The sequence below is a fragment of the Roseibium sp. genome, from assembly GCF_048261595.1.
In the GTDB taxonomy this organism is placed as follows: domain Bacteria; phylum Pseudomonadota; class Alphaproteobacteria; order Rhizobiales; family Stappiaceae; genus Roseibium.
On sequence record NZ_JBLXFW010000001.1, the window covers coordinates 416183 to 473456 of the forward strand.

General features: G+C 60.3%; 52 protein-coding genes (2 of these 52 cut by a window edge). 26 read left to right on the forward strand and 26 right to left on the reverse strand.

Going from position 1 to position 57274, the window contains the following annotated elements; all coding sequences use genetic code 11:
• Positions 1-169, reverse strand: the 5' end (the start) of a protein-coding gene (locus tag ACN0SY_RS01805; RefSeq protein WP_417684049.1) for a winged helix-turn-helix transcriptional regulator. It extends 173 nt beyond the left edge of the window; the window shows 169 of its 342 coding nt (coding positions 1-169); its start codon is at positions 167-169; the stop codon falls past the left edge of the window.
• A gap of 119 nt (positions 170-288) precedes the next feature.
• Here ACN0SY_RS01805 and ACN0SY_RS01810 point away from each other — a divergent pair, with 119 nt between their 5' ends.
• On the forward strand, positions 289-1410 hold the full coding sequence (locus tag ACN0SY_RS01810; RefSeq protein WP_417684050.1) for an NADH:flavin oxidoreductase: 1122 nt from the start codon (positions 289-291) through the stop codon (positions 1408-1410).
• A 54-nt stretch (positions 1411-1464) separates the two neighbouring features.
• Here ACN0SY_RS01810 and ACN0SY_RS01815 read toward each other — a convergent pair whose 3' ends face one another.
• A complete protein-coding gene (locus tag ACN0SY_RS01815; RefSeq protein WP_417684051.1) occupies positions 1465-2094 on the reverse strand; it encodes an AAA family ATPase in 630 nt (209 codons plus the stop codon).
• Positions 2095-2278: 184 nt separating this feature from the next.
• Between ACN0SY_RS01815 and rnd the strand changes: the two genes are divergently transcribed.
• Positions 2279-3454, forward strand: coding sequence for a ribonuclease D (gene rnd, locus ACN0SY_RS01820; RefSeq protein WP_417684052.1), 1176 nt, complete (start codon positions 2279-2281; stop codon positions 3452-3454).
• Between the two features lie 74 nt (positions 3455-3528).
• On the opposite strand, the gene ACN0SY_RS01825 is transcribed toward rnd, so the two are convergent.
• The 5 genes from ACN0SY_RS01825 to ACN0SY_RS01845 all read right to left on the reverse strand — a co-directional run bounded on the left by ACN0SY_RS01825 (position 3529) and on the right by ACN0SY_RS01845 (position 10139).
• Positions 3529-5055 (reverse strand): Ppx/GppA family phosphatase, encoded by a 1527-nt coding sequence (locus ACN0SY_RS01825; protein WP_417684053.1) that lies wholly within the window; start codon positions 5053-5055, stop codon positions 3529-3531.
• A gap of 16 nt (positions 5056-5071) precedes the next feature.
• The gene (locus ACN0SY_RS01830; protein WP_417685845.1) at positions 5072-7291 is read right to left on the reverse strand and encodes an RNA degradosome polyphosphate kinase; all 2220 of its coding nucleotides are present in this window, start codon (positions 7289-7291) and stop codon (positions 5072-5074) included.
• Between the two features lie 73 nt (positions 7292-7364).
• The gene (locus tag ACN0SY_RS01835; RefSeq protein ID WP_417684054.1) at positions 7365-8048 is read right to left on the reverse strand and encodes a hypothetical protein; all 684 of its coding nucleotides are present in this window, start codon (positions 8046-8048) and stop codon (positions 7365-7367) included.
• A 24-nt stretch (positions 8049-8072) separates the two neighbouring features.
• Complete coding sequence (locus ACN0SY_RS01840; protein ID WP_417684055.1) at positions 8073-9158, reverse strand: AI-2E family transporter; 1086 nt, start codon at positions 9156-9158, stop codon at positions 8073-8075.
• Between the two features lie 126 nt (positions 9159-9284).
• Positions 9285-10139, reverse strand: coding sequence for a LysR family transcriptional regulator (locus ACN0SY_RS01845; protein ID WP_417684056.1), 855 nt, complete (start codon positions 10137-10139; stop codon positions 9285-9287).
• A 110-nt stretch (positions 10140-10249) separates the two neighbouring features.
• Between ACN0SY_RS01845 and ACN0SY_RS01850 the strand changes: the two genes are divergently transcribed.
• The 4 genes from ACN0SY_RS01850 (at position 10250) to ACN0SY_RS01865 (ending at position 13784) form a co-directional block, all read left to right on the forward strand.
• Positions 10250-10654, forward strand: a complete 405-nt coding sequence (locus ACN0SY_RS01850; protein ID WP_417684057.1) for an MAPEG family protein — start codon at positions 10250-10252, stop codon at positions 10652-10654.
• A gap of 122 nt (positions 10655-10776) precedes the next feature.
• Positions 10777-11859: a phosphoribosylformylglycinamidine cyclo-ligase gene (gene purM / locus ACN0SY_RS01855; protein ID WP_417684058.1), complete on the forward strand. Its 1083-nt coding sequence runs from the start codon at positions 10777-10779 to the stop codon at positions 11857-11859.
• Positions 11856-12512: a phosphoribosylglycinamide formyltransferase gene (gene purN, locus ACN0SY_RS01860; protein ID WP_417684059.1), complete on the forward strand. Its 657-nt coding sequence runs from the start codon at positions 11856-11858 to the stop codon at positions 12510-12512. The genes purM and purN overlap by 4 nt, the downstream gene beginning before the upstream one ends.
• Positions 12513-12611: 99 nt before the next feature.
• On the forward strand, positions 12612-13784 hold the full coding sequence (locus ACN0SY_RS01865) for a WD40/YVTN/BNR-like repeat-containing protein (protein WP_417684060.1): 1173 nt from the start codon (positions 12612-12614) through the stop codon (positions 13782-13784).
• Between the two features lie 11 nt (positions 13785-13795).
• Here ACN0SY_RS01865 and ACN0SY_RS01870 read toward each other — a convergent pair whose 3' ends face one another.
• The 4 genes from ACN0SY_RS01870 to ndk form a co-directional block, all read right to left on the reverse strand.
• Entirely contained in the window at positions 13796-15892 is a 2097-nt protein-coding gene (locus ACN0SY_RS01870; protein WP_417684061.1) for a molybdopterin-containing oxidoreductase family protein, read from the reverse strand.
• 107 nt (positions 15893-15999) lie between these two features.
• Complete coding sequence (locus ACN0SY_RS01875) at positions 16000-16425, reverse strand: EF-hand domain-containing protein (RefSeq protein ID WP_417684062.1); 426 nt, start codon at positions 16423-16425, stop codon at positions 16000-16002.
• 107 nt (positions 16426-16532) lie between these two features.
• Positions 16533-17651, reverse strand: a complete 1119-nt coding sequence (locus ACN0SY_RS01880) for a YHYH protein (protein WP_417684063.1) — start codon at positions 17649-17651, stop codon at positions 16533-16535.
• Positions 17652-17828: 177 nt separating this feature from the next.
• Positions 17829-18251 carry a nucleoside-diphosphate kinase gene (gene ndk / locus ACN0SY_RS01885; protein ID WP_417671866.1) on the reverse strand — a complete coding sequence of 141 codons (423 nt, stop codon included), beginning with the start codon at positions 18249-18251 and terminating at the stop codon, positions 17829-17831.
• A 405-nt stretch (positions 18252-18656) separates the two neighbouring features.
• Between ndk and ACN0SY_RS01890 the strand changes: the two genes are divergently transcribed.
• From ACN0SY_RS01890 to ACN0SY_RS01905, 4 genes are all read left to right on the forward strand, one after another.
• Positions 18657-19175 (forward strand): DinB family protein, encoded by a 519-nt coding sequence (locus tag ACN0SY_RS01890; RefSeq protein WP_417684064.1) that lies wholly within the window; start codon positions 18657-18659, stop codon positions 19173-19175.
• A gap of 95 nt (positions 19176-19270) precedes the next feature.
• The gene (locus tag ACN0SY_RS01895; protein WP_417684065.1) at positions 19271-20137 is read left to right on the forward strand and encodes a DUF4344 domain-containing metallopeptidase; all 867 of its coding nucleotides are present in this window, start codon (positions 19271-19273) and stop codon (positions 20135-20137) included.
• On the forward strand, positions 20124-21491 hold the full coding sequence (locus ACN0SY_RS01900) for a DUF2254 domain-containing protein (protein ID WP_417684066.1): 1368 nt from the start codon (positions 20124-20126) through the stop codon (positions 21489-21491). Before ACN0SY_RS01895 ends, ACN0SY_RS01900 begins: the two co-directional genes overlap by 14 nt.
• Positions 21492-21597: 106 nt before the next feature.
• Complete coding sequence (locus ACN0SY_RS01905; RefSeq protein ID WP_417684067.1) at positions 21598-23481, forward strand: ABC-F family ATP-binding cassette domain-containing protein; 1884 nt, start codon at positions 21598-21600, stop codon at positions 23479-23481.
• A 727-nt stretch (positions 23482-24208) separates the two neighbouring features.
• Here ACN0SY_RS01905 and ACN0SY_RS01910 read toward each other — a convergent pair.
• The 3 genes from ACN0SY_RS01910 to ACN0SY_RS01920 form a co-directional block, all read right to left on the reverse strand.
• On the reverse strand, positions 24209-25210 hold the full coding sequence (locus ACN0SY_RS01910) for a 2-hydroxyacid dehydrogenase (protein WP_417684068.1): 1002 nt from the start codon (positions 25208-25210) through the stop codon (positions 24209-24211).
• Between the two features lie 719 nt (positions 25211-25929).
• The gene (locus tag ACN0SY_RS01915) at positions 25930-27168 is read right to left on the reverse strand and encodes a saccharopine dehydrogenase family protein (RefSeq protein ID WP_417684069.1); all 1239 of its coding nucleotides are present in this window, start codon (positions 27166-27168) and stop codon (positions 25930-25932) included.
• A 78-nt stretch (positions 27169-27246) separates the two neighbouring features.
• On the reverse strand, positions 27247-28344 hold the full coding sequence (locus tag ACN0SY_RS01920; RefSeq protein ID WP_417684070.1) for a carboxynorspermidine decarboxylase: 1098 nt from the start codon (positions 28342-28344) through the stop codon (positions 27247-27249).
• 205 nt (positions 28345-28549) lie between these two features.
• On the opposite strand from ACN0SY_RS01920, the gene ACN0SY_RS01925 reads away from it, so the two are divergent.
• A complete protein-coding gene (locus ACN0SY_RS01925) occupies positions 28550-29248 on the forward strand; it encodes an HAD family hydrolase (protein WP_417684071.1) in 699 nt (232 codons plus the stop codon).
• Between the two features lie 8 nt (positions 29249-29256).
• Here ACN0SY_RS01925 and ACN0SY_RS01930 read toward each other — a convergent pair whose 3' ends face one another.
• From ACN0SY_RS01930 to ACN0SY_RS01950, 5 genes are all read right to left on the reverse strand, one after another.
• The gene (locus tag ACN0SY_RS01930) at positions 29257-29658 is read right to left on the reverse strand and encodes a VOC family protein (protein ID WP_417684072.1); all 402 of its coding nucleotides are present in this window, start codon (positions 29656-29658) and stop codon (positions 29257-29259) included.
• A 42-nt stretch (positions 29659-29700) separates the two neighbouring features.
• Positions 29701-30093: a rhodanese-like domain-containing protein gene (locus tag ACN0SY_RS01935; protein WP_417684073.1), complete on the reverse strand. Its 393-nt coding sequence runs from the start codon at positions 30091-30093 to the stop codon at positions 29701-29703.
• 47 nt (positions 30094-30140) lie between these two features.
• Positions 30141-30860 carry a class I SAM-dependent methyltransferase gene (locus ACN0SY_RS01940; RefSeq protein ID WP_417684074.1) on the reverse strand — a complete coding sequence of 240 codons (720 nt, stop codon included), beginning with the start codon at positions 30858-30860 and terminating at the stop codon, positions 30141-30143.
• Positions 30857-31309 (reverse strand): DNA polymerase III subunit chi, encoded by a 453-nt coding sequence (locus ACN0SY_RS01945; RefSeq protein ID WP_417684075.1) that lies wholly within the window; start codon positions 31307-31309, stop codon positions 30857-30859. Before ACN0SY_RS01945 ends, ACN0SY_RS01940 begins: the two co-directional genes overlap by 4 nt.
• A 466-nt stretch (positions 31310-31775) precedes the next feature.
• Positions 31776-33275, reverse strand: coding sequence for a leucyl aminopeptidase (locus tag ACN0SY_RS01950; RefSeq protein WP_417684076.1), 1500 nt, complete (start codon positions 33273-33275; stop codon positions 31776-31778).
• Positions 33276-33499: 224 nt separating this feature from the next.
• Between ACN0SY_RS01950 and lptF the strand changes: the two genes are divergently transcribed.
• The 6 genes from lptF (at position 33500) to rsmA (ending at position 41179) form a co-directional block, all read left to right on the forward strand.
• Positions 33500-34687 carry an LPS export ABC transporter permease LptF gene (lptF, locus tag ACN0SY_RS01955; RefSeq protein WP_417684077.1) on the forward strand — a complete coding sequence of 396 codons (1188 nt, stop codon included), beginning with the start codon at positions 33500-33502 and terminating at the stop codon, positions 34685-34687.
• Positions 34688-34691: 4 nt separating this feature from the next.
• The gene (lptG, locus tag ACN0SY_RS01960) at positions 34692-35786 is read left to right on the forward strand and encodes an LPS export ABC transporter permease LptG (protein WP_417684078.1); all 1095 of its coding nucleotides are present in this window, start codon (positions 34692-34694) and stop codon (positions 35784-35786) included.
• A 7-nt stretch (positions 35787-35793) separates the two neighbouring features.
• Positions 35794-38205 (forward strand): LPS-assembly protein LptD, encoded by a 2412-nt coding sequence (locus ACN0SY_RS01965; RefSeq protein ID WP_417684079.1) that lies wholly within the window; start codon positions 35794-35796, stop codon positions 38203-38205.
• 175 nt (positions 38206-38380) lie between these two features.
• Entirely contained in the window at positions 38381-39307 is a 927-nt protein-coding gene (locus ACN0SY_RS01970) for a SurA N-terminal domain-containing protein (RefSeq protein WP_417684080.1), read from the forward strand.
• A gap of 4 nt (positions 39308-39311) precedes the next feature.
• A complete protein-coding gene (pdxA, locus tag ACN0SY_RS01975) occupies positions 39312-40331 on the forward strand; it encodes a 4-hydroxythreonine-4-phosphate dehydrogenase PdxA (RefSeq protein WP_417684081.1) in 1020 nt (339 codons plus the stop codon).
• Positions 40331-41179 carry a 16S rRNA (adenine(1518)-N(6)/adenine(1519)-N(6))-dimethyltransferase RsmA gene (gene rsmA / locus ACN0SY_RS01980; protein WP_417684082.1) on the forward strand — a complete coding sequence of 283 codons (849 nt, stop codon included), beginning with the start codon at positions 40331-40333 and terminating at the stop codon, positions 41177-41179. Before pdxA ends, rsmA begins: the two co-directional genes overlap by 1 nt.
• Positions 41180-41195: 16 nt before the next feature.
• Here the strand turns inward: rsmA and gmk are convergent, their stop codons facing one another.
• From gmk to fabD, 7 genes are all read right to left on the reverse strand, one after another.
• On the reverse strand, positions 41196-41900 hold the full coding sequence (gmk, locus tag ACN0SY_RS01985) for a guanylate kinase (RefSeq protein WP_417684083.1): 705 nt from the start codon (positions 41898-41900) through the stop codon (positions 41196-41198).
• A gap of 4 nt (positions 41901-41904) precedes the next feature.
• The gene (locus tag ACN0SY_RS01990; RefSeq protein WP_417684084.1) at positions 41905-42798 is read right to left on the reverse strand and encodes a YicC/YloC family endoribonuclease; all 894 of its coding nucleotides are present in this window, start codon (positions 42796-42798) and stop codon (positions 41905-41907) included.
• A 12-nt stretch (positions 42799-42810) separates the two neighbouring features.
• Positions 42811-43941, reverse strand: a complete 1131-nt coding sequence (gene mltG, locus ACN0SY_RS01995) for an endolytic transglycosylase MltG (RefSeq protein ID WP_417684085.1) — start codon at positions 43939-43941, stop codon at positions 42811-42813.
• Positions 43942-44091: 150 nt separating this feature from the next.
• Positions 44092-45357 (reverse strand): beta-ketoacyl-ACP synthase II, encoded by a 1266-nt coding sequence (gene fabF / locus ACN0SY_RS02000; RefSeq protein WP_417684086.1) that lies wholly within the window; start codon positions 45355-45357, stop codon positions 44092-44094.
• Between the two features lie 73 nt (positions 45358-45430).
• On the reverse strand, positions 45431-45667 hold the full coding sequence (locus tag ACN0SY_RS02005; protein ID WP_417667997.1) for an acyl carrier protein: 237 nt from the start codon (positions 45665-45667) through the stop codon (positions 45431-45433).
• A 297-nt stretch (positions 45668-45964) separates the two neighbouring features.
• Positions 45965-46702, reverse strand: coding sequence for a 3-oxoacyl-[acyl-carrier-protein] reductase (gene fabG, locus ACN0SY_RS02010; RefSeq protein ID WP_417684087.1), 738 nt, complete (start codon positions 46700-46702; stop codon positions 45965-45967).
• Between the two features lie 81 nt (positions 46703-46783).
• Complete coding sequence (gene fabD / locus ACN0SY_RS02015) at positions 46784-47728, reverse strand: ACP S-malonyltransferase (RefSeq protein WP_417684088.1); 945 nt, start codon at positions 47726-47728, stop codon at positions 46784-46786.
• Positions 47729-48390: 662 nt separating this feature from the next.
• Between fabD and rpsF the strand changes: the two genes are divergently transcribed.
• The 9 genes from rpsF to ACN0SY_RS02060 form a co-directional block, all read left to right on the forward strand.
• On the forward strand, positions 48391-48834 hold the full coding sequence (rpsF, locus tag ACN0SY_RS02020; protein WP_417684089.1) for a 30S ribosomal protein S6: 444 nt from the start codon (positions 48391-48393) through the stop codon (positions 48832-48834).
• 6 nt (positions 48835-48840) lie between these two features.
• Positions 48841-49089 carry a 30S ribosomal protein S18 gene (gene rpsR / locus ACN0SY_RS02025; protein WP_145340733.1) on the forward strand — a complete coding sequence of 83 codons (249 nt, stop codon included), beginning with the start codon at positions 48841-48843 and terminating at the stop codon, positions 49087-49089.
• A 134-nt stretch (positions 49090-49223) separates the two neighbouring features.
• The gene (gene rplI / locus ACN0SY_RS02030) at positions 49224-49811 is read left to right on the forward strand and encodes a 50S ribosomal protein L9 (protein WP_417684090.1); all 588 of its coding nucleotides are present in this window, start codon (positions 49224-49226) and stop codon (positions 49809-49811) included.
• Between the two features lie 351 nt (positions 49812-50162).
• Positions 50163-51647, forward strand: a complete 1485-nt coding sequence (locus ACN0SY_RS02035; protein WP_417684091.1) for a replicative DNA helicase — start codon at positions 50163-50165, stop codon at positions 51645-51647.
• A gap of 163 nt (positions 51648-51810) precedes the next feature.
• Positions 51811-52962, forward strand: a complete 1152-nt coding sequence (alr, locus tag ACN0SY_RS02040; RefSeq protein ID WP_417684092.1) for an alanine racemase — start codon at positions 51811-51813, stop codon at positions 52960-52962.
• 14 nt (positions 52963-52976) lie between these two features.
• The gene (radA, locus tag ACN0SY_RS02045) at positions 52977-54374 is read left to right on the forward strand and encodes a DNA repair protein RadA (RefSeq protein ID WP_417684093.1); all 1398 of its coding nucleotides are present in this window, start codon (positions 52977-52979) and stop codon (positions 54372-54374) included.
• Between the two features lie 78 nt (positions 54375-54452).
• The gene (locus ACN0SY_RS02050; protein WP_417684094.1) at positions 54453-55067 is read left to right on the forward strand and encodes a CvpA family protein; all 615 of its coding nucleotides are present in this window, start codon (positions 54453-54455) and stop codon (positions 55065-55067) included.
• 67 nt (positions 55068-55134) lie between these two features.
• Complete coding sequence (purF, locus tag ACN0SY_RS02055) at positions 55135-56607, forward strand: amidophosphoribosyltransferase (protein ID WP_417684095.1); 1473 nt, start codon at positions 55135-55137, stop codon at positions 56605-56607.
• A gap of 9 nt (positions 56608-56616) precedes the next feature.
• Positions 56617-57274 carry the 5' portion of an SDR family NAD(P)-dependent oxidoreductase gene (locus tag ACN0SY_RS02060; RefSeq protein WP_417684096.1) on the forward strand. Its footprint extends 74 nt past the window's final position, so the window shows 658 of its 732 coding nt (coding positions 1-658); its start codon is at positions 56617-56619; its stop codon lies off the right edge, out of view.

Consider the following 57274-nt stretch of genomic DNA (forward strand, 5'->3'; position numbering starts at 1 on the left):
TTGTCAGCATTCTCTGGGAGATGGCCGGGACCATTCGGTGCAGCTCGTTGAAGCGCATCGTCTTCCTGCAGATACACCACAGGATCATGCCCTTCCATTTCCCCCCGATCATGCCGAGAGCCGTCTCGGTTGGGCAGAATAGCGGATCGATAGGGTTGCTGCTTGCCATCAGGACAGCTCCATTAGTTACTTTTTTGTCGGTATAGGCCAAAATATTGCGTACTAGTCAATATATCATGCGCTTCGTAGATCTCTCCAAGTCCACCCCTGTCGAGAGAGACAAACACCATGACACTTCCACTGCTCACCTCAACCACGATCCGCTCAACCAAGCTGGCCAACCGCTTGGCGCTCGCGCCAATGTCGCGAACCAGTGCCGATAAAGACGGCACCCCGACGCAAGCCATGGCCGACTACTATGCCAGCTTTGCGCGCGGCGGCTTCGGCATGCTGATCGTCGAGGCAACCTTCATCGATCAGAGCTATTCCCAAAGCTATGCCGGACAACCGGGCTTGGTGAGTGACGCCCATGAAGCCGCGTGGCGGAGGGTCGTCGATGCAGTCAAACGAGAGAACGGCGTCATCGTGCTCCAGCTGATGCACGCCGGTGCCACCTCGCAGTGTACCTTTGAAACCCACGCACCCTCCCCTGTCCGGCCAAGAGGAACGATGATCCAGGGATATGGTCCAAGGCAAGGTTCATACGATGTTCCCAAGGAACTCAGCCGGGACCAGATCCAGGGGATACGGGAGGCGTTCCTGCAGGCCGTGCAGCGAGCCGAGCGGGCCGGTTTTGACGGTGTCGAAATCCACTGCGCCAACGGTTACCTTCTCGATCAATTTCTGACTGAAGAAACCAATCAGCGCACGGACGATTACGGCGGCACACTTGAAAACCGCCTTCGGCTGACGAGCGAAATCATTTCAGCTGCCAAGGCGGCCACGTCTCCGGAGTTCCTGACAGGGGTCCGGCTGTCACAAGCCAAGGCAACAGAGCAGGACTACTTCTGGCCCAATGGGCTTCAGGACGCAGAAGCAATCTTTTCGGGGGTTTCGGCTGCCGGCAGCGATTACATTCACCTTGCCAGCGAGAAGAGCGGCTACGCCTATCACTGCTCCACGCGAAAAGGCGAAAACCTGACGGAATTCGCCCGCAAGCTGACCGGGCTGCCGGTTATTGCAAATGGCGGACTGGAGGATATCGATCTCTCAAACGGTCTGATTTCCTCGGGCAAGGCAGACATCCTGTCGATCGGCAAGGCCGCCATGCTCAATCCGGACCTGCCGCAGAAAATTTCCTCAGGTCAACCACCGCGACCGTTCACGTTCGACATGTTCCGATACGGAGTGACCATTGACGCTCAACGCAAGTGGGAAGCGGAGATAGGCGATTTGATGGCGAGCACGTAACCTTAATATTGCGTACCGGGGCATACTGCCCCGGTGTCACGTGCGGGGCCAAGCTCAAGCATCCAAAGCCTGCAACAAGGGCATCCATTGCACTCGAATCTCTGCGGAGACCTTGTCGGTGTGATCGAAGATGCCCTCGCCTGCAGCAGCGTCCCTGCCATAGGTCACCCGATCATTGATGCGGCACAGCACCGGAAAACCGGCCTCCTGCATCACGCGCTCCAGTTCGTTCACCTGGCTGGAGCGCTTTGCGATGCGGTTGGCGATGACATGGATGTCCGCCTTGCCTTTGCGGATCCGCTTGATATCGGCGATTGCCTTCAGGAATTTGATCGTCGCGCCCCAGTCGAACGCCGACGGCAGGACCGGAACGACGATGTCCGTTGCCTCTGCGACAAGGCTCTTGGACAATTCGCCCCGCAATCCGCCGGGACCGTCAATTATCAGGGTATCGAGATCCTTGTCCTTGAGCTCCCCAATACTGCCGGCCTTGCTCCAGTTCAGTCCCGCGATTCTCGGCAGGTCCTTGGATCTCCGCTTTAGCCAATCGCGCGAAGACTTCTGAGTATCTGCATCTGCAAGAGCGACTTCCTCTCCGCGGCTGGCGAAGTAGGTCGCCAGATTGGTCGCGAGCGTGGTCTTGCCACATCCGCCTTTCGAATTGAGGACAAGAATCTTGCGCATACCGGCTCCCGCTTCCAGCTCGTTGTGGGTCAGCGCTACCAGCAAAACGTTGATTACCGGCAGACATTATCTGACACTGCACCACTCTAGGGGCAGCATGAGCAGATCCTCAACCGTCACCATGGCGGTTTTCGCGATTTCGTGGCGACAAAGTGGCAAGACTGAGATATAGCTCCTTTTCACCATGCATGTGATTACGAATACAAACGAACTCGCTGACGCCTGCGAGCGTCTTGCCGCCCACGACTACGTCACGGTCGACACGGAATTTCTGCGTGAAACGACTTTCTGGCCGAAGCTTTGCGTCATCCAGATGGCCGGCCCGGACCTGGCGTTCATCGTAGATGCCCTCGCGGAGGGACTGGATCTTGCGCCCTTCTTCGAGCTGATGCGCAACGACCGGGTTACCAAGGTCTTCCATGCGGCCAGGCAAGATATCGAGATTGTCTTTCATATGGGCGGCCTTATTCCGGCACCCTTGTTCGACACCCAGGTCGCGGCCATGGTCTGCGGCTTCGGCGATTCCATTTCCTACGACCAGCTGGTCTACAAGGTTACCGGGGCGAGGATCGACAAGTCCTCACGCTTCACCGACTGGGCCCGCCGTCCGCTGACCCAGAAGCAGCTGGAATACGCTCTCGCCGATGTCACCCACCTTCGCGACGCCTATCAGTTCCTGAAGGCAAACCTTGCCGAACAGAACCGCAGCCACTGGGTTCAGGACGAAATGAAGGTGCTGACCTCGGAAGGCACCTACCTGACGGAGCCCGCCAATGCGTGGAAGCGGCTCAAGATGCGCGTTCGCAAGCCGATCGAACTGGCTGTCATGATGGAAGTGGCCGCCTGGCGCGAGGCCGAAGCACAGGGCAGAGATGTGCCGCGTAGCCGGGTTATCAAGGATGACGCCATCTACGAAATCGCGGCCCAGCAACCTCAAAATGCCGAGGGGCTCGGCCGCTTGCGTACGATTCCGCGCGGTTTCGAACGGTCAAAGTCGGCAGACGAGATTCTCAAGGCTGTTCGCCGTGCCTGCGCCATCCCGCGGGACAAGCTGCCGAAATTGCCCAAGGGCCGCCAGGCGCCGGACGGCTCGGCTGCGGCCGTGGATCTGCTCAAGGTGTTGTTGAAACTGGTCAGCGAGGCTCATGGCGTTGCTTCCAAGGTCATTGCCACCGTGGACGACCTGGAGAAGATCGCCGCCGACGACAATGCGGACGTAGCTGCCCTGCAGGGCTGGCGCCGGGAGCTTTTCGGTGAAACCGCTCTCAAGCTGAAGCGCGGCGAAGTTTCCCTTGCCTTCCGGGACCGGCAGATCGTCGCCCTCGATCAGGAATCTTCAAAGGCCGAGGCTGCGGAATAGTCTTTCGACCGCAGGTCACCAGAAACATAAAGCCGTCGCATCAAGTGCGACGGCTTTATCATTTCGGCTCACTATCAGGCAGGCAGCACTGCGATGCTCGCCTTGGATCCGACCAGCTTGGCGAATTGCTGCATACGCTTTTTCAAACGCTCGCCGTCGAACGCCGCAAGGTGTGCAGGCAGCCTCAGAACCATCATCTTCCTGTCGATCAAGAATGAGGTTTGCGGCAAGACCCCGGGCATGGAAGCGCTGAGAAGAGAGGCAACCCGCAGCGCAGCGCCCAGCACCTTGGCGCGTTCACGCAACCTTTCGCTCGAAAGCTTCCTGATTACCGGAGACAGACTTCCCTCGCTCAGGCCCTGGTGCCGATAGAAAACCGAAGCGGCCAGATAGGCGCGGCCGGCATGATCGAGACCCACGAAGGCCGCGTTCGAAATGATGTTCAGGCTCTGCTCGCCGCGGTAATCGGGATGCGCCCGCCAACCGATGTCCGACAGCAGGCAGGCAGCGTGCCGCAGATGCTGTTCCTGCTCGGTTTCCTCCATACCGAGAGCCGAGAAGATCTGGTCGGTCCAGCCGATCAGTTCCTCTGCATGGTCGGGAGAGCGGGCGCGCAGGATCGCAAGTTCGCGCGCGGCCTCGACCACAGGATCCTGCGCCTGGATTTCCGGCGGCAAGGCCTCATGAAGAAGTCCCTCGCGCACACCTGTTGCTGAAAGTACCACCTTGTCCGCCTTCATGGCGGTCAGGATCTGCTCCATGACGACAGCGCCATAGGGCACCAGGCTGCGACGCTGTTTGGAGACGGCTTCGGCACGCGGAACGTCCTCAAGGTTTTCCTTTTGCACCGAGCGGCAGAAAGCAATCGCCTCGTCTGCCGGGATCTCGTAGTTGTGCATGACGTGCAGTGGATATTTCTTCTGGAAGAGATGCAGCCGTGCCAGCGAGCGCCAAGTACCGCCGACGGCGTAGAAGACCCGCTCGCCATCATTCATCTCAGGCCACTCGTATACGGCCAAAGCATTCTGCGAGATGGCGACAGCAGCCTCCAGGCTACCTGCGGCCTCTTCCTGCAGGCGAAGTCCGCCGAGAGGAAACGTGGCACCGATCCCGGGCGTATCGCCGGAAACATGGACCAGCTCCAGGCTACCACCGCCCAGATCGCCGACCATGCCGCGCGGCTTCCAGAAGCCAGCGATCACGCCAAGGGCGGAGTAATAGGCTTCCTCGTTGCCATTCAGGATTCGGACCGGCGCTCCCAGAACGTCTTCGACCTTGGCGACGAACTCTGCTCCGTTGGCCGCATCTCGTGCAGCGGCCGTTGCCACAACGCGCACTTCCTGCACACCAATGTGCTGGCACAGAGCGCGAAACCGATGGATCGCATTAAGTGCGAGCGCGACCGACTCGTCGCACAATCGGCCAGTGGCGGCGATGCCGCGGCCAAGCCCTGCGAGCACCTTCTCGTTGAACAGCATGGTTGGCGTACGCGCCATGCGCTCATAAACGACGAGACGCACGGAGTTCGATCCGATGTCGACCACGGCGATGGGACCTGAACCGTTGAGCCGACCGCGTGCCGGTGAGAATTGACCTGCCATGGGTTCCACTTCGTGGTCAGCCGGTTTCCGGACGTGTTGAGAATGGACGCGGACGATTGCTCTTCAGCGATTTGCCGCGACCGGACAGGGACGGGTTTGTCATGAAATAGCGATGCGCATTGAACGGTTCCTCGTTCGCTTGCGGCACGATGCGCTCGTGGCTGCCATCGGGCAGAATGCGCCAGCTTTGCTGATTGTCCTTGAGGTTTGCCACCATGATCTGATCGAGAACCTGCTCGTGGACCGTGGATGTCTGCAAGGGCACGAGAACCTCGACGCGCCGGTCGATGTTACGCGGCATCAGGTCGGCAGAGCCGATATAGACATGGGCCTCCGGCGACGGAAGACCATGGCCGTTCCCGAAACAGTAGATGCGGGAATGTTCCAGGAAACGCCCAACGATGGACTTGACGCGGATGTTCTCGGAAAGACCTGGAATACCCGGGCGCAGGCAGCAGATGCCACGAATGACCAGATCGACCTGCACCCCGGCCTGGCTCGCCTCGTAGAGCGCGTCGATGATCTGGGGATCGACCAGAGAATTCATCTTCATCCAGATCTGTGCGGGGCGGCCCGCTTTTGCGTGCTCGATCTCGGCACGCGTCAGGTCGAGAATCCGGCTTCGCATGTTGACCGGAGAGACGGCGAGATATTTCAATTCCGCCGGCTGGGCATAACCGGTGATGTAATTGAAGACGCGGGCGGCTTCCTGGGCAATGCTTGGGTCATCGGTAAAGAATGAGAGATCCTCGTAGATCCGTGCCGTGATCGGGTGATAGTTGCCCGTGCCGATATGGCAGTAGGTCTTCAGTTCGCCATGCTCGCGGCGAACCACCATCGAAAGCTTGGAGTGGGTCTTCAGCTCGATGAAGCCGAAGACCACCTGTACCCCTGCCCGCTCAAGGTCACGCGCCCACTTGATGTTGGCAGCCTCGTCGAAACGGGCCTTCAGCTCCACCAGCGCCGTGACCGACTTGCCCGCTTCGGCAGCTTCCGCCAGCGCCTTGACGATGGGCGAGTTGTTGGACGTCCGGTAAAGCGTCTGCTTGATCGCGACGACGTCGGGATCCTGAGCTGCCTGATGCAGGTATTGAACGACAACGTCGAAGGATTCGTAGGGGTGATGGACCACGATGTCCTTCTGGCGGATGGCCGCAAAGCAGTCTCCCCCATGTTCTCTGATGCGCTCCGGAAAGCGCGCCGTGTAGGGCTCGAACTTCAGGTCATCACGTTCAAGATCGACGAGCTGGGACAGGTTGTTCAGCGCCAGCAGTCCATCGGCGAGAAAAGTCTCGCTCTCGCTGACGGCAAGCGCTTCGGCGACGAACTCGCGCAATGCCGGCGGCGTGGTGTCCTGGATCTCCAGCCGGATCACCGATCCACGCCGGCGGCGCTTCAACGCGCTCTCGAACAGGCGGACCAGATCTTCCGCTTCTTCCTCGATTTCAAGATCGCTATCGCGGATGACACGGAACGCACCCTTGCCGAGAATCTCGTAGCCGGGGAACAGCCGGCCGATGAAGAGGCCAACCACACGTTCGATCGCAATGAAGCGGGCTGCCCCCTCCGGCCCGTCGGGAAGGCGCACGAAGCGCTCGACCTGCCCGGGAATGCGGAGAAGCGCGATCATGCCGCGGCCACCGCTGACCGGCGCCAGCTGGAAGACGATGGAAAAGCCGAGGTTCGGTATAAACGGGAACGGGTGGGCCGGATCGATGGCAAGCGGCGTGAGGACCGGGAAGATGTAGGACAGGAAGTGATCTTCCAGCCAGCCGAGATCTTCGGCCGACAGATTGCGCCCGTCGCGGATCTCGATACCCGCCTCAGCGATCTCGGAGCGCAATTCGCGCCAGATCGATTGCTGGCTTGCCTGCAGGCCACGCACAGCGTCCGAGATTTTCTGGAGCTGCTCGGTCGGCGACAAACCGTCGTCAGAGCGGATGGCCACCTCTGCCCGTTGCTGGCCACGAAGCCCTGCCACGCGGACCATGAAGAACTCATCGAGGTTGTTCGCGGAAATGGACAGGAACCGGACCCGTTCCAGCAGCGGGTGGTTGCGGTTCATGGCCTCTTCGAGAACCCTGTGATTGAACTGCAGCCAGGACAACTCCCGGTTCATGAAGCGGGCGGGAGATGTTGCCAGATCTGATACTTCTGTCACCGCGGGTCCGGTGACGGGGTTCGGAGCACCGGCCGCAGCTTCGGCAGCACGGGAAAGATCGACATTCTCATTCATTCCTGCCATTTCTCCTTCCCGATCCAGAGCGACCGTTTTGCCGCCCCATATCGAGCCTTATACCTTCAACAGGTTAATCGGCTCCGTTCTGGACATCTTCCAGAACCCGTCCGGCGAGAGGCTTGGTGATCTTCACCCGCCCCGCCAATGCAGCACGGTCGATTTCCTCGACGACACGACAGGCGACCCCGAGGGAACGCTCCATGCGCACGACCAGATAATCGACAACGCCCGGATCGACCGCCAATTGGCGGTCGGCGAACAATTTCACCAGCACGAGGCGCAACAAATCGTCGTCAGGCTCGGCGATTTCGACAGGGGTTGCAGCGCGCAGACGGGACATCAGGTCCGGCAGCTTCAGATTCCATGCGTTCGGCCATGTCCGGCTGGTGATCAGCACCCTGATATCTGCCTGACGTGCTGCGTTCAGAAGATGGAAGAGTGCGGTTTCGTCGACACCGTTGTGCGCATCCTCGACTGCGACCGCACCGCATGCCACGAGACCCGTAACGGCATCGCTCGTCAGATCGGCCGCAGAGATCACCGCAGCACCGGCGTCTTCATGCCATGCCTTGACGAGATGGGTCTTCCCGGCGCCGACGGGGCCGGCGAGAATGACGACCGGCGACGGCCAGTCCGGCCATCGCTCCAGCAGCTCGAACGCCGCCTGATTGGCGCTACCGACGAGATAGTCATCCCGGCCGAGCGCTTCCTCGTGCGGCAATTCCAAAGGCAACTGGCGTGGTGTGTCCGCCATACTCAAGACGCCTACTCTAAAAGCCTATTCTTCCGCCGCCACTTCGATGCGGCCATGACCCTTGTATAATGGGCTCGCTAGGTACTGTCTCAGCGCAAAACGTGCAAGTACGCCGATCATCGCCGCAGCCGGAACGGCTATCAGCATCCCCACAAATCCAAAGAGATATCCGAATGCAAACAACGCGAACATCAGCGTGACGGGATGGAGCCCCGTGCTTTCGCCGACCAGTTTCGGCTGCAGGATATTGCCTTCAAGGAACTGACCGACGGCAAAGACGGCTCCAACAGCGAGGATCATCGTCCAGTCCGGCCAGAATTGTACAAGCGCGACGCCGAGTGAAACGATAAACCCGAGCCCGGCACCAACGAACGGGATAAAGCTGACAAGCCCCGCCCCCATGCCGATCAGCAGGCCGAAGTTCAGGCCGACAATCGCAAGGCCGGCCGCGTAGAACAACCCGAGGATCAGGCAGACCGAAACCTGACCGCGCACGAAGCCGGCGACTGCATTGTCCATTTCCCCGGCAAGATCGCGGATGACATGGAGATAGTCGCGCGGCAGCCAGCTGTCGATCTTGGCGACCATATGGTCCCAGTCGAGCAGCAGGTAGAACGCGACCACCGGCGTGATCAGGAACAGCGACAGGATCGACAGCAACGCCTGGCCGCCGCTCCATACCGACTTTGCCAGTCCGCCGATCCAGCTTGCCCCCTGACTGATGAGCTCACCAACCGACGACTGAAGGTCGGCGGGCGTGAGGCCGGAAAGGCTGACGATCTTTTCCCCGAGGTTCGATGAAACCAGGCCCTGCAGGCGTTTGACAAGATCGGGCAGCTTGTCGAGGAACCCGGCAAGCTGGCTGCCAAGAACCGGGACGACCATCAGGAAGAAGAGCACCAGGACGAGGACAAATGTCACAAGGATGGTCAGCGTCGCCCATAGACGTCCCATGCCATGGGATTCCAGCCAGTCGCACACGGGGTCGAGCAGATAGGCAACCGCCATCCCCGCCACGAACGGCAGCAGGACCTCGGAAAAGACCGCCAGAAAGGCAACGAATACCAGAAGGGACAACAGCCAGAATTGCATCTGTCGCCGAAGGGTCATGCAGAGCTCCCGCACCTCGGCCCGTCGGACCGAATGTTCAACATGATGGCGGCTTGCCGATGCCGCTTCCGAGATCCACGCTTACCACAGAAGCTGCGCGACCTGCGACCGGTGAATCTCCAAAACTCACTCTGCGGCGAGGCGTCCGCGGTTCTGCATCAAGGCGTCAAACAAGGCCCGGACTCTGGCCGTATGGCGAAGTTCACGCGGCGCCAGCAACCAAATTCCGAGACTGAAGCAGGGCTCCTCAAAGAGGCGCACGAGACCCGGCGTTCCATTTGCAACCATCTCCGGGATCGGTCCGATGCCAAGACCCGACTGAACGGCATGCAACATCATGAGCGGTGTGGACAGGGATGCCCGTACCCTTGCGTTGGGCGCGTGCTTCTCCATCCACGCCATCGACCGTTCCATGCATTCCCGGCCATCATATTCCAGCCAGGGATAGGCACTCGGCACGCCGCCGGGAGAAAACCGCCCGGCCGCGCCATAAATGCAGAAGTCAAACCGGCCGATTTCATGGCCGAAGAGATAGTCTTCGGGGGCGTTGGTGAGCCGCAGGGCCACCTCGGCTTCGCGTCGGCTGAGACTGCGCACCTCCCGATCCGTTTCGATGGTCAGCTCGATATCGGGATAAGCCTCGGAGAACGCCGCCAACTCCGGCATGAAATGCCAGGCCAGAACGTCGACAGTCGCCATGCGGATATGGCCGGACAGCCGGGTGTCACGACCATGAATGCCGCGTTCGAGGCGGGACAGTTCCTCGCTGATCCGGTCCGCCGCCGTGGCCGCCTGCTCCCCTTCCCCAGTCAATACGACTTCATCCCCGATCCGTTCGATCAGGCTGGCGGAGAAGTAAGTCTCCAGGTCCCGGACTTTCCTCGCCACCGTGGTGTGCGATACGCCAAGGGCGCGTGCGGCAGCCGAGTAGGTCCGGGCTGTCCTGAGTTCTCGAAGGTAGCGCAGGTCTCCAGCGTCCATGACGGGCTCCTTGAATAATTTTGCACATCAATAGTCATTTTTTGAAAATTGATCGAACTTTTTTGCTCAGATATCGATCGCTGACCCACCATGCCAACAAAGGTTTTCACATGACCGAACCCTTCGTGCTCGTCGGCATCGCCGTCATCGTCTTCGCCTCCGCTGCCATTCAGCATGCGGGCACTGTCCTGTCCCGTGGCGTCGGCTTCGCAATGACCGACCGCTCCGAGGCCTTGCCGGAAACCGGCTTCAGCGGGCGCTCGCGCCGAACCCTTCAGAACAACCTGGAATCGGCCACCATGGCAGTCCCAATACTGACGGTTCTGGTCAGTCTGAACCTTGCCAGCGGGCTGACCGGCATCTTCAGCCTTATCTATCTGGCGGCCCGCGTCTCCTTCACGATCAACTACTGGATCGGCTTCAGCCGCCTCCGATCCTTCAGCTGGGGCATCGGCATGGCATGTCTCGTCGCTCTGGCGGTTCTGACCCTTCAGGGGCTGGCATCCCTCGCATGAGGTGCCGCCCCATGGGGTTGCCGGGGCATTTCCCTGGGCTTCATGGGGCTAGCCCCTTGTTTTCCGCTCTGCCACCCTGTAAGCGCGTGCGTGACGACACGCCCCATATAGCGGAGAGCCCCATGAGCGATGCCCCCTCCAACGGAACCAATGGTCTGACCTATGCCCAGTCGGGGGTCGACATTGACGCGGGCAACGCGCTGGTGCAGCGGATCAAGCCACTGGTCAAGGCAACGGCCCGCGCCGGGGCCGACAGCGACATCGGCGGCTTCGGCGGCCTTTTCGACCTGAAGGGCGCCGGCTTCAAGGATCCGATCCTGGTCGCAGCCAACGACGGCGTCGGCACCAAGCTGAAGATCGCCATCGACACGAAACAGCACCGCACGGTTGGCATCGACCTTGTTGCGATGTGCGTCAACGACCTGATCGTTCAGGGCGCTGAGCCTCTGTTCTTCCTCGACTATTTCGCCTGTGGCGCGCTCGACGTCGACACGGCAACCGACGTGGTCGCCGGCATTGCCGACGGCTGCAAGATGTCCGGTTCGGCGCTGATCGGCGGCGAGACCGCCGAGATGCCGGGAATGTATGCCAAGGACGACTACGACCTTGCTGGTTTCTCGGTCGGCGCCGTCGAACGCGGAGAGATCCTGCCGCGCAAGGATGTGGCCGAAGGCGACGTGCTTCTCGGTCTTGCCTCCTCGGGAGTTCACTCCAACGGCTATTCGCTTGTGCGCAAGATCGTCGAGCTTTCCGGCCTTGCCTGGGACGACGCGGCGCCCTTCGCCGACGGCCAGTCCCTCGGCCAGGCGCTCATAACGCCGACCAGGATCTATGTGAAGCCGCTGCTGGCGGCGCTGAAGGAAACCTCCGGCATCAAGGCGCTGGCGCATATAACCGGCGGTGGTCTGCCGGAAAACCTGCCACGCGTCCTGCCGGAGAATACTTCCGCGAAAATCGACCTTTCCGCGATCGACGCACCGGCCGTCTTCAAGTGGCTTGCAAAGACAGGCGGTGTTGCCGAGGCGGAAATGCTGCGCACCTTCAACTGCGGCGTCGGCATGGTCGTGGTGGTCAGCGCCGAGGAAGCGGACAAGGTCACCGAGGTGCTCACCCGCGAGGGCGAGACCGTGTTCCGCATTGGCGCAATTGCGGCTCCGGGCGACAAGCCCGTCCTGTTTGACGGAAGCCTGGGCCTGTCCGCATGAACGGCCGCAAAAAGGTCGCGGTCCTGATTTCAGGTCGCGGCAGCAACATGATGTCGCTGATCGCGGCAGCCATGGCGCCGGATTACCCGGCGGAAATTGCCCTCGTCCTGTCCAACAAGCCCGATGCGGGCGGCCTTCAGAAAGCCGAAGACTTGGGCATACCGACCGCGGTCGTGGACCACAGGGATTACAAGGGCGACCGTGAAGCGTTTGAACGCGCGGTCAACGAGATCCTGGTCGAAAACGGCATCGAGATTGTTGCTCTCGCTGGCTTCCTGCGCCTGCTGACCCCCTATCTCGTCAATGAATGGCGTGACCGGATGATCAACATCCACCCTGCTCTCCTCCCCTCGTTCAAGGGGTTGCACACTCATGAGCGCGCGCTCGATGAGGGGGTGAAACTCCATGGCGCGACCGTCCATTTCGTCTCCCCGGGGATGGACGACGGTCCGATCATCGCGCAAGGGGCAGTCCCCGTTCTCGATGACGATACGCCCGACGCTCTGGCAGCCCGTGTCCTTGCCGTGGAACACCAGATCTACCCGCGCGCGCTCGAGCTTGTCGTTACCGGCAAGGCCAAGGTCAAGGGCCACAGGGTCGCGACCTCGGTCGACACCTCTGAAAGCGCCGCCAACACGCTTATTTTTCCCTGACGAAACCCTCCAGCTCCCGATCTTTTTCCAAACAGCTTTCGCGAATGCCGTGATAGGTTGGCTGATGTTCAGACAGCTGGTTCTGGGAGGGACAGCGACATGGCTTCGAAGGATCTGACGGTTCTCGTCGGCACAAACAAGGGTGCATTTCTGATTTCCGGCGGCTCCGACCGCTCCGGCTGGGAGGTCAGCGGCCCGTTCTGCGACGGCTGGCCGATCAACCACATGACCGGCGACCCGGCATCGGGCACGATCTGGGCCGGCGGCGGCGGGGACTGGCACGGTGCCGGTGTCTGGCGCTCCGATGATGGCGGCAAGACCTGGGAGGTCTCGCGCCTGACCAAAGGCACCATCGATGACTGGGCGGCCAAGGATCCTGATTTTGCGGCCATGATGAACTGGAGCGCTCAGGAGCTCCCGTTTGACAACGCCTTCTCGCAGATCTGGTCAGTCGGCTTTGCCCATGGCACGCTCTACGCCGGGACCAAGCCTGCAAACCTGCTGAAAAGCACGGACCGCGGCAAGACATGGGAACGGCTCGAGGGCCTGACCAACCATCCATCTGCCGACAGCTGGAACCCCGGCGCTGCCGGATTGACCCTGCACACGATCGTGACCTCACCGGACGATCCCAACAAACTATGGCTTGGCATCTCCGCCGCCGGCGTATTCGCGACAGAAGACGGCGGGGCGACCTTCGAACGGCGCAACCGCCTTTCCAACGAGGCAGCCTGCGAGGGACATAGCCATCCGGCTGCCCCCTGCAACGGAGATATCGGCCACTGCGTCCACAACATGATGCTCGCACCGAGCATCACGGCCGGTGATGGCGACACACTCTACCAGCAGAACCATCACGGCGTCTGGCGTTCGTCTGACGGTGGCAGGAGCTGGGACGACATCACCGAGGGCCTGCCCTCGACTTTCGGGTTCCCGATCCGTGTGCATCCGCGCGATCCGAAAACCATCTGGACCCTGCCACTCAATGGCGACAGTGCCGGGCGCTTCCCGCCGGATGCCTCAGCGGCGGTGTGGCGCTCACGCGATGGCGGCGAAAGCTGGCAGGACATGCGCGAGGGACTGCCGCAAAAGAGTTGCTACTTCACCGTGCTGCGACAGGCCATGGCCGGCGATACGCAGGAACCGGCGGGCATCTATTTCGGCACCAACAGCGGATCCGTCTTCGCCAGCTTCGACGAAGGCGACAGCTGGCAGGAAATCGCCCGCCACCTGCCGACCATCCTGTCGGTTGACGTGCTGGAAACGGCCTGACGATTTCTGGCTCAGGCCTTCCGGATCCACACCGCAGTGTCATGGAAGGCCGCACCGCCATAGGGGGCGACAGGATCGGCACCGGTCAGGGTGTTGATCCCCCTGCCATCCGGAAACGCCTCGTTCGGCCAGATGCCTTCGGAAATGACCGTGCCCGGTGTCAGCTCTTCGTAGAAGCGGGCATGAAGGGTCACGACGCCCCGGCCATTGCCCATCTTCACCAGATCGCCATCGGCAATCCCGAAGCGTGCTGCGTCTTCTGATCGGAGCCAGACCTCCGGCCGCTTTTCCTTCGCGACCGAAGTGGCGGTCTCGTTGAATGTGGAATTCAGGAACGAGCGCGCCGGAGCCGTGACGAGCCGGAAGGGATGCCGTTCGTCGGTTCGCTCGATGCTGTCCCATTGGTCAGGCAATTCCGGCATTGTGGACCAAGGCCCCATGGGCGCGCCCAGCGGCTTGTTGGGGGCAGCGGAGCGCCCCCAGTCGGGGCGGAAATGGAACTTGCCGTCCGCGTGCCCGAAGCCGTTCAGGAAATGCGCCGTCTCGAAATCGGGCTGGAGATCAACCCAACGGCCCGCCTCCAGTTCGGCCAAGGTGCCATAGCCGGAATTCCGCAGCATCCAGTCGATATGATCGCGCGCGCTCATTTCAAAGCCCGGATGATCTTTCGCGCCAAGTCTTCGCGCCAATTCGTTGATAACCAATATGTTCTCGCGCGGTCCCTCTGGCGCATCGACCACCTTCGGGCCGAGCATGAGATACTGGTGGCCACCGCCCTTGTAGATGTCGTCATGCTCCAGGAACTGGGTCGCAGGCAGCACGATATCGGCCATTTTCGCCGTTTCGGTCATGAACTGTTCGTGGACGACAGTGAACAGGTCCTCGCGGGCAAAGCCCTTCTTCACCAGCTCCTGCTCGGGGGCAACCGAGACGGGATTGGTATTCTGGATCAGCATGGCGTGGACTTCCGGACCACCGAGAAGTGCGGCTTCATCGCCGGTCAGAATTCGCCCGATCAGGCTCTGGTCGAGGGCCCGGACGGTTGGATCCTTCAATTCAGGGGCCTCGATCATGGCCTTGTTCAGCTCGTAGATCGCACCGTTGTTGTGAAAGACGCCGCCGCCCTCGTATTGCCAGCAGCCTGTAACGGCACCGATGGAAGCCGCCGCATGCATGCCGACGGCTCCGTTGCGCGATCGGGTGAAGCCGTAGCCGAGGCGGAAGTAGGTCTTCTTCACCGCGCCGATCAAACGCGCGACCTCTTCGATCTGCGCGGCGCTCAGTCCGGTGATTGCGGCCGCCCACTCCGGTGTCCTGGAAGCCAAATGCGCTTCAAGGTCGGCCGGACAGTCGGTGTATTTCTCGAGATACTCCCGGTCTGCGAAACCGTCCCGGAACAGCACATGCATGATGGCACAGGCCAGCGCCGCATCAGTTCCGGGTTTCAGGACGAGTCCGATATCGGCCTGTTTCATGGTCTCCGTTCGATAGACGTCGACAACGATGATATTCGCGCCACGCTTCTTGCGGGCGGCAATCGCGTGGGTCATGACGTTGACCTGGGTCGCGACCGGATTGGTGCCCCAGATCACGATCTGGTCGGAGACTGCCATCTCGCGCGGGTCGGGGCCTGCCAGCTTGCCGGTTCCGGCCACGTAGCCGGTCCAGGCCATATTGGTGCAGAAGCTGTCGAACTGCAGAGAATAGCCCTTGGCATGGCGGAAGCGATGAATGGAGTCGCGCTGCGCCAGCCCCATCGTCCCCGCATAATGATACGGCCAGACGCTTTGAGCGCCGAACTCCGCCTCGACTGCGAGGAACTTCTCCGCAATGAGATCGAGCGCCGCTTCCCAGGAGATTTCCTCGAACCGGCCCTCCCCCTTTGTTCCGACACGGCGCAACGGCTTCAACAGGCGGTCGGGATGGTAGAGCCGCTCGGCATAACGCGCGACCTTCGCGCAGATGACACCGGCCGTGTAGCTGTTCAGCGAGGAGCCCCGAACCCTGCCGATCCGACCATCTTCCAACAGCTCGACATCGAGTGCGCAGGTGGACGGGCAGTCATGGGGACAGGCGGAAAAGGCGGTCGTGGGGACGGGCTTGTTCATGTGGCGGCGGCTCTGATTTCAACCGCCGCAAAGTCGTCGCGAACGCCTCTGCTGTCAAGCGAAGGCGTCCGCGACGAACATCTTCAGGACGAAGTGAAAGCAGGCGCCTATTTTCCCGGGCCGAAGTCCGCCGTCGTCACCACGCCGTCGCCGTTGCGGTCGATCGATGCGATCCAGCCGGCGGCATTTCGAAGAAATTCCTCCCGGGACACCTTGCCGTCCTTGTCGTTGTCATTGCCCTCCAGTCTCATCCCGTTGGCCGGATTGCGCGCTCCGCGACCGGCGGGCTCATGATTGGCCTGATCGTTTGCACGGGCCTCGTCGAAGGTCTTGTACTCTTCGGCATCGATATAACCATCGTCGTTGGCATCGAAGGAAGCAAAGACGTCATCGCGACGTTGCTCGGCCTCCTCGACGCTCACTGCCTTGTCGCCGTTCAAGTCCCAGCTTTCTATGAAGTGGGCTCCTGGTGCGGCCAGTGCGCCAGTTGAGGTCATGATCACGGCAAGGGCCGTTGCGGTCATCTTGTTCATCAAGGTCTCCAACATTTGTTCTTTATTTCGAATATTTGAATATTCATGGGAAATGAAAGTCCGTGCGAACACGGACCTTCGGTGATGCCATCAGTCGTTGCAGGCAATCAGCTGCCGCTGCAGGGGCCCCTGCCGCCCGAGCTGCCGCCCTGCGCACGGCGATTGTCCTGCCCGCGACCGGCGCCTGGGCCATTCGGCCGCTGGCCACGCAGGAGGCGCGGCGGATGTCCGCCCTGGGCCTGGATCAGGGTAATACCGGCATCAATGTTGTCAGACATTGCAGCGAAGTCGACGGTCGGAACGGCCTCTTGAGCATCGATAGGATCAATTTGCAGATCCGCCCGTTGCTTCAGCCGGGTAAAGCTGCTGTCCGGCGTCCCCATCCAGCAACGCGGAATATGCGGGAACGTATCGGTCAGAACGTAGTGGTAGGTCCCGTCAGGATACTCCGGCGTGACCGCGAACCGGCCATTGCACTGGTCCAGATCGCCGCTACCGGCGGCATAGGCCCAGTCCTGGGTGAACTTGCCATTGTAGCGTCCTCCAGGACCGCTCTGCCGCGTTCCGCTTTTGACCCGGTAGCTGCTTTTCAGCTGCTTCACCGAAGACTTCTTCCTGGGATCGGAATAGCCATAGGGTCCGTAGATCGGGAAGCCGTCCGCAGCAAAGCCCAGCAGGGCCGGCACGGACTTGCCACCGCTGGAGGCCAGAACGCCGGTGGGAATGCCATGATAGTGGTAGGTGCCATCCGGCTGGACGTGAGCATTGTATTTGTCCAGTCCCAGCTTGCAGGCGCCCCCGAAGGCCTCATAGTTCCAACCCGAACGCCGGTTGTTCTGCCAGAACTCTGCCGTACCAGGCTCCATAACCACACCGTTGAGCGCAATGCCGAAGACGTTGTTCTGCGCGTTGGTCGCCCTTGCATTCTTGCGCGGAGTGAGCGGCACTTTCAGATTGTAGTTCTTCTTGGAAATGCTGTGGGGGTTGTTGCGGTTCGGGAACTGTCCCGGTGCCTTGTTGGGATATCCATTGGCCCGGATCCGGCGTTTATTCCCGTCAATTGTGATATCGGCAGCCGCTTCCGCCTCTGGTACGAATTGCTTCAGGATCTCGTCGAGGACGTGATCATGCTCGATGGGCTCATCGCCGAGGATCGGAGCTGAGCTTTCGTGCGCGGCAACTGGCGTGATCACCAAAGCTCCTGCCAAGAAAAGTTCATAACGCATCAGTCAATTTCTCCCAGTCATTGCCCCGACACACTCGACATAGGTGTCCATCAGCCTGAGCGCTGTCAGAAAGTTGTACCGAAACGTACCAGTTTGTAACAAGTGACAGAGGAAACAAAAAAGCCGGCCCCGCACCGGGACCGGCTTTCAGACTTTTAAAATCTTGATCGGTCGGTGTTAGCCGACGATCTCGCAACCAGCGAACCAGAATGCGATTTCTTCAGCTGCCGTTTCCGGAGCGTCGGAACCGTGTACGGAGTTTTCGCCGATGGACAGGGCGAATTCCTTGCGAATGGTGCCTTCAGCAGCATCGGCCGGATTGGTGGCGCCCATGACTTCACGGTTCTTGGCGATCGCGTTTTCACCTTCCAGAACCTGAACGATGGTCGGGCCGGAGGACATGAACTCAGTCAGTTCGCCGAAGAACGGACGGTCCTTATGGACAGCGTAGAAAGCTTCCGCTTCACGCTGGGACATCCATACGCGGCGGGATGCAACGACGCGCAGACCGGCTTCTTCCAGCTTGGCGGTGATAGCGCCCGTCAGGTTGCGCTTGGTTGCATCCGGCTTGATCATCGAAAAGGTGCGTTCAATCGCCATCTTTTAATCTTTCCTGGGTTTCGGCCCGTCGGGCCGTTGTTCATCGGCGCGGCAAATCCCTGCGCCGGTTTGAATTCGCGCCTCCTATAACTTTGCAGACGCGCAAGGGCAAGAGGCAGCACCCTATCAGCTGTAAAGGTCCACCGGGTTGCAAACTCAGAAAACTCACCAAAACGACGCTGTTCTACGTCGGGTGCGCTCCATAGCAAGCACTCCCCCAAGACCTGATACGCATGACGCCCCCGCCAATGGGCTACAACTATTACGAGTTTTTCTTGATACAGCGCTCGAATCCCGGTTAAAACCCGGACCTTGCAATGCATGCATTCCGGGAACTGGGAGTACAACGCGCTAAAAGGCGTTAGCCGGGATCAGCATGTCATTCTTCTAGGGGGAGAAGAAGCAATGAAGGCGCTCATACGCATGATGAGTGAATACAACAGATGGGCGAACAACCGGCTCATCGAAGACTGTGCTTGCGTATCCGTTCATGATCTTTGGAAGGATCTGGGGGCCGAGTACCGGTCCATACATGGAACACTCGACCATGGGCTTCTGGTAGACAGGCTTTGGCTTGCCCGCTTTTCCGGCCTTGAACCTCCCTTTGCAGACTTCAAGACCAGCCTCACCACTTCCTTCGAGGAATTGACCCTCGAACGCAGCTATACCGATGAAGATCTGGACAGCTTCATCGACAACGTATCGGAAGCATTTCTACTGCGGAACATTGAGTACACGACCTTCCGATCGACACAGAAGATCTCGCAGCCGTTGGGATCGGCGCTCCTGCACCTTTTTCACCATCAAAGCCATTACCGCGCCCAGGTACAGGCGTTCCTTCAGCAGTTCGGCAAAAAGACGCGAACGCTGGATCTTCTGAGGTTTCAACGTCTGACCATGCTGGGTGGAACGGCGGTCACATGAACCAGCCGGACAATGCAACCGGATTTGCCATACTGGATGCGCTTTGCCGGAAGCTGTAAGCTGGTCATCCCGATTGCGACAGGTTTGGCTGGCGAATGACATTTTCCAAGACAATGCAGAGGCTTGACCTGGTGCTTTGCTCCGCTGCCGCAGCGGGCCTTCTATATTGCTCTCTCATATTTCCATCAGGGGCCGCGAGCGCGGAGGAAGCGAGAACGGTCGGTCAGCGGATCGAGGCCCTGGCGCCGGATGCCCTGGAAGAACTCTTCGTCTTTGTCGGCGGCAACGTCCTGTTCACGCTTCATCACGAGGCTGGCCACATGCTTGTTTCCGAGCTGAAGCTGCCGGTGCTTGGCCAGGAAGAAGACGCTGTCGACAACCTCGCGACGATAAGCATGCTGGCACACAATGATGGCGAGATGGATGTCCTTCTCTCAAGCGCCATGGTCGGCTGGTTCCTCACGACCGAGGACGAGGTCGGCGACCTCGCCTTCTACGACGAGCACGACCTTAACCTGCAGCGCGGCTATCGCATGCTTTGCCTGATGGTGGGCAGTGATCCGGCAGCCTTCGGCGAGCTCGCCTCCGACCTTGGGCTGCCGCCGGAGCGCATTGAGACCTGCCGGACGGACTATGATCAGGCGGTTTCCTCCTGGGAAAAGGTCACCGACCATCATCTCAAGGTTTCGCAAGGGCCAGGACGCAAGATTGCGGTCCGCTATGGCGCGGCCTCGGAACCACTTGAGCTCATGGCCGTTTTCCTGCAGCAGAGCCTGCTGATGGAGATCGTGGCGGAGGAAATCGACAGTCTCTATGCACTGCCGCAGGAAATTACTTTCCGGTCGATGACATGCGGAGCGAAGAACGCCTACTGGGACCCGGAGCTCCGGGAAATGACCTTGTGCTACGAGTTGGTCGAACACTTCGCCGCTACATACCTCGATCTGATTGCCACCCATTGACCCGTCCGGCCCCGGACCACCCCATGGAGAGACGCCCATTCGTGTAGCGCCGCAGTTCTCCAGGCTCTTGCGCCTGTTCGTCACGGACCACGCCTTCATCACGATCCCGGGTGTGGTCGCGCTTGTGATCTGGTCCTTGTGCGCCGGAACGCTGACGCTCGATTACGCAGGCATACTCGACACCTACAAATTTCCTGTTCTGGAGAAGTGGCTGTCGTATGACACTGCGCTAGCTGTTCTGGGCACCATAGCTGCGGCAGCGATCACGACTCTCAGCCTTGTCTATTCGCTCGTTCTGGTGGTTTTCACGCTGGCAGCGGGCACGATCGCCCCGCGCCTCCTGCAGCGTTTTACCAAGGAACGGGTCAGCCAGCTGACCGCCGGGCTTTTAGGCGGAACGTTTCTCTTCGCGCTGACGGTGCTCAGTACGACGGCGCCCGATTTCATCCCACGGCTGTCAGCCGCCGCCGCTTTCTTCCTGGCGGCGCTCTCCATGCTGCAGCTCATCTATTTCGTGCATGCGGTTTCCGTCAGCGTCACGATCGACCAGGAAATCGCGTCGATCAGCAGCGATCTCAAGTCCAAGGTTGCGGGCATCATCAAGACCGACGAGGAAGCCGGCAAGGCCCTGGACCCCTGGCCTGAGGATTTCGAATTCGACATCAAGGCAAATAGCTCCGGCTTTCTGAGCCTGCCGAATGTCGACGACCTTGTTGCCTATGCCGCACGTGAAGACCTCATGATCGAGCTTTGCGCAATGCATGGTGACTTCGTGACCGAGGGAGCGCCGATTGCACGGATTGCCTCGCGCACGGAAGAAGCCTGCGGCGAACGCCAGTCGGATATCGCCTCGGCCGTTTGTTCCCGGGTGAAGATGGCAAGGATCCGGGATGACTACCGGGATGTGGTCTTTTCGCTGAACCTTTTGCTTGAAATTGCCCTGCGTGCGCTTTCTCCCGGCGTAAACGACACGTTCACTGCCATATCCTGCGCCAACCGGATTTCCGAAGTGCTGAGCGACCCGGTCGCCAGGGGGATCCGGGAGAACCTTCATCTCGACGCAGACGATCACCCCAGACTTCGGATACCCGGTCTGACGCTGGAACACCTTCTTTCCAGGGCGCTCGACCCACTGCGTCAGGCTGCGGCCGATAACCACCTCATGCTGACCTGCCTGGCAGAGGTTCTTCGCCGCCTTGCAGCCGTCGCACAGAACAGCCGCAGCAGCTACCTTCTCACCGAGCACGCGCAAAAGATGCTGGCCAGCTACAAGAAGAGCGATCCGATCGGGGAAGACCTGCGGGACCTGGAAGCCCATCTTGCCCCCTTGCTGGGAAAGGCCTCCGCCGGTTGAGCCAACCGGCATTTGGGCGGCCATGGCAACTGCTTTGCGGATCTTTTTGCGTCTTTGAGCCACGCCCTCTTGCATCGCCGCGAAAGCTCGGCCAAAGATCCGCGCCATGTTGCAGATTTCCGACCTCACCTACCGCATCGGCGGCCGCCTCCTCATCGATCAGGCCAGCGTCACCCTTCCCGCCAAGTCGAAGACAGGCCTTGTCGGCCGAAACGGCGCGGGCAAATCGACGCTGTTCAAGATCATCACCGGCGATCTTTCGTCCGAAAGCGGTTCCGTGCAGATCCCCAAGGCTGCGCGGATCGGTCAGGTCGCCCAGGAAGCGCCGGGAACAGAGCAGAGCCTGCTGGAGGTCGTGCTCGCTGCCGATACCGAGCGCAGTGCGCTCTTGGCAGAAGCGGACACGGCAACAGATCCGCACCGTATCGCGGAAATCCACACCCGCCTTGCCGATATCGACAGCCATACGGCTGAAGCGCGCGCCGGCTCCATTCTCTCCGGCCTCGGCTTTGACGCCGAAGCCCAGCAACGCCCCTGCTCCGCCTTTTCCGGTGGCTGGCGCATGCGCGTCGCGCTCGCGGCCGTGCTCTTTTCCGAGCCGGACTTCCTGCTGCTCGACGAGCCGACAAACTATCTCGACCTGGAAGGCACGCTCTGGCTTGAAAACTACGTTGCCCGATACCCGCATCAGGTCCTGCTCATCTCCCACGACCGCGATCTTCTGAACAAGGCCGTCGACAGCATCGTTCACCTGGACCGGGGCAAGCTGACCTACTACTCGGGCGGCTACGACAGCTTCGATCGCCAGCGGCGCGAGACCATGTTGCTGCAGCAGAAGGCCAAGGAGAAGCAGGACGCGCAGCGCAAGCACATGCAGGCCTTCGTCGACCGCTTCCGCGCCAAGGCCACCAAGGCACGCCAAGCCCAGTCCCGCCTGAAAATGCTGGAACGGATGGAGCCGATCGCGGCGCTGACGGAGGAAAGTTCGCGCCCGATCCATTTCCCGGATCCGGAAGGCCGCCTGTCGCCTCCGATTCTCAAGCTGGAAGGCGTCACCACCGGCTATGACGGCAAGGCCATCCTGAAGCGCCTGACGCTGAACATCGACACGGACGACCGCATCGCGCTCCTTGGCGCCAACGGAAACGGCAAGTCGACCTTCGCCAAGCTGATTTCCGGCCGGCTCGATGCCATGGACGGCGCGATCAGCAAGGCGGCGAAGCTCAAGATCGCCTTTTTCGCCCAGCACCAGCTCGATGAACTTAAACCCGCCGAAAGCGCCGTTGCCCATGTGCGTGCGCTGATGCCCGATGCGGCCGAAGCGCAGGTCCGCGCCCGCGTTGCCCGTTTCGGCCTGCCGACCGACCGGATGGAAACCCCGGCCAAGGATCTCTCCGGTGGCGAGAAGGCCCGCCTGCTGCTTGGCCTTGCGACCTTCCACGGACCGAACCTTCTGATCCTCGATGAACCGACCAACCACCTGGACATCGACAGCCGCGAGGCGCTGGTCATGGCGCTCAACGATTTTCAGGGTGCGGTCGTCCTCATCTCCCACGACCGTCACCTTGTGGAGGCCTGCGCCGACCGGCTGTGGCTTGTCGCGAACGGCACGGTCGCGCCCTATGACGGCGACATGGAGGACTACAAGCGGCTGATCCTGCAAGGTCCGGAAGCGGCGCAAAAGGCCCGCGACAAGCAGGCCCAGGAAGACGCGGCGACGTCAGGTCAGGACAAGCGCCGGGACGCGGCGCAAAAGCGCGCGCAGTTGAAGCCGCTCAAGGCCAAGATCGATGCGGCGGAAAAGGAAATGGCCCGCCTGCAGGAGAAGATCGACAAGATCGACGAGATGATGTCCGACCCGGAATTTTTCACCAGGGACCCGGACCGCGCGGCAAAATTCGCCAAGGAACGGGCTTTCTGCGAGAAGAAGCTGGTCAAGACGGAAGAAGAGTGGCTTGAGCTTTCCGCAGAATATGACGAAGCGGTGTGAGGGAGGCTTGTACCTCTCCCCTCTCCACCGCGACCGCATGCCTTGCGCCAGCAAGTTCTTGCGCTGACAATTACAGCTGCAGACAAGAGCCGTAAAATGTCAGACAGCCACCCATAGGCACGAGAGAACCGCGCTAATTAGTTGCAATAAAAAGCCAAAGCCGATCAAGGAGATACCGACCCTTGATCGAGAAATGTAAAGTAACTTTTCTTTTCCAGCTCTCCATCGCTGCATGTGAGCACGATCCACACCGTCTCCTACGCCCTGATCGCCCGAAAGAGCTAGATTTGACGTTTTACGAAACGAGGGTTGCGGATTTCCCCATACAAACAGGAACAACGCTCCGAAAAATCCAGACAACAAACCCAAGACATTAAGAAACTCGATCACCCTTAGTCTCCAAAAGCTCAAAAAATATTTCTTAGAATACTCTTCATCCTTACCGTCGTCATCCCGGCCAAGCGTGAGCGCGAGCCGGGACCCAATGCCCCTCACGGCTGAACCGACTTCGGCTGTTTGGCGCTGCGCTCAGGAGTCACCTCCAACTATCCCACCCAACTCTCTGGGGATGAGTGGGTCCCGGCTCGCACTGCGTTCGCCCGGGATGACCACCTTGGGTGGAGGCAAGCCGCAACATACTCCGCCGTCCCGGCCTTGAGCCGGGACCAAGAGCGAGAGGATCGCGGCCCCGGATCATGTCCGGGGCGGCACCAGTGATCCTATCCCCTCACCCCACCGGATGCTTCGGCGTTCCCGTGTCCATGAAGCTGACGATATTCTCCACAGTGGTCTCGGCAATGGCACTGAGGGCCTCGCGGGTGAAGAAACCCTGGTGGCCGGTGACGATGACATTGGGGAACATCAGGAGCCGCGCGAAAAGATCATCCGGGATGATGGCGTTGGAAAGATCCTCGAAGAATAGATCGCCCTCCTCCTCGTAGACGTCGAGACCGAGCGAGCCGATCCGGCCGCTCTTCAGGCCCTCGATCACCGCAGCCGTGTCGATGACGCCGCCGCGCGAGGTGTTGACCAACATGGCGCCCGGCTTCATGCGCGAAATCGCGTCGGCATCGATCAGGTGGTGGGTCTGCGGCGTCAGCGGACATTGCAGGGAGATGATGTCCGCCTCGCCGATCAGCTTGTCGAAGTCGACATAGGTCACGCCCAGCGCGACACAGGCTTCGTTCGGCGCCGGATCGGAGGCGATGACCCGGCAGCCGAAGCCGGTCATGATGCGGGCCAGGATCTCGCCAATAAGGCCAGTGCCGACGATGCCGACGGTCTTGCCGTGGAAATCGAAGCCCATGAGGCCGTCGAGGGCGAAATTTCCCTCCCTCACCCGGTTGTAGGCCCGATGGGTCTTGCGGTTGAGGGTCAGCATCAGCGCCACCGTATGTTCGGCGACCGCATGGGGCGAATAGGCGGGTACCCGGCAGACGGGAATACCGGCCGTTTTCGCCGCATCCAGATCCACATGGTTGAACCCCGCCGAGCGCAGGGCAATCAGCTTCACGCCCAGCGCCGACAAGCTTTCGATCACGGCTACGGTGAGATCGTCGTTGACGAAGGCACAGATGGCGTCCGCACCGTCGGCCAGAGCCGCGCTGCGGGCATCAAGGTGGACATCGTGAAAGACCAGCTCCAGGTCCCGCCCCTCGCCTGCAGCCTTTATGAAAGTCTGGTCGTAGGGCTTGGCACTGAAGATATCGACGCGAAACGGCTTGGTCATGAAAAGGTTTTTCCCGGCAAGGACATGGAAGGTGCAATCTCATGAAGCTAGTATCCCCACCAGGAGCTGGCAACGGGGAATGGACGCAAGGTGGACAGGCAGGTGATGGGGAAAGGATTGCGGAAAAGCACTGTCCTGCGCAGTCCCGGACGCAGCGAAACGGGGATCCGGGACCTAATGAACAGTTTCCGGTGACAAGGCAGCGAGCCGGTCTTGAAAAGAGGTCCCGGCTCAAGGCCGGGGCGGCCCGAACCCATTTCTCCTCCTCCCGGGCAAGCGAAGCGCGACCCGGGATCCGCATACCTTCCCCTCATACTGAGGAGGGCTGACAAGCCCGTCTCGAAGCATGCTGCCTGCTCCCCTCAACGTGCTGCCCATCCTTCGAGACAGCCCTTCGTGCTTCCTCAGGATGAGGTTGGGGATCACGCTCAGTCACAAAAAGCCTCGGCACGTGATCGCTTTCATAACGCTGAGGAACGTACGAACCCATCGTTCGCCTTCCCGGGCAAGCGAAGCGCGACCCGGGATCGGGGAACCGAAAGCCTATCGGGTTCAGTCCGGTCGCTACTCCAATACCGTGGCTCACCGGCCAAGAATCTCAGGCCTCGCCTTCGTCCGGGATGACAAACTATGGGGTTTGTCGGGAACCATGGGCAACGAATGCAAAAAGCCCCGGCACATGACCGGGGCTTTTCCTAAAACAGCTGTATCAGGAGGCCTTAGAACTCCAGCGGACGCTCGCCGTTTTCATCCTTGATGCAAGTCGGCAGTCCGATCCGGTTCAGGATCGCGAGGAAGGGCTTGGGATCAAGCTCCTCGACGTTCTTCATGGTGCCCACATCCCAGGTGCCGTCGGCGATCAGCATGGCAGCTGCGACCGGCGGAACGCCGGCGGTGTAGGAAATGCCCTGGGAACCCACTTCATTGTAGGCGTCCTTGTGATCGGCGACGTTGTAGATGAAGACTTCAGCGTCCTTGCCGTCGGTCTTGCCCTTCACCAGCGTGCCGATGCAGGTCTTGCCCGTGTAGTCAGGCGCCAGCGAGGACGGGTCCGGCAGCACGGCCTTGACCACCTTCAGCGGCACGACTTCAAGGCCCTCTGCCGTCTTGACCGGCTGCTCGGACAGCAGGCCGAGGTTCTTCAGAACCGTGAAGACGTTGATGTAGTGATCGCCAAAACCCATCCAGAAACGCACATCGGCGTCCGGATAGTTGGTTGCCAGCGAATGAACCTCGTCGTGACCGGTCATATAGGCCTGCTGCTCACCAACGACCGGAAGGTCCCACTTCTTGCCGACCTCGAACATCTTGTTCGACTGCCACTTGCCCTGCTGCCAGGAGTAGACGGTGCCGGTGAACTCGCGGAAATTGATTTCCGGGTCGAAGTTGGTGGAGAACCAGCGGCCATGGGAACCGGCGTTGATGTCGACGATGTCGATTTCTGACGGCTCGTGCACGTAGTCATCAATCGCCAGCTTGGCATAGGCGTTGACGACGCCCGGATCGAAGCCGACGCCGAGGATCGCGGTTACGCCCTTCTCTGCGCAGCGCTCGCGGCGCTTCCACTCGTAGTTCGCGTACCAGGGCGGGGTTTCGCAGATCTTGTTCGGATCTTCGTGGATCGCCGTATCCATGTAGGCGGCGCCGGTCTGAAGACAGGCTTCCAGCACGTACATGTTGACGAAGGCAGAGCCGACGTTAATCACGATCTGAGACCCGGTTTCGCGGATCAGATCGGCAACGGCTGCCGTGTCCATTGCGTTAAGGGCATGGGCTTTGAGAACGCCATCCACCTTCATGCTGCCTTTTTCGCGGATGCTCTCGATAATCCGCTCACACTTCGCGACCGTGCGCGAAGCGATGTGAATATCGCCGAGCAGGTCGTTGTTCTGCGCACATTTGTGCGCCGTGACCTGCGCGACGCCACCGGCGCCGATGATGAGTACGTTGCGTTTCATTTGGCCCATAGTCCTCCTTGGGTCGGGTTTAACATTCCGGTTTCGCAGAGCGGGACCGCCTGCGCTTGTTGCCGAAGCTCACGAAAGGGCTTCGACAAAATCCTGATAGGTGAACTCTTTCTCCAGAGTGACCGTTCCGTCGAGTTCCCTGACGGCGATGGACGGCATCTTCACGCCGTTGAACCAGTTCTTCTTGACCATCGTGTATCCGGCCGCATCCTGCATCGACAGGCGGTCACCGGCTTTCAGCGGCTTGTCGAATTTGAACTCGCCGAAGATGTCACCGGCAAGACAGGACTTGCCGCAGACCATCCATTCCTCCGGTCCCTTGTTCGGCAGGACCTTCGCACTTTCACGGTAGATCAGCAAATCGAGCATGTGCGCTTCGATGGAGCTGTCGACGATGGCCAGATTCTTGCCGTTGTAGAGCGTATCGAGGACCGTGACTTCCAGGGTCGTCGATTTTGTGATCGCAGCCTCACCGGGCTCAAGATAGACCTGCACCTCGTTTTCGCCCGCAAAGCGCTTCAATCGCTCGGCGAACTTCTCCAGCGGATAGCCTTCTCCGGTGAAGTGGATGCCGCCGCCGAGACTGATCCATTTCATCTGGCGGATGAGATGGCCGAAGCGCTGTTCGATATGCCCGAGCATGCCGTCGAAGCGGTCGAAGTCGGCGTTCTCGCAGTTGTTGTGGAACATGAAACCGGAAACCTGATCGATCACCGTCGCGATCTGGTCCGGTTCGTGTTCGCCAAGGCGCGAGAAGGGCCGCGCCGGGTCGGCGAGATCAAAGCCGGAGGTGGAGACACCCGGATTGACGCGCAGGCCGCGCACGTGGTTTGCCGACTGGCTCTCGAAGCGCTCAAGCTGGCCGATGGTGTTGAAGATGATCTTGTCGGATGATGAAATGACTTCGTCGATCTCGTCATCGGCATAGGCCACCGAATAGGCATGGGTCTCGCCCGGGAATTTCTCGCGGCCGAGCTTCACCTCGTAGAGCGACGACGAGGTCGTTCCGTCCATGTACTGGCTCATGAAGTCGAACACGGACCAGGCAGCAAAGCACTTCAACGCCAACAGCGACTTGGCACCTGAATTCTCGCGCAGCCAGGCAATCTTCTCCATGTTGGGAAGAAGCTTGGACTTGTCGATGAGGTAATACGGCGTGGAGATCATTTCATGCCCTTCCAGTGCCATGCGAAGCAGTCATTGGCAGCTTCGAAAACTTGAGGGGGCCGATTAGCTGTTTTCTGATCGGGGCTCAACGAAAAACCGAAGGAAAATTCAATTTTGTTCGGGACGTAACCGGCAGCTGATGCCGGCATTGATGGCCTCTGCCCCGTGGTGATAGGTTGGCGTCCCACCCGAACGGAACTTCCCGATGACCATAACGACACTTGGCTTTGATGCCGACGACACGCTTTGGCACAACGAACGCGTCTTCAAGCTGACAGAGGAGCGCTTCGCCGCCTTACTTGCCGAGTACACAGAGATTGACCACCTGGAGGAACGTCTGCTCGCCGCCGAGCGGCGGAACCTCAAGCACTACGGCTACGGCATCAAGGGTTTCGTCCTGTCGATGATCGAGACGGCAATCGAAGTGACCGATCAGAAAGTGCCGGCCTCGATCCTGTCCGAGATTCTCGATGCAGGACGGGACATGACCACGCATCCGGTTGAGCCCCTGCCCCATGTTGCAGACACCTTGCTCGCCGTGAAGGACGACTATCGCCTCATCCTCATCACGAAGGGCGACCTGTTCGATCAGGAACGCAAGTTGGCCGCCTCCCGCCTCGGCGAGTATTTCGATGCGGTTGAGATCGTCAGCGAGAAGACTGCCGCCACCTACGAGACGCTGTTTGATCGTCACGGCTCGGGTGCCGCATCAGCGATGATGATCGGCAACTCGGTCAAGTCCGACATCCTGCCGGCACTGGAGGCTGGCAGTCATGGCGTCCACGTTCCCTATGAAATCACCTGGGCAATGGAACAGGCGGAAGTACCCATCGGCGCGGACCGCTTCCACACCATTGCTCACCTGGGTGAACTTCCCGATCTGCTGCAGCGCCTGGCGCCCTAGCCTTGCAATCATGCTCCCGGCCAGATCAGCTCCAGCCGGATGCCGCCGGGCTCAGTGAAGATCATGTGCTTGCGCGGTCCCTCGCCCAGGACTTCGGGCATGAATTCAACATCGACGCCGGGCCAGCCCTGAACCCGCACTGCAAGTTCGTCCAGTCTTTCCTCGCTCTCCACCTGGAGTGCAAGGTGATGCAGCCCGACATTGTGCCTGCGATCGAACGGAGCGATGGGGCCGCTCCGATCCACCTGCCAAAGCGTCAGGCGGCAGGTTCCGTCAGAGACGGCCGTGCGCGGATAGGAAAGGTCGCGGCCACTTTCTTCCCACCCCAGAACCTCGGTGAAGAACGTCGTCGTCTCGTCCAGATCCCGGACTGCGAGACCGAGATGATTGATACCTGTCGTGGCAGCCATGAGTTTCCTTCCAGCGCGTTCGGGCAGCTTGCCGGATTGTTCCTATTGCGGTTTTTCGACAGGTCCTCCGGCCGTGACCCAGTCGTTGAACCCGTCCCTCACGTGGGCGCATTCAAATCCCATGTCGTTGAGCTGTGCGACGGTCAGAGCGGACCGCCATCCGGACGCGCAATGGAACAGGAACGTCTTTTTCTGACCGAAGATATCCTTGAAATACGGACTTTCCGGATCAATCCAGAACTCCGCCATACCGCGCGGGCAATGGAAGCTGCCGGGTATGAACCCAAACCTTTCACGCTCGCGCACATCTCGCAGATCAACGATGACCACATCCGGATCGCTCACCATGGAGATGGCGTCTGCAGTCTCGACCTCACGGATGCGCGCCCTTGCCCGCTTCACCAGCTCGGCGGACGAAACCTTCAGAGCTTCCATAATCAATGCTCCTCCTCATTTGCCAACGGACTGAATGTCACACCGTCCTAAGCTCGCCGGAATTCTACCAGCACATGGGGTATCACACGGTCCGGACGCACGACGTCGTAGAGACTCTCTCCGACCAGACGCAGGCCGCGGTCTTCGAAGCCTCGCCACTCGGAGGGTTCCAGCGGCCAGGGAGGCCCCTTGGCGTCTGCGCCTTCCAGGCGGGAGCGGCTGATCAGAAGCAGCGTACCACCGGGGGCCACAAGGCCGGCGAGAACGTCCATCGCCTCAGAGCGCATCGGCTCTTTCAGAGCCTGCAGTGTGTAGCATTCGTGCACAAGTTCAAAAGCATTGCGCCAATCAGACGGCAGGCTGAACAGGTCGCCAACGACATAATCGACGGCGCTTTTTTCAAACCGGCGGCGAGACCAGGAAATTGCTTCGGCTGCAAGATCGAAAGCCGTCGTCCTGTAGCCGGCATTGCTCAAAGCCTCGGCATTGTCCCCCAGACCGCAGGCAACGTCGAGCGCGGTGGCGCCTCTGCCGGGCCGGTTCGCCAACCAATCGTTCAAGGCCTGCTTGGGTTCAAGGTCGGCCCATGGTACGGCCGCTGCATCCCCTTTGGCTTGCCTGTAGACCGTCTCGAACCAGGTCTTGCGGTCCTTTGCGTCACCGTCCTTCGCACCGGTCAGTTCATCGAGCTTCCTGCGTGCCTCGTCGCGGCGGGCCAGGAACTCGGGTGTGTGGGATGGAGCAGGTCCGCCACGTTCCTCGCTCATGCCTTGCGCTCCCAGCCACCGGCACCGGTCTGCTGCCAGTAGGTTACTGCGAAGCCTTCCGCCTTCGCCTCCTTCCAGCGTTGACGCGCATCGGCAAGCGCCTCTGAATCATTGCCATCGAACATGTAGACGGCGCGGGTATAGCCGGCCAGAGGCGGCGGCGCTGCCCTGTCGACAAGGAAGCGCACGTCAGCGCGGTTCGGATTGTCGCCTTCCGCTGTCATATAAATGAGCTGTTCCTCGGCGTGACCGTCAGCCTTGGTGCCGTGGGGAAGAAAACTGTCGTCCTGAAATGTCCACAGGTGAGCATCGAGAGCGGCGCAGCGTTCCTCGGACCCCGCCTGCACGACGACGCGCCAGTCCCGTTCAAGACATTTCATCAAAAGAGGCGGAAGCGCCGCTTCCAGCGGTTGATGGACCAGATGATAGAAAAGTACCTCAACGCTCATTCCGAACCCGACTTGCCCTGTTCCTGTCTCGCGCCAGCCACCATCGGCACGGGTCATCATCCAAATAAATTGATGCGGCGACGCAACACTCTGACGGTTCGTGCATTGGACCACCGGTGATGCAGTTTACTTACGCGCCGAGTCGTATCATTAACCCTTCGCAAATGTCGATTGGTTACAGAACGTGCTCGGGGACGTTTTCGTGATTCTCGTTACGGAAACTGCGACGGACCGGGATCAAGACGGGACCGACGTTCGGGGGAAATAGATGATTACGCGTATCGTGGTTTTTTTCACGCTTGTATTTGCGATGGCCGGAGCAACCGCCGGGGTTGGACTGGTAGTGTCGGAAGAAGCGACCGCATGTCAGGCCTACAAGACCTGCTAGGTTAACGGGCTTCACAAGACAGGCATGAAAAACCCGCCGTTTCCGGCGGGTTTTCTTTTGCCGACCCTTTGGTCAGGCTTACCTTTCGTAAAACTCCGAGACCAGACGGTCCAGCAACCGCACTCCGTAGCCAGTCGCCCAGCTCTGGTTGATCTCGTTCTTGGGAGGACCAAAGGCAGTTCCTGCAATGTCGAGATGCGCCCAGGTAACGTCATTGGCGAAGCGCTGAAGGAACTGCGCTGCCGTAACAGACCCGGCCGTGCGCCCGCCGGTGTTCTTCACATCAGCATTCGGTGTGTCGATGAGCTTGTCGTATCCCTTCGACAGCGGCAGGCGCCAGAGGCTCTCGCCCGTGGCCTTGCCCGCGGCTTCCAGTTGACCTGCGAGCTCGTCGTTGTTGGAGTACATCCCGGCATTCAGGTGGCCAAGTGCGACGATCACCGCTCCGGTCAGAGTGGCAAGGTCAATCATGAAGGCAGGCTTGAAGCGGTCCTGCGTATACCAGAGCGCATCGGCCAGAACGAGACGGCCCTCGGCATCGGTGTTCAGAACCTCGATCGTCGTGCCTGACATTGCCGTCAGAACGTCGCCGGGGCGATAGGCATTGCCATCCGGCATATTCTCCACCAGCCCGATAACGCCGACAACATTGGCCTTGGCCTTGCGCGCCGCAACCGCGTGCATAAGGCCAGTCACTGCTGCTGCCCCGCCCATGTCACCGCGCATTTCTTCCATGCCGGCTGCGGGCTTGATCGATATGCCGCCAGTGTCGAAAACGACGCCCTTGCCCACGAAGGCGAGCGGTGCGTCGCCCTTCTTGCCTCCATTCCAGCGCATCACGGCAAGTCGCGGCGGACGGGCAGCTCCCTGGGCAACGCCCAGAAGCGCGCCCATCTTCAGCTTCTTCATTTCCTTCTCGGTGAGGATATCAACCTCGACACCGAGCTTGGTCAGGTCACTGGCAGCCTTGGCGAATTCCACCGGCCCGAGAAGATTGGGCGGTAAATTGACCAGATCCCGGGCGAGACAGACGCCATCGGCCACGCCTTCGGCAGCGGCCCAGGCCTTTTTCGCATCCTTGACGTTGGCCACGGCGAGCTCGAGCCGGATCATCTCCGGGCTTTCGTCATCTGCCTTCTTCGCCTTCGGCGCATCGTAGGAATAGGAACGGAGCTTCGCGCCCATGGCAACGGTCGCGCAGGCCTGCGCCGAAACGTCTTCTTCCGGGGTTATTTCAAGCAGGAGGGTTGCCTTGTCGGCTTTCGCGCCGGCCAACAGCCCCTGCACCGTTCCTCCAAGCTTGAGCCAGGCCTCGTCGGTCAGCTCCTCGGCTTTTCCGAGACCGACGACGATAAGACGATCCACCGGAATACCGGCCGGTGCAATCAGATCGAGACTGGTCCCGGACTTGCCGGTGAAACCTGCCACCTTTGCAGCCCTTTCGAAGCCGCCTTCCATCCCGGCTACAAACGCCTGGGTTTGACTTCCTAGAGCTAGCCCTTCGGCAGCCAGTATCATTGCAACACCCCCGGATGGTGCTCCGAGTTTGCCGAAAGAAACCTTGGTCAGCTTGGTCATTTGCTTTCCTGATAAGTCGTGGTGCATGTGCTACGCCGATCAGCGCGCAGGAGCTGCACGCGAATTCCACCTGATCATGGAGTGTTCCTCAAAACTCGGCAAGTGCGTCAAAATTAATCGCTATTTACCATGCTTGTTGAGGCGCCATTCACCAAAAACCGTGTTATTGCCATTTAGGAATTTCAACTTATGTGCCTTGAACAAATTGCGCAGCATTTGACCGCATGAAGATCCTGGAACGATACATCATCAAGCGCGCTTTCTTCGCCTTTGCCATGACCCTGGCGGCGATGACGGGGGTGGTGTGGGCAACACAGGCTCTGCGTCAGCTTGATCTCGTCACTTCCAAGGGCCAGACGATCGTTCAGTTCATCAGCATAACCATGCTTGCCATGCCGTTTCTGGTCGTGATCGTCGCGCCCTTCGCAATGATGATCGCTCTTATCCTCGTGTTGAACGCACTTTCCAGCGACAGCGAGCTCATCGTCATCAATGCCACCGGCGGCTCCCGCTTCCTGGTGCTGAAGCCCATCATGGTCTTCGCCATCTTCGTTTTCGCGCTCAGCGCCTCAATGTCGCTCTACGTCGCTCCGCTTGGCCTTGGTCAGTTGCGCGAAGAAATCGTCCGCGTGCGCGCAGACCTCATCGCGAACATCGTCAAGCCCGGGCGCTTCATCACCGTCGAGGACGGCCTGACCTTCCATATCCGCAACCGCTCGGGAAACGGGACTTTGGACGGGCTGCTTCTGCACGATACCCGCGAGGAAGGGACGGCCTTCACCTATCAGGCTGAAAACGGCCAGATAATCGAGACGGCCGGGCGGACACTTCTTGTCATGCAGAACGGAACGATCCAGCGCCGGCCGCAGGCAGATGGAGACATCTCCATCGTTCGCTTCCAATCCTACGCCTTCGATCTGTCGAACCTCATTCCGGAGGCCTCGGACCCGGTCTACAAGGCGAGCGAGCGTTCTACACTCAATCTTCTAAATCCCGACGCCGACGACGGATATGCGCTGCAGCATCCTGACAAGTTGCAGACCGAGCTGCATGAGCGCCTCAGCCAGCCACTCTATTGCCTCGCGTTTGCCTTGATCGTCTTCGCACTTCTCGGCCGCGCTCGAACAACCCGGCAAAACCGCTCTGTATCCATTCTGGGTGCAATTGTCGGCTGCATTTCCCTGCGCACCGCGGGTTTCGGCGTCACCGCAATCACCGGTGGCAGCGCGAGCCTTCTGGCATTGCTCTACGTCGTTCCCCTTTGCGGCATCGTGCTTTCTGCATGGGCAATCATTCGCGACGAACAGTTGCCATTGCCACGCCCGGTGACGGCGGCGATCGAAAACCTGTCCATCCTCATCGACCGAATTGGCGACCGGATCAACGGACGCAGCGCAAACGGAGCGGCCTGACGTCATGGTTCTTGGTCGCACTCTCACCCTCTATTTTTCAGGCAAGTTCCTGAAGTCGATCCTCGGGCTTTTTCTGCTTGCCGCCGTTCTGATCTTTCTTTTCGACGTTCTGGAACTGGTTCGCCGAGGCGGTGACAGGGAAGGCTTTTCCGTTCTCCGCGTCAGCCTGATTTCGCTGCTGCGTGTGCCTCTCCTCCTGGAGCAGGTTATCCCGTTCGCCGTTCTGTTCGGCTCCATCGCAGCATTTGTCGGCCTGAGCCGCGCACTCGAACTGGTCGTGACGAGGGCCTCGGGCATTTCCGTGTGGCAATTCACCATGCCTGCGATTGTCGTGGGACTGGCGATCGGAATTGCCTCCATCACCCTCTACAACCCCGCAGCTGTTTGGCTGCAACAGAAATCGGATGAAGCCGCTGCGGGACTGTTCGGGTCGGAGCAGGGCTTGCTGCTGCAGACCACCGGCGATGTCTGGGTCCGGCAGGATGGCCTGGACGGTGAATCCGTCCTGTTGGCGAAGCAATTGCTTGACGGCGGCAGTCGGCTTCAGGGCGTCACGATCTTCACCTTTGACAAGACCGGAACGTTCCAGGAGCGTATCGAGGCCAAGGAAGCGCGTCTCGGGAACCAGATCTGGTATCTGAGCGGCGCCACCGTTTACACGACCGAGCGCGACCCACAATTTTACGGCGCCTACGAGGTCAGTACATATCTTACCGCGACCGAGGTTCGGGAAAGCATCGGCTCACCCGAATCGATCTCGTTCTGGAACCTGCCGAGGTTCATCGACCTGGCGCGTAATGCAGGTTTGCCCGCGTACAGGTATGCCTTGCAATATCAAACCCTTCTCGCCCGTCCCCTGCTTTTGGCGGCAATGATACTGATCGCGGCGGCGGTTTCGCTGAGGGTTTCCCGATTTGGTGGACTTGGAGGTATGATTCTGGGTGGAATCATCGCCGGGTTCGTGCTTTACGTTCTATCTGAGCTCGCAAAGGACTTTGGCGGCGCCGGTATCGTGCCGCCCACGATCGCTGCGTGGGCTCCTGGAATTTTTGGAGTGCTTATGGGGCTGACCATCCTGCTGAACCAGGAAGACGGGTGACAAACGAGTGATCAGTTTATCCCCCTCTCTGCCGAGTTCGCATGTTCATGACGCCGTGCGCGGAAAACCAACCGCAGCGCGTTCCCTTGCACTCGCCCTGAGTCTCTCTGTCTCAGTCCTGTGTCTGACGTCTGCCCTGCCGTCCGTTCCGGCGATGGCTCAGTCCAGCCTTTCCGACTCCGTTGCCGGGCAGGTCAGCGACGACGCTCAGATGCTGCTGGAAGCCGCCGAGGTCACCTACGACTTCGACCGCGACATCATTTCCGCTTCCGGCAACGTTCAGGTCTACTACGACGGCTACACGGTCGAAGCCCGACAGATTATTTTCAACCGGGCAACGAAGATCCTGACCGCGCGCGGCGATGTTGTCATGACAGAGCCGGACGGAAACATCGTTCAATCCCAGGAAATGGTCCTTTCGGAGGATCTCGCCGAAGGTTTCGCGAACGCTCTTCAGGTGGATACCCCAGAGCGCACGCGCTTCATCGCACAGAAGGCGAGCCGGTCCGAAGGCAATGTCACGACCTTTGAGAACGGCATCTATACCGTCTACACACGCCCGACGAGTGCGCCGAACAAGCCACCGCTCTGGCGCATCCGCGCCGCCAAGATCGTGCATAACCAGCAGGAACGGGTGATCTATTACGAGAACGCCTCGTTCGAGTTGTTCGGCAAGCCGATCGCCTACGTGCCCTACTTCTCCATGCCCGATCCCACGATCAAGCGGAAGTCGGGCTTCCTGATGCCGACGGCGGTGATTTCAGATCGGCTGGGAGTTGGTGTCGCCGTTCCATACTATTGGGCCCTCAGCCCTCACTATGATCTGACGACAACGGTGACGCCGCTGAGCAAGCAAGGTGTGGTCGCCGACGCGAAGTTCCGCCATCGCCTCGTTTCCGGCTCCTATTCAATCGCAGCAGCTGGCCTGTTTCAGGCCCAGCCATCCGCTTTCATCGGCTCGAGCGGCGATGAACGTTGGCGCGGGGCTGTCAACACCACGGGCCGCTTCAGCCTTGCCGAGAACTGGAACTATGGCTGGAACCTCACCTACAAGAGCGACCGCGCCTTTCTGGAGGATTACGCGTTCACAAGTCTCGAAGGTGATGGCGAGACCTCCGAGATTTATCTTGAAGGAAATTCGCTGCGCAACGCACTGACCTTCCGTGCATACGCTTTCTCGATCTCTCAGGAAGACTACACCACGGACGGCACGAACGACCCGAGCGCTGCTTTTTCCTCTATCGGCCAGTCGCTTCAAGACAAGCAGCCCTTTGTCATGCCGGTCATCGACTATGACTATGTCTTCGATGACCCGATCGTTGGCGGAGAGCTGTCGTTCACCGGCAACTTCACATCGCTGACCCGCGCTGAAACGGATGCATTCCAGGCCACCGGCTCCAATGTCGACCGTTTCCGCGGTATCGATGGCACCTTCTCTCGCGTGACCCTTAAGGGCGACTGGCGCCGCACATTCATCGACCCGCTCGGTCAGGTATTCACGCCTTTTGCCTATGTCCGCGGGGACCTGTTTTTCCTCGCCTCAGCCGACAAGAACGTGAACGCACTCACCGGTGAATCCTTCGTCGGACGTGCGATGCCGGCTGCCGGACTGGAGTACAAGTACCCCTTCGTGGTGACGTTCGATGGCGGCAACCAGATCATCGAGCCGATCGCTCAGGTGATCGTGCGCCCGGACGAGCAGCGAATTGGAGAGCTGCCCAACGAGGACGCGCAAAGCATTGTGTTCGACGCCACCACCCTGTTTGACTATGACAAGTTCTCGGGCTTTGACCGGGCAGAAGGCGGTTCGCGGGTTAATGTCGGCTTGAGCTACAAGCTGCAACTGGAGGAAGGCTACTTCCTCAGCGCGCTCTTTGGCCGCTCCTACCACATCGCGGGTGAGAACTCGTTTGCGACGCCGGATATCCTCGGCACGACGCAAAACTCAGGCCTGGCGACGACCCAGTCAGATTACGTCGGCAGCGTCTACCTGGACACCCAATACGGCGTCAGGCTTGGTGCGCAGGCCCGCCTTGATGACGAGGATTTTCGGGTTCGCCGTTTCCAGGCGCAAGCCACCGGCACTTATGGACCGGTCGTATCGACACTTGCCTATGCCTTCCTTGGCGCACAGCCTGATCTCGGGATCAATGACCCGCGTGAAGAAATCCTGGGCTCTGCCAGCCTTCGTCTTCAGGACAACTGGCGTGTCTTCGGCTCGCTACGGTATGACATGGAGAATTACAACATGGTCCAGGACGGCTTCGGCCTGGGCTATGATGACGAAGGGTTCTCGCTGTCCCTGTCCTACTCGGAAGACCGCAGCCGCAACAACGGCCAAGAAGTGGACCGTACGCTTTATCTGCGCATCGGGCTCAGAACAGTCGGCAATACGCAGCTGTCCACTGGCGTGGACTGAGGCCGGTCACGAGGTAGGCAGAACGTAAATTGCAGGGCGCCGGTCACACTTCCGACACATCGGAACGTGCAACTGGCGCTGAACCTTTGAAATTGCCGAGGGTTTGTGCAACATCTCGGATAGATAAGGTCAGATTACAGAGAACAGGCCGGTTTCCGGCGCGGACAGGAATTCAATGCGCTTCAAAGTCATTCCTCTCGTTTTGCCCCTTCTGTTTCTGGGGACGCCGCTTGCGACCGGTCCGGCGACGGCACAGACCTCCATCGAGGTCATCGTGAACGATGAAGCGATAACATCCTACGACATCAACCAGCGTGCCCGTTTGATCACGCTGACCCAGCGCACGAACAATGCGACCGCACGGCGGCTTGCCGAGCAGGAGCTGATTGACGACAGGTTGAAGCTGACCGAGGCCGAACGTATCGGCGTCAATGTGTCTGATGGCGAAGTCAACAACGCCTTCAACAACATCGCCACCAATGTTCGGATGACACCATCTCAGTTGTCGTCCGCTCTCAGCCGAGGCGGCGTCAATCCGCAAACACTGAAAGACCGTCTCAAGGCGCAGCTGGCCTGGTCACAGGTCGTTCGCCGTCGCTTTCAGGCGACCGTGAAGGTGACAGAATCTGACGTGATTGCAGCACTGAGAAAGTCTGAAAAGGCCGATCAGAACACGAGTATCGAGTATGATCTGAAGCAGGTCATCGTCGTTGTCCCGAAGAAATCAAACGGTGCATTCAAGTCCAAGCGGAAGCGTGAGAGCGACCAGATCCGCAATGCGGTATCAGGTTGCGACGGGATCGGCACCGTCTTGAGCCAGTATTCGGAAGTCGTCGTCAAGCCGGTCGGCCGCCGCCTGGAGACCGAGCTGCCGGAATCCATGCGCGATGACATCAGCAAGACGGAACCGGGACGGCTGACGAAGCCCCAGGAAACCGGTCGCGGCTACGAGATGATTGCCGTCTGCAGCAAGGAAGAAATCCAGTCCGACATTGCCGCACGCACCGAAATGGAAAACGAACTGAGGGCCAAGGAAGGCGAGGCGCTCTCGCGCCGCTATCTGATGGACCTTCGCCGCCGCGCAACGATCGTCGAGCGCTGATGCCATGGTTTCGGTCAAGACACCTCTCGCCGTCACCTGCGGTGAGCCTGCTGGCATTGGCCCGGACATCACCCTTCTTTCCTGGGTTGCCCGTCGAGACTTGGCTTTACCCGCATTCTATCTTCGCGGGGACCCGGGCTTCATAGGCCGCCGCGCCAGGCGCCTCGGTCTGGACGTACCGGTTCAGGTCGTCGAACCCGAGGAAACTGTCTCCTGTTTCGCCAAGGCCCTCCCCGTAGTTGCCACCGGCGATCCAATGGATGACATGCCCGGCGATGAGCGGGCAGAAACAGCTTCGTCCGTCATTGCTTCGATCGAAATGTCCGTCAGGGACGTTCAGGCGGGCCGGGCCTGCGCCATCGTCACCAATCCCATCAACAAGGCCGCGCTCTACGGTGCGGGTTTCACCTATCCCGGCCACACCGAATTCCTCGGTCATCTTGCCGATACACTCTGGTCGGGGGGACCCTTCCGACCGGTCATGATGATTGCCGGACCGGAACTCATGGTGGTTCCGGTCACGATCCATATTGCGCTCAAGGATGTTCCCACTTCCCTGACGCAGGAGTTGATCGTCGAAACAGCACGCATCACCGCGGCCGATCTGAAGCAACGGTTCGGCTTCGCGTCTCCACGTCTCGCCCTGTGCGGGCTGAACCCTCATGCGGGTGAGAATGGAGCTATGGGTACGGAAGAGCAGGATGTCATCATCCCGGCCATCGAACTGCTGAAGGCGGAGGGACTGGACGTTACCGGCCCCCTTCCAGCCGATACGATGTTCCATCCTGCCGCACGCAAGACATATGACTGCGCGCTCGGCATGTATCACGATCAGGTGTTGATCCCAGCAAAGGCGATCGGCTTCGACGAATCCGTCAACGTGACGCTCGGCCTCCCCTTCGTCCGGACCTCTCCTGATCACGGCACGGCCTACTCGCTTGCCGGTACGGGCAAGGCGCGCCCTGACAGCTTTGCCGCATCCCTGCGGATGGCTGCCGTCCTGGCGAACCCGGGGGCCATCTGATGGCGCAGATCGACGATCTTCCACCTCTGCGCGACGTAATTGCGACCCATGGTCTCGACGCCAAGAAATCGCTCGGGCAGAATTTTCTGCTCGACCTGAACCTGACCTCCCGCATTGCGCGTGCAGCCGCGCCGCTCGACGACTGCACGGTCCTGGAGATCGGACCGGGTCCCGGCGGCCTGACGCGCGCCCTTCTTGCAGCTGGTGCAAAACGGGTCGTCGCGATCGAAAAGGACACGCGGTGCCTGCCTGCCCTGAAGGAAATTTCCGACCACTACGGCGGACGCCTTGAAGTGATTGAGGGTGACGCGCTGAAGATCGATCCGGTCGCGATTGCAGGCGGAGACAAGATCAAGATTGTCGCCAACTTGCCCTACAATGTCGGTACCGAACTTCTGCTCGGTTGGCTCACCACGGAGGACTGGCCACCGTTCTGGACCTCTCTGACGTTGATGTTCCAGAAGGAAGTAGGCGAACGGATCGTCGCCAAGCAGGGGTCAAAGGCCTATGGACGGCTTGGCGTTTTGGCAGGATGGAGAACCACGGGCGGCATGTTGTTCGACCTGAACCCGAAAGCCTTCACGCCGCCTCCCAAGGTCACATCTACCGTCGTTCAACTGATGCCGCGGGAAAACCCGCGGCCCTGCTCTCTCAAGATGCTGGAAAAGGTCACGGCCGCCGCCTTCGGCCAACGCCGCAAGATGTTGCGTGCATCCCTGAAGTCGCTTGGAGGGCCTGCCGAAGAGCTGATCGAGGCTGCCGGGCTTTCCCCGACCGCCCGCGCGGAGGAAATCGACATCGAGGGATTTGTTCGCCTCGCGAACGCTTACGAGAAGACCCGCGGCTGAGGCCGCATCGCCCGTCCTACCCTTCCCGCCCCTTCAGCTCGTCCTGCAGGTCGGCGACCATTCCGTCCATCAGCTTGGCGACGGCACCCGAGCGCTTTTGCTTCAGCCGCTCTGCCTTCAGGATCGCCTTGACGTTCTGGTAGGCCCGCTCAAGGTCCTCGTTGACCACGACGTAGTCATACTTCGACCAGTGCCGCATCTCTCCGACGGCGGTCTCCAGGCGGCGCATGATGACCTCTTCCGGATCCTCACCGCGGCCACGCAGACGCGCCTTCATTTCGTCGATGGACGGCGGCAGGATGAAGACCGAGACAACATCTTCCCGCATCTTGTCATAGAGCTGGAAGGTACCCTGGATGTCGATATCAAACAGAATGTCCTTGCCGCTCTCAATCGTGTTCTCGACCGGGCCACGGGGCGTCGCATAATAGTTGCCGTGCACCTCGGCCCATTCCAGCAACTCACCCTTGTCCTTCATTTCCTCGAACTGCTCACGCGTCCGGAAATGATAATGAACGCCATCGATCTCGCTCGAACGACGCGGCCGGGTGGTCACGGAGATGGACAGATCCAGGTTGCTTTCGCGCTCCAGCAGCATGCGTGCAATCGTGGACTTGCCTGCGCCTGATGGTGAGGACAGGACCAGCATGAGGCCGCGACGTTCCTGCTCCGCCTGATCGGCACTGACCATGGTTCCCCTGATGGGTTTGGCGTCGCTCATCTGGTCACTCCAGGTTCTGGATCTGCTCGCGCATCTGGTCGATCACGGACTTGAGATCGAGACCGATGGCAGTCAGCTCCACATCATTCGACTTGGAGCACAGGGTGTTTGTTTCGCGGTTGAATTCCTGGGCCAGGAAATCCAGCCGCCGGCCGATTGCTCCACCGACACCGAGCAATTCGCGCACGGCGTCCACATGCGCGTGAAGCCGGTCGATTTCCTCGCGAATGTCGGCCTTCGTCGCCAGAATTGCCGCTTCCTGATGAAGGCGCTGCGGATCCAGCGCGCCGCCGGCAGCATCCAGCAATTCGGCGACCTGCGCTGCAAGGCGCGCCTTGATGGCATCAAGCTGGCGCGACGGCAGGGCCTCGGCGCGGCGTGTCAGGTCGGCGACCGTATCGACCTGACCGGACACGAGCCTTCCGATTGCCGTTCCCTCGCCGCGGCGCATGGAAACAAGTTCATCAAGAGCACGGTCAAGGGTGACAAGGAGCTGCTCGAGCATGACTGCCCGGGTTGCCTCGTCGTCTTCCTGATCCTTGAGCTCGAAGACCCCCTTCTGGGCAAGGATGCCGTCGAGGGTAGGCGGCGGCACGTCCGGCAGGCGCTGACGCAGGAGATCGATCGCGGACAGAACAGACTCCAGTGCCGTCTCGTTGACCGTCAGCCGTGCTTCGCCTTCGTCCCGCTTCATGGACAGGCCGACGGTAACGTTGCCGCGCTTCAAGTGCCTTGCACACCGCTCGCGGATCTTCTGCTCCAGCTCTTCCAGACCTGTGGGAATGCGAATGCGAACGTCGAGGTTTTTGCCATTTACGGAACGCAGTTCCCAGGTCCAGCGGACCACGCCTGCTTCACCCTGGACACGGGCGAACCCGGTCATGCTGGCAAGAGCCATGATGTTCTCCAATCAGTTGGACTCGGAAGCGTCCGTCGCGGTGTCGCGCTCGGCGGCGCGCCGTTCACGCTCGATCTTGCGCCACTTGCGAACATTCGCCTGATGTTGCTCGTAGGTTTCGGCGAAGACATGACCACCGGTCCCATCGGCAACGAAATAGAGATCCTTCGTGCGGGAGGGATTGGCGACCGCTTCCATGGCAGCACGGCCCGGATTGCCGATCGGTCCGGGCGGCAATCCGTCGATCTGGTAGGTGTTGTAGGCGTTTTCTTTCCTCAACTCGGACTGCTTGATTGCCGAGCGGTCCTCCAGCCAGGCTTCACCGCCATGCAGACCATAGAGGATCGTGGGATCCGACTGCAGGCGCATGCTCCGGTTCAGGCGATTGACGAAGACACCGGCAACGCGCGGCCGTTCATCTGCCTTCGCCGTTTCCTTCTCCACGATGGACGCCAGTATGACCAGCTCTTCCGGCGTTTCGACCGGCAGACCTTCGCTCCGGCGCGCCCAGATGTCGGCCAGCAACTTGGACTGTGCGGCTTTCATCTGCTCGACGATCTGCTGACGGGTCGTGCCACGTGTGAAGGCATAGGTTTCAGGCAGCAGTGCGCCTTCCGGCGGAATATCGGTAATGTCTCCGACAAGGACCGGGTTTTCCTGAATACGCCGAATGATCTGCGCAGTCGTCCACCCCTCCGGAACGGTGACAGCATGCGTGACGGCGTTGCCCTCAACGAGGTCCGTCATGACCTCCTTCATGCTGACGCCCGCCTTGAAGGCATATTCACCAGCCTTCAACTTGGTGGCATTCTTGTAGAAACGCACACCGGCATTGAAGAGGAGTTCGTCGATCAGCGTGTCCTCGATCACGTTCTGCGCCTTGAGGCGAGCAGTGATGCCGGACAAGCCGGAACCGGAGGAAATGATGACCGTGCTGTCTTCCTTCAACGGTCCGGCTTCTTCGAAAGCCGACTTGCCGAAGTAAAGGGCTGCGCCTGCGCCGATCAGGGCAAAGACAGCCAGCGAAATCACCATGTTGATGAGGATGACAATCGGATTGCGCACGTGGCGCGAGCGGGGCGGAGGACCGGGTGCAGGCTCGGGCTGGATCGCTTCGCGCGGGCTTTTGGGCTTGATGCGCATCTAGACCTTCCTTCAAACGGCACCGGATGGTGGACCCGGTATCAACCTCGGCGCAGCTCTACCGAACCTCTTGGCACAAGTAAGGCGCTGCCGGATAAAGATCGCCGCCACGGCCAGACCGTGACGGCGAAACGTCATTTGAAAGAGCCGTTAATCGGCGACTTTCCTGAAGACCAGTGACGCATTCGTGCCGCCGAACCCGAAGGAGTTCGAAAGAGCGACATCGATATTCATCGACTTGGGCTTGTGCGGAACTAGGTCGATCTCCGTCTCGACGGACGGGTTGTCGAGGTTGATTGTCGGCGGCGCGACGCTGTCGCGGATCGCAAGCACCGAGAAAATCGCCTCAATGGCTCCGGCGGCACCGAGGAGGTGCCCGGTGGATGATTTCGTCGACGACATGGTCAGGCGGCTTGCCGCCTCACCGGCCAGACGCGTGATCGCGCCAAGCTCGATTTCATCACCAAGCGGCGTCGAGGTGCCGTGCGCATTGACGTAGTCGACATCTGCGGCAGCAATACCCGCACGCTTGAGCGCAGCGTCCATGCAGCGATAGGCGCCGTCGCCGTCGGAGGACGGTGCAGTGATGTGGTAGGCATCACCGGACATGCCGTAGCCGACGATCTCAGCGTAAATCTTCGCACCGCGCGCCTTGGCGTGTTCGTATTCCTCGAGAACGACGACGCCAGCGCCCTCGCCCATCAGGAAGCCGTCACGGTCCTTGTCATAAGGACGGGATGCACGGGTCGGATCGTCGTTGAAACCTGTCGAGAGCGCGCGGCAGGCTGCGAAGCCGGCGAGCGCCAGACGGCAAACAGGGGATTCGGTTCCGCCAGCAACCATTACGTCGGCATCGCCGAAGGCAATCAGGCGTGATGCATCACCAATGGCGTGCGCGCCCGTCGAACAGGCGGTTACGACCGCATGGTTCGGGCCCTTGAGACCGTGGCGGATAGAGACATAGCCACCGGCAAGGTTGATCAGGCGTCCGGGAATGAAGAACGGACTGACACGGCGAGGCCCCTTTTCCTTAAGGATGTAGGCGCCCTGCTCGATACCCTGAAGGCCACCGATGCCGGAACCAATCAGAACGCCTGAGCGGATCTGATCTTCGTATTTTTCGGGCTTCCAGCCGGAGTCGGCCATCGCCTGATCCGCGGCCGCAACCGCATAGACGATGAAATCGTCGACCTTGCGCTGCTCCTTGACGTCCATCCAGTCATCAGGATTGAACGCCCCTTCTTCAGAAGCATCACGCGGGATCTGAGCTGCGATCTGGCACGCCAAATCGCTAACCTCGAAATTCGTGACCTTGCTGGCCCCGCTCTTTCCGTCGAGGATATTTTTCCAAGAGGCATCGACGTTTCCGCCCAGCGGAGACACCATGCCCAATCCGGTTACGACTACTCGCCTCATGAACCCGCGCATTTCTTGCGGGCAGGACGGCGCAAGGCCGCCTGCCCGTTTGTATCGTCAAGAAGACCGGCGATTAGCCAGCGTTCTTTTCCAGGAACTTCACAGCGTCACCAACCGTCAGGATGGTTTCAGCTGCATCATCCGGAATTTCTACACCGAATTCTTCTTCGAAAGCCATGACGAGTTCAACGGTGTCGAGGCTGTCTGCGCCCAGATCGTCGATAAAGCTTGCGCCTTCCACAACCTTTTCCGCGTCCACGCCGAGGTGCTCGACAACGATCTTCTTAACACGATCCGCGATATCGCTCATTTTCTACTTCCTTGAGTTTACAAGTCTTACTATGCGCCTCCGGATCCGCCAGCCTTAAGGCCGGGCTCCGGAATTGCAATTCTCACAAGTCACGCAAATCTGCCATCGCGTCCTGAAGGACCCTTGGAATTTCCGCGCTTCGAACACTTCCGGGCGTGACAGGTCGGCGCGAAGCCGCACTCCCAACCCCTTGGAACAATCGGCGGGTAGGTAACATACTTTGCACCCCTTGACCAGCCGGTCCGAGCCGCGCGGACGCGGCCAGGATTCTCTTCGCCAGGATTTCGATTTTTCTTTTTAAATCATGGCCATGCCGCCATTGACGTGAAGCGTCTGCCCGGTGACATAGGCCGCCTCGTCGCTGGCGAGATAAATGGAAGCCGCCGCAATTTCATCTGCAGTGCCCAGACGACCTGCCGGAACACTCTGCAGAATTGATTCCTTCTGCTTGTCGTTCAGCTCGTCCGTCATGGCAGTCTCGATGAAGCCAGGCGCGATGGTGTTGACGGTGATGTTCCGGCTGGCAACTTCGCGCGCAAGCGACTTGTACATGCCGATCATGCCGGCCTTTGCCGCTGCGTAGTTGGTCTGACCCGGATTGCCGGTGACACCGACAACCGAGGTGATGCCGATGATGCGGCCGGCACGGCGCTTCATCATGCCCTTGATCGCAGCCCGGCAGAGGCGGAAACCAGAGGTCAGGTTCACTTCCAAAACCTGGTCCCACTCATCATCCTTCATGCGCATGAAGATGTTGTCGCGGGTGATACCGGCGTTGTTGATCAGGATGTCGACCTTGCCAAGCACTTCCTCGGCGGCCGGAAGCAGCGCATCGACCGCCGCGCGATCCGACAGGTTCGCAGGGGTCACGAACGCGCGCTCACCGAGTTCGGCTGCAAGCTCCTCGAGCTTCTCCTTGCGCGTTCCAGACAGGGCGACAGATGCCCCTTGAGCGTGAAGAGCGCGCGCGATTGATGCGCCGATCCCGCCGGTCGCACCGGTCACAAGAGCAGCCTTGCCCTCAAGGTTGAACATGATCATTTCCTTCCTTTGGCTCTGGCCATCGGGTCTGGCGTTCGGATCCGCCAAACTCATTGACCGGATGCCTGTCACAAATCAGCCGTTGAGCTTCTCGATCAGGGCATCGATATCTTCCGGCGCGTTCACCGCGATGCCGGAGGCGTCCTTGGCAATGCGCTTGACCATTCCGGTCAGGACCTTGCCGGTACCAACTTCGACGAAAGTGTCAACGCCGTTTTCAGTCAGCCAGGTAACGGATTCCCGCCAGCGAACGGTCCCGGTCACCTGTTCGACCAGGCGGTTGCGGATTTCAGCGGCATCAGTGATCGGACGCGCAAGAACGTTTGCGACCAGCGGCACTTTCGGCGATCGGATTTCTGCTTCCGCGAGAGCTTCGGCCATTGCGTCCGCAGCCGGCGACATGAGAGCGCAATGGAATGGTGCGCTGACAGGCAGAAGGACCGCACGGCGCGCGCCCTTGGCCTTGGCGATCTCGATGGCACGTTCGACTGCACCGACATGGCCGGAAACCACGACCTGCCCGGGCGCATTGTCATTGGCCGCCTGGCAGATCTCGCCCTGTGCGGCTTCCTCGGCAACTTCGCGCGCTGCATCGAAATCGAGACCGAGCAATGCAGCCATCGCGCCCTGCCCGACCGGAACGGCATTCTGCATGGCATCGCCGCGAACGCGAAGCAGACGCGCAGCCGTGCCGATATCAAGCGATCCCGCAGCAGCAAGTGCGGAATACTCGCCAAGCGAATGTCCGGCCACAAAGGAAACGGAAGCTGCCAGATCGAGCCCCCTGGCTTCCAGAACCCGCATCGTTGCGAGGCTGACCGCCATCAGTGCAGGCTGGGCATTGGCGGTAAGCGTCAGATCCGTATCGGGACCGTTCCACATGACATCGGAGAGCTTCTGGCCGAGGGCGGCATCCACTTCTTCAAAGACCGCGCGCGCTTCTGCGTAGGTATCGGCGAGAACCTTACCCATGCCGACAGCCTGGCTGCCCTGACCGGGGAATGTGAATGCGATGCTCATTATGGGACGCGCCTCCGTCGCCGGACTGTATTGTTATTTGTTTCGAGGGGATAGTGCCCTCTAGTACTCGGCAAGGCTCACCATTGCGCGCAAGCCGGTCGCCGTTCCATCTCAGGCGCGAGGCTATGGTACGGACGGCCGCCCCCTGTCAAGACCTGCCCCTGTCCAGACCGGGCTTTTTACGGGAAACTGTGAGGATTACGCTAGGTCCGTGATCAGCTCTCACAGGCTGCGTGCAGGCCGGCACCGGAAACCGACGCAAGCCATTCGGCCCACATTTACGGCGATGGGGACACTCCGGCCGCCAAACAACCGCTCCGCTTTGCAGGCAAGGCATCAGATTTCATGTTTTTCGATTGCATCTGACCTATACTGGTCCGCAAACGCCGGTTGACGCTGCAACGAGCCAGGATCGCCAAATCGCATTTTGAGCGTTTTCGCTGCGTCCCGGCACTTGCATTTGCGCGAAATTCGCGTATACCCCGCGACGCAACCGGGCACTTGGCCGGGGGCTGAACGGAAGGGCGTGCAAACGTCAGGGTGCCTCAAAAATACCCGTCTTCCCGTGTCTCCGCTCTCGTTTTAGAATTCTCGTTCCTTTCCGGAGGTCACGAGGAGGCTTCGCGCCAGTGTCCGAATTGAAACCAAGGAAAGGCTTTTCCATGCCTCTTTACGAGCACGTGTTCCTGGCTCGCCAGGACGTTTCGGCCCAGCAGGTCGAAGCCCTCGTCGAACAGTACAAGGGTCTGATCGAAGCTGGCGGCGGTACCGTCGGCAAGATCGAAAACTGGGGTCTGCGTTCTCTCGCATACCGCATCAAGAAGAACCGCAAGGCTCACTACACCCTGATGAACATCACTGCTCCGCATGCAGCGGTTGCCGAGATGGAACGCCAGATGGGTCTGAGCGAAGACATCCTGCGCTTCATGACCTTCAAGGTCGAGGAACTGGACGAAGAGCCGTCTGCAATGATGCAGAAGCGCGACCGCGACGACCGTCGTGGTGGCCGTGGCGATCGTTTCGGCGGTGGCGAGCGCGGCGGTGACCGCGGTGGCCGTGGTGGTGATCGGGGCGAGCGCGCTCCGCGTCGTGCAGAAGCGGAGTAAGAGATCATGGTTGATATTGCACAGCTTCCGAGCCGTCGTCCGTTCTTCCGTCGCCGGAAGACCTGCCCGTTCTCCGGCGCAAACGCTCCGAAGATCGACTACAAGGACATCCGTCTGCTGCAGCGCTACATCTCCGAGCGCGGCAAGATCGTTCCGAGCCGCATCACCGCAGTTTCTGCAAAGAAGCAGCGTGAACTGGCCCGCGCCATCAAGCGCGCTCGCCTGCTCGGCCTTCTGCCTTTCGTGATCAGCTAAGCTGATCTGATCAAAAGCCCGGAACACGTTCCGGGCTTTCCCGGATTGGGGCCGACCGGACTTCAAGTGCTCGGCCTCTAACCGCTGGACTGACGAAAAGATCAGCCGCGGGACAGACCGCAGGAGTTATTCCAATGCAAGTTATCCTTCTCGAGCGCATCGCCAAGCTCGGTCAGATGGGCGACACCGTCCGCGTCCGTGACGGCTATGCCCGTAACTTCCTTCTGCCGCAGGGCAAGGCTCTTCGTGCGAACAAGGCGAACCTCGCCAAGTTCGAAGAGCAGCGCTCGCAGCTCGAAGCACGCAACCTGGAGCGCAAGTCCGAAGCCGAAGCTGTTGCTTCCAAGCTCGATGGCGAAACCCAGGTCATGATCCGTTCCGCTGGTGAAACCGGCCAGCTCTACGGTTCCGTTTCCAAGCGCGACATCGCTGACGGCCTCACCGCTGCCGGCTTCACCGTGGCTCGCAGCCAGGTCGAACTGAACACGCCGATCAAGACCATCGGCCTTCACAACGTCCTGATCGCCCTGCACCCGGAAGTCGAAGTCACCGTGGTGATCAACGTTGCGCGTTCTGAAGACGAAGCAGTTCGTCAGGCAGCCGGTGAAGACCTCACCGCTCCGGAACAGGACATCTTCGAATTCGAAGAAGACGAAGAGCTGGAAGGCGAAGAAGCCGAAGCTGAAGCTTCTGACGAAGCTGAGGCCGACGAAGAAGCCTGATCCGGCTTTACCGTCCCATTCCAATGCCTTTGAAAACGGCGCCCATCGGGCGCCGTTTTTATTTGCCGTGCCTGTAAATATTAACCTTGACAGTTTTATCGATCATTACCTCTTCCACTCATGAAACGGCATCTCCGCAATTTTGCCGGGGACTGCAATTTTCCCAAGGTTTTCAACGTCTCCTGTGACCGGCGTGCCGAGTCGCCAAAATACCCGGCCGTCAAGTTCCTGCCCAAGATTTCCCCGATGATTTCCCACAGGCTGAGGGAATCGGAGTCAAGGTTTTTGATTCCTTGAAGCGATCGAAGACTTCCGTTTAATCGGAACCCAGTCGGGTCATCGGGGGACATCATGAAGGGCAAATTGCAGTCGGTGGAAGCAGAAGAAGCCACACAGCGCCTTGCACCACACAACGCAGAGGCAGAACGTCAGCTTCTCGGCGCCATTCTTGTCAACAACGAGACCTTCTACCGTGTTTCCGACTTTCTGGAGCCGCATCACTTCTTTGTCCCTCCGCATCAGGACATTTATGAGAAGGTCGGCCAGCTGATCCGGGCGGGCAAGACAGCCTCTCCGATTACCCTGAAGACGTTTTATCCGGCCGACACGAAAATCGCGGACCTGAGCGCGACTCAGTTTCTGCTGCGCCTTGCTGCCGATGCCGCCTCAATCATCAATGCCGAAGATTATGGCCGGACCATCTACGACCTTGCCCTGCGCCGGAACCTGATCCGCATTGGCGAAGACATGGTCAACATCGCTTTCGATGCGCCGATCGACGTGCCGCCGACCCAGCAGATCGATGACGCGGAACGTCGCCTGTTCGAACTTGCCGAAACCGGCAAGCGCGAAGGCGGGTTCGTCACGTTCGGTGACGCCCTGACGCAGACAATCGAGATGGCGCATTCGGCCTTCAACCGCGAAGGAGCGCTCTCGGGTATCTCCACGGGACTGCGCGATCTCGACAGCCTGATGGGCGGCTTGCAGCACTCGGATCTGATCGTTCTTGCCGGCCGACCGGCGATGGGCAAGACCTCGCTCGCGACCAACATCGCCTACAACATCGCCCAGGCCTATCAGGCCGAGGAGCAGCCGGACGGAACCATCAAGACCGTCAACGGCGGCGTGGTCGGCTTCTTCTCGCTCGAAATGTCGGCTGAACAGCTGGCCACCCGTATCATTTCCGAGCAGGCCGAGATCTCTTCCTCCAAGATCCGCCGCGGCGACATCTCGGAAGCCGAGTTCGAGAAACTGGCAGCATGCGCCCAGACCATGCAGACCGTTCCGCTCCATGTTGACCAGACCGGCGGCATTTCCATCGCCTCGCTGGTCGCCAAGGCACGCCGCCTGAAACGCCAGCGTGGCCTCGACCTCCTGGTGGTCGACTATATCCAGCTGCTCAGCGGATCGGCCAAGAACTCCGGCAACCGCGTGCAGGAAATCACCGAGATCACCACGGGCCTCAAGGCGTTGGCGAAGGAGCTGCATGTTCCGATCATCGCTCTGTCCCAGCTCTCCCGTCAGGTGGAATCGCGCGACGACAAGCGCCCGATGATGTCCGACCTTCGTGAATCGGGCTCGATCGAGCAGGACGCCGACGTTATCCTCTTCGTTTATCGCGACGAATATTACATCGGGAAGACCGAGCCGGAGGAAGGCACTCCGGAGCACGAGGTGTGGAAGGACAAGCTGGAACGCGCCAAGGGCAAGGCGGAAGTCATCATCGCCAAGCAGCGTCACGGTCCGACCGGCACGGTCAACCTGCACTTCGAGGGCCAGTACACCCGGTTCTCCGATCTCGCGCAGGACGAATACCTGCCCGAGCGCCACGAATAGGCCTCAGTCTTCGGCGATCTGGATTTTCAAAAGCCCGGCGACGACGGGTCATGGCTCATGCCCGCTGAATTGTGGGCATAGCAAGGCCGTAACCTGAGAGGCTATTCTTTCGGAACACATCGCCTCGGGCATCGATTCGACCGACCACTGCGGAACCGCGACATTGCAGGACGCTGCACATATTTCTGAAGACCTTTATGGCGGCCGGCTGACCATCGACCGGGATGCAATCGCGTCCAACTGGGCTTTCCTGAAGTCTCAGCTCAAGCCCGGCACCGAATGCGCTGCCACGATCAAGGCCGACGCCTATGGCACCGGCCTGACCGGAACCGCGGCGCGGCTCCGGGATGAAGGTTGCCGGACATTCTTCGTTGCTCTGCCCTCAGAGGGTATGGAGCTGCGCACCGCTTTTCCCGATGTGCGAATCTTCATTCTCGACGGCCTTTTTCCCGGCGCGGCTGAAATCTATGCCGACAACCGGCTGGTGCCCGTGCTGGGCTCGCTGCCAGAAGCCGAGGAATGGTCTGGTTTCTGCGGGGGCATCGGGACGCGCTTGCCCGCCGCGATCCACATCGATACCGGAATGAACCGTCTCGGCATGCGCCCGGACGAATTCGTGGCCCTGATGTCGGACACCGGCAAGACAGCCTCATTCGAGATCTCACTTTTGATGACGCATCTGGCTTGTGGCTCCACGCCCGAAAGCCCCATGAACCGGCACCAGCTTGCGCTGTTCAGTGAAACAACTGCCGCATACGCAGACATTCCCCGTTCAATGGCCAACTCCGCAGGCGTTTTCCTCGGGCCCGACTATCATTTCGACCTCGCCCGACCGGGTATCTCGCTCTATGGCGGCAAGGCAATCGACACTGTCGCCAACCCTATGAAGGCGGTGGCTATGGTGGCTGCCCGCGTGCTGCTGGTCCGCGATGTGCCAAAGGGCGAAACCATCGGTTACGGCGCCGCTGAAACTGCAAAGCGCGACATGCGGATTGCCGTCGTTGCTGCCGGCTATGCGGATGGGCTTTTGCGGCGTGGCGGCAGTACGGACGCTCGTCCCGGCGCATTCGGATGGCTGGCCGGTCATCGCCTGCCGCTGGTGGGCCGAGTCTCCATGGACATGATCGCACTTGATGCGACCGATATACCGGAAGGCCTTGTCCGGCGCGGCTGCCTTGTGGAAATGCTTGGCCCCAACGTTGCGGCTTCGGACCTTGCCGCTTATGCCGAGACCATCGACTACGAATATCTCACGGGCCTTGGCCGGCGTTACCTGCGCCGCTATCAGTCCTTGCCGGCCGCCTCGACGGCTTGAGGAGACACCAACGCATGGCGCGCCGTTCCAGCAGCTTCGTTTGCCAGTCCTGTGGCGCCATTTCCGGCAAGTGGACGGGACGGTGCGAGAGCTGCGGCGAATGGAATACCATCGTTGAGGAACAGACCGGCGGCGGTATCGGAGGCGGACCGGCGAAGACCAAGGCGCCAAAGGGGCGGGTCGTTCCCCTTGTTGGCCTGCAGGGTGACACCAAGGAAGCCCCTCGTATCCAGAGCCGTATCGCCGAACTCGACCGGGTCACCGGCGGCGGCTTCGTGCGTGGCTCGGCGCTTCTGGTTGGCGGCGACCCGGGTATCGGCAAGTCGACGCTTCTGATCCAGGCGGCTGCCGCCTTCGCGCGCCTTGGCCACAAGGCAGTCTATATTTCGGGCGAGGAAGCCGTCGGCCAGGTACGCCTTCGAGCGGAACGCCTCGGCCTTGCCGATGCTCCCGTCGCGCTGGCCGCTGAAACCAGCGTCGAGGATATTCTCGCGACCCTGCAGGCGAGCGAGCCACCGGCCCTCCTGATCCTCGATTCCATCCAGACGCTGTGGACCGACACGGCCGACTCGCCTCCTGGCACAGTCACCCAGGTCCGCGCCTCGGCACAGGCCATGGTGCGCTACGCCAAGAAACACGGCACCACGCTTGTGCTTGTCGGCCACGTCACCAAGGATGGCCAGATCGCGGGCCCCCGCGTCGTCGAACACATGGTCGATGCCGTTCTCTATTTCGAAGGTGACGGCGCTCACCAGTACCGCATCCTGAGATCGGTGAAGAACCGCTTTGGCGCGACCGACGAAATCGGCGTGTTCGAAATGACCGGCTCGGGGCTCTCTGAAGTCGCCAACCCATCCGCTCTGTTTCTGGGCGAAAGGTCGACCAATTCTCCAGGGGCGGCCGTTTTTGCAGGTCTTGAGGGTTCTCGCCCGCTGCTGATCGAGGTTCAGGCACTCGTTGCGCCCTCGCCGCTTGGAACACCGCGCCGCGCCGTCATCGGCTGGGACAGCGCACGCCTGTCCATGATCCTGGCGGTGCTTGAGGCCCGTTGCGGCGTCCGCTTTTCCCAGCACGATGTCTACCTGAACGTGGCCGGTGGTCTGAAGATCAACGAACCGGGGGCCGATCTGGCGGTGGCTGCAGCGCTCGTCTCATCGCTCAGCGGGCTTGCCCTTCCGCCCAATTGCGTCTATTTCGGCGAGGTCAGCCTCTCCGGAGCGATCCGACCGGTCGCCCAGGCGCAATCGAGGCTCAAGGAAGCCAGGAAGCTGGGCTTCGACAAGGCATTCTGCCCCAAGGGCAACCTGAAGGACGGAAGCAAATCTGAATTCGCGGCGACAGGCCTTGAGGAACTCGGGGAACTGATTGCCAAAATATCGGCTCGGGGCGGCGCTTCAGGCACTTCAGCCTGATTGACGACGTTTCAGGAACCGGACAACGCCGCGGGGACCAGACACCCGAACGGCTCGCACGAGGGATCGAACAGGAACATGCCGATCACGCTGCTCGACGGAATACTTCTCGTCATCATGCTCATCTCGGCGGTTTTGGCGATGATCCGCGGCTTTGTCCGCGAGGTCCTGTCGATTGCCTCCTGGGTCGCGGCTGCCATCGCAGCCTTCCTGCTCTACAAGCACGTCCTCCCCTACGCCCAGCAGTATATCTCGCATGAGCTGGTCGCCATGGGCGCATCGGCCGCAGCGGTCTTCATTGTCACGCTGCTGGTTGTCTCCTATATCACCATGCGAATTTCGGACTTCATCCTGGACAGCCGCATTGGCGCACTTGACCGCACGCTCGGGTTCGTTTTCGGCGCAGTGCGTGGCTTGCTGCTCGTCGTCGTGGCCATGATGTTCTTCAACTGGTTTGTCCAGCCGCAACAGCAGCCGAACTGGGTCCTGCAAGCCAAATCCCGACCGATCCTGATTTCGGTCGGTGAACGTCTCGTGGCAGTGCTCCCGGAAGATCCGGAACGAGCGATCATGGACAAGCTGCGCCAGAGCGAAAACAGCTCGCCCGCTGGCGCCGAAGGTGAGAGTGAAGAAGCCGGATACAGCGCCTCCGAGCGCCAGGGTCTTGAGCAACTCACCACCGGCGGCAACTAAATATACAGTCCTGCCGGCGATACTTCCGGCGGGCAGACAACAAGTCGGCAATACAAGGAGCTTCGCCATGCAGGGCGAGACCGAACTCAACGAGCCTTTTGACCCGTATGCGGACAGGCTCCGCGAAGAGTGTGGCGTTTTCGGCATACTCGGTCATGAAGACGCAAGCGCCCTGACCGCGCTCGGCCTTCATGCCCTGCAGCACCGCGGACAGGAAGCAGCCGGCATCGTCACCTACGACAATGACCAGTTCCGCGCCGAGCGCCATCTGGGCCTCGTCGGCGACCATTTCTCCGAGGCGGCCACCATGGCCCGCCTGACGGGCATGAGTGCTGTCGGCCATGTGCGCTACTCGACCACCGGCGAAACCATCCTGCGCAACGTCCAGCCGCTCTTTGCAGAGCTGGAAGGCGGCGGGATCGCGATCTGCCACAACGGCAACTTCACAAACGCCCTCTCGCTGCGCCAGGAACTCATCCGCGACGGTGCGATCTGCCAGTCGACTTCGGATTCCGAAGTGGTCCTGCAGCTCGTAGCCCGCTCCCGCGAGCGCAAGATCGTCGACCGTTTCATCGATGCCATTACCAAGATGGAAGGCGCTTATGCGCTGGTGGCCCTGACTGCGAAAAAGCTGATCGGCGCCCGCGATCCCTTCGGCATCCGGCCGCTGGTTCTGGGCGATCTCAATGGCGCCCCGATCCTGGCCTCCGAAACCTGTGCCCTCGACATCATCGGTGCGACCTTCATCCGTGAGGTCGAAAACGGCGAAGTGATCGTCTGCAGCCCGAGCGGCATCGAGAGCTATTTCCCGTTCGGCAAGAAGCCGGCACGTCCCTGCATCTTCGAATACATCTATTTCTCGCGTCCCGACTCCATCGTCGGCGGCCGCAGCGTCTATGACGTACGCCGCGAGATGGGCCGTCAGCTCGCCCGTGAGTCCAGCGTCGACTGCGATGTCATCGTTCCGGTGCCGGACAGCGGCGTTCCGGCGGCCATCGGCTTCAGCCAGGAAAGCGGGATCCCGTTCGAACTGGGCATCATCCGGAACCACTACGTCGGCCGGACCTTCATCGAACCGACCCAGCAGATCCGGAACCAGGGCGTGAAGATGAAGCATTCGGCCAACAGGCCGATCATCAAGGGCAAGCGCGTCGTACTGATCGACGACAGCCTCGTGCGTGGCACGACGTCGGTCAAGATCGTGCAGATGATCCGCGAAGCCGGTGCTGCGGAAGTCCACTTCCGTCTCGCCTCCCCCCCGATCCGCTACTCCGACTACTACGGTATCGACACGCCGGAGCGCGAAAAGCTGCTGGCCGCACGCTACAACCTCGAAGAGATGCGCAATTACATCGGCGCAGATAGCCTCGCTTTCCTGTCCGTTGACGGAATTTACCGGGCGATGGGCTATGAGGGCCGGGACAACGAGAACCCGCAGTTTACCGACCACTGCTTCACCGGCGACTATCCGACACCGTTGACGGACCTGTCGGAAGATCGCGACTTCGTGCGTCCTCCGCGCCTTGTCGAAGCGAGCTAAGGGTCTCCGATGTCTCAGGAATTCAAGGATCGCGTCGCGGTCGTGACCGGCGCATCGCGCGGTATCGGCTATCAGCTTGCCAAGGAACTCGGCCGGCGTGGTGCCCATGTCATCGCCATCGCAAAGACCGTTGGCGCTTTGGAAGAACTGGATGATGAAATCCGCTCGTCCGGCGGAGAGGCAGCGACCCTGGTGCCGCTCGACCTGACCGATTTCGATGCCCTCGACCGTCTTGGCGCTGCCATCTACGAGCGCTGGAAGAAGCTCGATATTCTGGTCGGCAATGCCGGGCAACTCGGCGTCCTTTCGCCACTCGGACATATCAGCCCGAAGGACTTCGAAAAGGTCATGTCCGTCAACGTGACTGCCAACTGGCGCCTGATCCGATCGCTGGATCCCTTGCTGCGCCAGTCGGACGCAGGTCGCGCGGTCTTCATGACGTCACATCATTCTCGTGAAGCGACACCGTTCTGGGGTCTGCAGTCGATCTCGAAGGCCGCTGTCGAGGCACTGGCGCGCACCTATGCCCATGAAACCGAGAAAACGCCACTGCGGGTCAATCTCTTCGATCCGGGGCCAGTGCGCACGGGTCTGCGCGCAAAGGCGATGCCTGGAGAAGATCCGGCAAAGCTGCCGCAGCCGAAGGATGTCGCGCTGGACCTGATCA

Coding starts and splice junctions, on each gene's coding strand:
- ACN0SY_RS01810 (WP_417684050.1), top strand. CDS start 289: ATGACACTTCCACTGCTCACCTCAACCACGATCCGCTCAACCAAGCTG.
- ACN0SY_RS01815 (WP_417684051.1), bottom strand. CDS start 2,094: ATGCGCAAGATTCTTGTCCTCAATTCGAAAGGCGGATGTGGCAAGACC.
- rnd (WP_417684052.1), top strand. CDS start 2,279: ATGCATGTGATTACGAATACAAACGAACTCGCTGACGCCTGCGAGCGT.
- ACN0SY_RS01825 (WP_417684053.1), bottom strand. CDS start 5,055: ATGGCAGGTCAATTCTCACCGGCACGCGGTCGGCTCAACGGTTCAGGT.
- ACN0SY_RS01830 (WP_417685845.1), bottom strand. CDS start 7,291: ATGAATGAGAATGTCGATCTTTCCCGTGCTGCCGAAGCTGCGGCCGGT.
- ACN0SY_RS01835 (WP_417684054.1), bottom strand. CDS start 8,048: ATGGCGGACACACCACGCCAGTTGCCTTTGGAATTGCCGCACGAGGAA.
- ACN0SY_RS01840 (WP_417684055.1), bottom strand. CDS start 9,158: ATGACCCTTCGGCGACAGATGCAATTCTGGCTGTTGTCCCTTCTGGTA.
- ACN0SY_RS01845 (WP_417684056.1), bottom strand. CDS start 10,139: ATGGACGCTGGAGACCTGCGCTACCTTCGAGAACTCAGGACAGCCCGG.
- ACN0SY_RS01850 (WP_417684057.1), top strand. CDS start 10,250: ATGACCGAACCCTTCGTGCTCGTCGGCATCGCCGTCATCGTCTTCGCC.
- purM (WP_417684058.1), top strand. CDS start 10,777: ATGAGCGATGCCCCCTCCAACGGAACCAATGGTCTGACCTATGCCCAG.
- purN (WP_417684059.1), top strand. CDS start 11,856: ATGAACGGCCGCAAAAAGGTCGCGGTCCTGATTTCAGGTCGCGGCAGC.
- ACN0SY_RS01865 (WP_417684060.1), top strand. CDS start 12,612: ATGGCTTCGAAGGATCTGACGGTTCTCGTCGGCACAAACAAGGGTGCA.
- ACN0SY_RS01870 (WP_417684061.1), bottom strand. CDS start 15,892: ATGAACAAGCCCGTCCCCACGACCGCCTTTTCCGCCTGTCCCCATGAC.
- ACN0SY_RS01875 (WP_417684062.1), bottom strand. CDS start 16,425: ATGAACAAGATGACCGCAACGGCCCTTGCCGTGATCATGACCTCAACT.
- ACN0SY_RS01880 (WP_417684063.1), bottom strand. CDS start 17,651: ATGCGTTATGAACTTTTCTTGGCAGGAGCTTTGGTGATCACGCCAGTT.
- ndk (WP_417671866.1), bottom strand. CDS start 18,251: ATGGCGATTGAACGCACCTTTTCGATGATCAAGCCGGATGCAACCAAG.
- ACN0SY_RS01890 (WP_417684064.1), top strand. CDS start 18,657: ATGAAGGCGCTCATACGCATGATGAGTGAATACAACAGATGGGCGAAC.
- ACN0SY_RS01895 (WP_417684065.1), top strand. CDS start 19,271: ATGACATTTTCCAAGACAATGCAGAGGCTTGACCTGGTGCTTTGCTCC.
- ACN0SY_RS01905 (WP_417684067.1), top strand. CDS start 21,598: ATGTTGCAGATTTCCGACCTCACCTACCGCATCGGCGGCCGCCTCCTC.
- ACN0SY_RS01910 (WP_417684068.1), bottom strand. CDS start 25,210: ATGACCAAGCCGTTTCGCGTCGATATCTTCAGTGCCAAGCCCTACGAC.
- ACN0SY_RS01915 (WP_417684069.1), bottom strand. CDS start 27,168: ATGAAACGCAACGTACTCATCATCGGCGCCGGTGGCGTCGCGCAGGTC.
- ACN0SY_RS01920 (WP_417684070.1), bottom strand. CDS start 28,344: ATGATCTCCACGCCGTATTACCTCATCGACAAGTCCAAGCTTCTTCCC.
- ACN0SY_RS01925 (WP_417684071.1), top strand. CDS start 28,550: ATGACCATAACGACACTTGGCTTTGATGCCGACGACACGCTTTGGCAC.
- ACN0SY_RS01930 (WP_417684072.1), bottom strand. CDS start 29,658: ATGGCTGCCACGACAGGTATCAATCATCTCGGTCTCGCAGTCCGGGAT.
- ACN0SY_RS01935 (WP_417684073.1), bottom strand. CDS start 30,093: ATGGAAGCTCTGAAGGTTTCGTCCGCCGAGCTGGTGAAGCGGGCAAGG.
- ACN0SY_RS01940 (WP_417684074.1), bottom strand. CDS start 30,860: ATGAGCGAGGAACGTGGCGGACCTGCTCCATCCCACACACCCGAGTTC.
- ACN0SY_RS01945 (WP_417684075.1), bottom strand. CDS start 31,309: ATGAGCGTTGAGGTACTTTTCTATCATCTGGTCCATCAACCGCTGGAA.
- ACN0SY_RS01950 (WP_417684076.1), bottom strand. CDS start 33,275: ATGACCAAGCTGACCAAGGTTTCTTTCGGCAAACTCGGAGCACCATCC.
- lptF (WP_417684077.1), top strand. CDS start 33,500: ATGAAGATCCTGGAACGATACATCATCAAGCGCGCTTTCTTCGCCTTT.
- lptG (WP_417684078.1), top strand. CDS start 34,692: ATGGTTCTTGGTCGCACTCTCACCCTCTATTTTTCAGGCAAGTTCCTG.
- ACN0SY_RS01970 (WP_417684080.1), top strand. CDS start 38,381: ATGCGCTTCAAAGTCATTCCTCTCGTTTTGCCCCTTCTGTTTCTGGGG.
- pdxA (WP_417684081.1), top strand. CDS start 39,312: ATGGTTTCGGTCAAGACACCTCTCGCCGTCACCTGCGGTGAGCCTGCT.
- rsmA (WP_417684082.1), top strand. CDS start 40,331: ATGGCGCAGATCGACGATCTTCCACCTCTGCGCGACGTAATTGCGACC.
- gmk (WP_417684083.1), bottom strand. CDS start 41,900: ATGAGCGACGCCAAACCCATCAGGGGAACCATGGTCAGTGCCGATCAG.
- ACN0SY_RS01990 (WP_417684084.1), bottom strand. CDS start 42,798: ATGGCTCTTGCCAGCATGACCGGGTTCGCCCGTGTCCAGGGTGAAGCA.
- mltG (WP_417684085.1), bottom strand. CDS start 43,941: ATGCGCATCAAGCCCAAAAGCCCGCGCGAAGCGATCCAGCCCGAGCCT.
- fabF (WP_417684086.1), bottom strand. CDS start 45,357: ATGAGGCGAGTAGTCGTAACCGGATTGGGCATGGTGTCTCCGCTGGGC.
- ACN0SY_RS02005 (WP_417667997.1), bottom strand. CDS start 45,667: ATGAGCGATATCGCGGATCGTGTTAAGAAGATCGTTGTCGAGCACCTC.
- fabG (WP_417684087.1), bottom strand. CDS start 46,702: ATGTTCAACCTTGAGGGCAAGGCTGCTCTTGTGACCGGTGCGACCGGC.
- fabD (WP_417684088.1), bottom strand. CDS start 47,728: ATGAGCATCGCATTCACATTCCCCGGTCAGGGCAGCCAGGCTGTCGGC.
- rpsF (WP_417684089.1), top strand. CDS start 48,391: ATGCCTCTTTACGAGCACGTGTTCCTGGCTCGCCAGGACGTTTCGGCC.
- rpsR (WP_145340733.1), top strand. CDS start 48,841: ATGGTTGATATTGCACAGCTTCCGAGCCGTCGTCCGTTCTTCCGTCGC.
- rplI (WP_417684090.1), top strand. CDS start 49,224: ATGCAAGTTATCCTTCTCGAGCGCATCGCCAAGCTCGGTCAGATGGGC.
- ACN0SY_RS02035 (WP_417684091.1), top strand. CDS start 50,163: ATGAAGGGCAAATTGCAGTCGGTGGAAGCAGAAGAAGCCACACAGCGC.
- radA (WP_417684093.1), top strand. CDS start 52,977: ATGGCGCGCCGTTCCAGCAGCTTCGTTTGCCAGTCCTGTGGCGCCATT.
- ACN0SY_RS02050 (WP_417684094.1), top strand. CDS start 54,453: ATGCCGATCACGCTGCTCGACGGAATACTTCTCGTCATCATGCTCATC.
- purF (WP_417684095.1), top strand. CDS start 55,135: ATGCAGGGCGAGACCGAACTCAACGAGCCTTTTGACCCGTATGCGGAC.